The 56,362-nt window shown below is 56.1% G+C and carries 52 protein-coding genes and 4 tRNA genes (2 of these 56 only partly in view); 36 read left to right on the top strand and 20 right to left on the bottom strand.

Features of this window, described 5'->3' with window-relative positions:
• The 3 genes in view from FJD38_RS06120 to FJD38_RS06110 are tightly spaced (at most 57 nt apart) and all read left to right on the top strand, a layout consistent with a single transcriptional unit that may run on beyond the window.
• Positions 1–681, top strand: the end of a protein-coding gene (locus FJD38_RS06120) for a cytochrome ubiquinol oxidase subunit I (protein ID WP_122782258.1). The gene continues 759 nt to the left of window position 1, outside the view; only the last 681 of its 1,440 coding nucleotides appear in the window; the start codon falls outside the window, past its left edge; its stop codon occupies positions 679–681.
• Positions 682–684: 3 nt separating this feature from the next.
• A complete protein-coding gene (gene cydB / locus FJD38_RS06115; protein ID WP_146384368.1) occupies positions 685–1,692 on the top strand; it encodes a cytochrome d ubiquinol oxidase subunit II in 1,008 nt (335 codons plus the stop codon).
• A gap of 57 nt (positions 1,693–1,749) precedes the next feature.
• Positions 1,750–1,917 carry a DUF2474 domain-containing protein gene (locus FJD38_RS06110; protein ID WP_122782260.1) on the top strand — a complete coding sequence of 56 codons (168 nt, stop codon included), beginning with the start codon at positions 1,750–1,752 and terminating at the stop codon, positions 1,915–1,917.
• A gap of 204 nt (positions 1,918–2,121) precedes the next feature.
• On the opposite strand, the gene yjiA is transcribed toward FJD38_RS06110, so the two are convergent.
• The 6 genes from yjiA to katB all read right to left on the bottom strand — a co-directional run bounded on the left by yjiA (position 2,122) and on the right by katB (position 9,270).
• Positions 2,122–3,090: a GTPase gene (gene yjiA / locus FJD38_RS06105; RefSeq protein ID WP_122785870.1), complete on the bottom strand. Its 969-nt coding sequence runs from the start codon at positions 3,088–3,090 to the stop codon at positions 2,122–2,124.
• Between the two features lie 83 nt (positions 3,091–3,173).
• A complete protein-coding gene (locus tag FJD38_RS06100) occupies positions 3,174–3,371 on the bottom strand; it encodes a YbdD/YjiX family protein (RefSeq protein WP_122785869.1) in 198 nt (65 codons plus the stop codon).
• Between the two features lie 2 nt (positions 3,372–3,373).
• On the bottom strand, positions 3,374–5,440 hold the full coding sequence (locus tag FJD38_RS06095; RefSeq protein WP_122785868.1) for a carbon starvation CstA family protein: 2,067 nt from the start codon (positions 5,438–5,440) through the stop codon (positions 3,374–3,376).
• Positions 5,441–5,576: 136 nt separating this feature from the next.
• The gene (gene radA, locus FJD38_RS06090) at positions 5,577–6,944 is read right to left on the bottom strand and encodes a DNA repair protein RadA (RefSeq protein ID WP_146384366.1); all 1,368 of its coding nucleotides are present in this window, start codon (positions 6,942–6,944) and stop codon (positions 5,577–5,579) included.
• A 45-nt stretch (positions 6,945–6,989) separates the two neighbouring features.
• Entirely contained in the window at positions 6,990–7,520 is a 531-nt protein-coding gene (locus FJD38_RS06085; RefSeq protein WP_146384364.1) for an ankyrin repeat domain-containing protein, read from the bottom strand.
• 208 nt (positions 7,521–7,728) lie between these two features.
• Entirely contained in the window at positions 7,729–9,270 is a 1,542-nt protein-coding gene (katB, locus tag FJD38_RS06080; RefSeq protein ID WP_146384362.1) for a catalase KatB, read from the bottom strand.
• Positions 9,271–9,540: 270 nt separating this feature from the next.
• Here katB and mscL point away from each other — a divergent pair, with 270 nt between their 5' ends.
• Positions 9,541–9,954: a large-conductance mechanosensitive channel protein MscL gene (gene mscL / locus FJD38_RS06075; protein WP_122785864.1), complete on the top strand. Its 414-nt coding sequence runs from the start codon at positions 9,541–9,543 to the stop codon at positions 9,952–9,954.
• A gap of 53 nt (positions 9,955–10,007) precedes the next feature.
• Here the strand turns inward: mscL and FJD38_RS06070 are convergent, their stop codons facing one another.
• Positions 10,008–10,784, bottom strand: coding sequence for a ferredoxin--NADP reductase (locus FJD38_RS06070; RefSeq protein ID WP_146384360.1), 777 nt, complete (start codon positions 10,782–10,784; stop codon positions 10,008–10,010).
• Positions 10,785–11,140: 356 nt separating this feature from the next.
• Between FJD38_RS06070 and FJD38_RS06065 the strand changes: the two genes are divergently transcribed.
• Both FJD38_RS06065 and FJD38_RS06060 read left to right on the top strand, forming a co-directional pair.
• Entirely contained in the window at positions 11,141–11,854 is a 714-nt protein-coding gene (locus tag FJD38_RS06065; protein WP_146384358.1) for an autoinducer binding domain-containing protein, read from the top strand.
• A 169-nt stretch (positions 11,855–12,023) separates the two neighbouring features.
• Positions 12,024–13,148: a methyltransferase gene (locus tag FJD38_RS06060; protein ID WP_146384356.1), complete on the top strand. Its 1,125-nt coding sequence runs from the start codon at positions 12,024–12,026 to the stop codon at positions 13,146–13,148.
• 59 nt (positions 13,149–13,207) lie between these two features.
• On the opposite strand, the gene glyA is transcribed toward FJD38_RS06060, so the two are convergent.
• Positions 13,208–14,461, bottom strand: a complete 1,254-nt coding sequence (glyA, locus tag FJD38_RS06055) for a serine hydroxymethyltransferase (protein WP_122785861.1) — start codon at positions 14,459–14,461, stop codon at positions 13,208–13,210.
• A gap of 99 nt (positions 14,462–14,560) precedes the next feature.
• Positions 14,561–18,007: a sensor domain-containing protein gene (locus FJD38_RS06050; RefSeq protein WP_146384354.1), complete on the bottom strand. Its 3,447-nt coding sequence runs from the start codon at positions 18,005–18,007 to the stop codon at positions 14,561–14,563.
• A gap of 280 nt (positions 18,008–18,287) precedes the next feature.
• Here FJD38_RS06050 and ettA point away from each other — a divergent pair, with 280 nt between their 5' ends.
• Both ettA and gdhA read left to right on the top strand, forming a co-directional pair.
• Positions 18,288–19,955 (top strand): energy-dependent translational throttle protein EttA, encoded by a 1,668-nt coding sequence (gene ettA / locus FJD38_RS06045; RefSeq protein WP_122785859.1) that lies wholly within the window; start codon positions 18,288–18,290, stop codon positions 19,953–19,955.
• A gap of 385 nt (positions 19,956–20,340) precedes the next feature.
• On the top strand, positions 20,341–21,678 hold the full coding sequence (gdhA, locus tag FJD38_RS06040) for an NADP-specific glutamate dehydrogenase (RefSeq protein WP_122785858.1): 1,338 nt from the start codon (positions 20,341–20,343) through the stop codon (positions 21,676–21,678).
• Here the strand turns inward: gdhA and FJD38_RS06035 are convergent.
• The 3 genes from FJD38_RS06035 to FJD38_RS06025 form a co-directional block, all read right to left on the bottom strand.
• Positions 21,675–22,169, bottom strand: a complete 495-nt coding sequence (locus tag FJD38_RS06035) for a GreA/GreB family elongation factor (RefSeq protein ID WP_146384352.1) — start codon at positions 22,167–22,169, stop codon at positions 21,675–21,677. The genes gdhA and FJD38_RS06035 overlap by 4 nt on opposite strands.
• 130 nt (positions 22,170–22,299) lie before the next feature.
• Positions 22,300–24,153, bottom strand: coding sequence for an Lnb N-terminal periplasmic domain-containing protein (locus FJD38_RS06030; RefSeq protein WP_146384351.1), 1,854 nt, complete (start codon positions 24,151–24,153; stop codon positions 22,300–22,302).
• A 75-nt stretch (positions 24,154–24,228) separates the two neighbouring features.
• On the bottom strand, positions 24,229–24,717 hold the full coding sequence (locus FJD38_RS06025) for a DUF3015 domain-containing protein (RefSeq protein ID WP_122785855.1): 489 nt from the start codon (positions 24,715–24,717) through the stop codon (positions 24,229–24,231).
• A 271-nt stretch (positions 24,718–24,988) separates the two neighbouring features.
• Between FJD38_RS06025 and FJD38_RS06020 the strand changes: the two genes are divergently transcribed.
• Complete coding sequence (locus tag FJD38_RS06020; protein ID WP_146384349.1) at positions 24,989–27,430, top strand: Lon protease family protein; 2,442 nt, start codon at positions 24,989–24,991, stop codon at positions 27,428–27,430.
• Between the two features lie 388 nt (positions 27,431–27,818).
• Positions 27,819–28,136: a PA4575 family protein gene (locus FJD38_RS06015; protein WP_122785853.1), complete on the top strand. Its 318-nt coding sequence runs from the start codon at positions 27,819–27,821 to the stop codon at positions 28,134–28,136.
• Here the strand turns inward: FJD38_RS06015 and FJD38_RS06010 are convergent.
• A complete protein-coding gene (locus tag FJD38_RS06010) occupies positions 28,133–29,965 on the bottom strand; it encodes a hypothetical protein (RefSeq protein WP_122785852.1) in 1,833 nt (610 codons plus the stop codon). The two genes, FJD38_RS06015 and FJD38_RS06010, sit on opposite strands and share 4 nt — an antisense overlap.
• Positions 29,966–30,106: 141 nt before the next feature.
• Here FJD38_RS06010 and FJD38_RS06005 point away from each other — a divergent pair, with 141 nt between their 5' ends.
• Both FJD38_RS06005 and bamJ read left to right on the top strand, forming a co-directional pair.
• On the top strand, positions 30,107–30,595 hold the full coding sequence (locus FJD38_RS06005; RefSeq protein WP_122785851.1) for a TIGR00645 family protein: 489 nt from the start codon (positions 30,107–30,109) through the stop codon (positions 30,593–30,595).
• Positions 30,596–30,742: 147 nt separating this feature from the next.
• Positions 30,743–31,360 (top strand): BamJ family beta-barrel-assembly machinery protein, encoded by a 618-nt coding sequence (bamJ, locus tag FJD38_RS06000; RefSeq protein ID WP_122785850.1) that lies wholly within the window; start codon positions 30,743–30,745, stop codon positions 31,358–31,360.
• 62 nt (positions 31,361–31,422) lie between these two features.
• On the opposite strand, the gene FJD38_RS05995 is transcribed toward bamJ, so the two are convergent.
• Together FJD38_RS05995 and FJD38_RS05990 are read right to left on the bottom strand one after the other, a co-directional pair.
• Positions 31,423–31,695: a PA4570 family protein gene (locus FJD38_RS05995; protein WP_122785849.1), complete on the bottom strand. Its 273-nt coding sequence runs from the start codon at positions 31,693–31,695 to the stop codon at positions 31,423–31,425.
• Positions 31,696–31,885: 190 nt separating this feature from the next.
• On the bottom strand, positions 31,886–32,227 hold the full coding sequence (locus FJD38_RS05990; RefSeq protein WP_146384347.1) for a zinc ribbon domain-containing protein YjdM: 342 nt from the start codon (positions 32,225–32,227) through the stop codon (positions 31,886–31,888).
• A gap of 57 nt (positions 32,228–32,284) precedes the next feature.
• Here FJD38_RS05990 and FJD38_RS05985 point away from each other — a divergent pair, with 57 nt between their 5' ends.
• On the top strand, positions 32,285–32,527 hold the full coding sequence (locus FJD38_RS05985; protein WP_146384345.1) for a hypothetical protein: 243 nt from the start codon (positions 32,285–32,287) through the stop codon (positions 32,525–32,527).
• Positions 32,528–32,530: 3 nt separating this feature from the next.
• Here FJD38_RS05985 and FJD38_RS05980 read toward each other — a convergent pair whose 3' ends face one another.
• Positions 32,531–33,499 (bottom strand): polyprenyl synthetase family protein, encoded by a 969-nt coding sequence (locus FJD38_RS05980; RefSeq protein ID WP_146384343.1) that lies wholly within the window; start codon positions 33,497–33,499, stop codon positions 32,531–32,533.
• Between the two features lie 240 nt (positions 33,500–33,739).
• Here FJD38_RS05980 and rplU point away from each other — a divergent pair, with 240 nt between their 5' ends.
• The 5 genes from rplU (at position 33,740) to FJD38_RS05955 (ending at position 37,506) form a co-directional block, all read left to right on the top strand.
• Positions 33,740–34,054: a 50S ribosomal protein L21 gene (gene rplU, locus FJD38_RS05975; RefSeq protein WP_007901869.1), complete on the top strand. Its 315-nt coding sequence runs from the start codon at positions 33,740–33,742 to the stop codon at positions 34,052–34,054.
• A 34-nt stretch (positions 34,055–34,088) separates the two neighbouring features.
• Positions 34,089–34,364, top strand: a complete 276-nt coding sequence (gene rpmA / locus FJD38_RS05970) for a 50S ribosomal protein L27 (RefSeq protein WP_003443913.1) — start codon at positions 34,089–34,091, stop codon at positions 34,362–34,364.
• A gap of 197 nt (positions 34,365–34,561) precedes the next feature.
• The gene (gene cgtA, locus FJD38_RS05965) at positions 34,562–35,788 is read left to right on the top strand and encodes an Obg family GTPase CgtA (protein ID WP_122785846.1); all 1,227 of its coding nucleotides are present in this window, start codon (positions 34,562–34,564) and stop codon (positions 35,786–35,788) included.
• A 123-nt stretch (positions 35,789–35,911) separates the two neighbouring features.
• Positions 35,912–37,030 (top strand): glutamate 5-kinase, encoded by a 1,119-nt coding sequence (proB, locus tag FJD38_RS05960; protein ID WP_122785879.1) that lies wholly within the window; start codon positions 35,912–35,914, stop codon positions 37,028–37,030.
• A 14-nt stretch (positions 37,031–37,044) separates the two neighbouring features.
• Positions 37,045–37,506, top strand: a complete 462-nt coding sequence (locus tag FJD38_RS05955; RefSeq protein WP_122785845.1) for a CreA family protein — start codon at positions 37,045–37,047, stop codon at positions 37,504–37,506.
• A 277-nt stretch (positions 37,507–37,783) separates the two neighbouring features.
• Here the strand turns inward: FJD38_RS05955 and rpsT are convergent, their stop codons facing one another.
• Complete coding sequence (gene rpsT / locus FJD38_RS05950; RefSeq protein ID WP_003443902.1) at positions 37,784–38,062, bottom strand: 30S ribosomal protein S20; 279 nt, start codon at positions 38,060–38,062, stop codon at positions 37,784–37,786.
• A gap of 250 nt (positions 38,063–38,312) precedes the next feature.
• Here rpsT and murJ point away from each other — a divergent pair, with 250 nt between their 5' ends.
• The 6 genes from murJ to ispH all read left to right on the top strand — a co-directional run bounded on the left by murJ (position 38,313) and on the right by ispH (position 45,702).
• Positions 38,313–39,851 (top strand): murein biosynthesis integral membrane protein MurJ, encoded by a 1,539-nt coding sequence (murJ, locus tag FJD38_RS05945; protein WP_122785843.1) that lies wholly within the window; start codon positions 38,313–38,315, stop codon positions 39,849–39,851.
• 118 nt (positions 39,852–39,969) lie between these two features.
• Positions 39,970–40,920: a bifunctional riboflavin kinase/FAD synthetase gene (gene ribF, locus FJD38_RS05940; protein ID WP_122785842.1), complete on the top strand. Its 951-nt coding sequence runs from the start codon at positions 39,970–39,972 to the stop codon at positions 40,918–40,920.
• Complete coding sequence (gene ileS, locus FJD38_RS05935) at positions 40,917–43,748, top strand: isoleucine--tRNA ligase (protein ID WP_146384341.1); 2,832 nt, start codon at positions 40,917–40,919, stop codon at positions 43,746–43,748. The genes ribF and ileS overlap by 4 nt, the downstream gene beginning before the upstream one ends.
• Complete coding sequence (gene lspA / locus FJD38_RS05930; protein ID WP_122785840.1) at positions 43,741–44,259, top strand: signal peptidase II; 519 nt, start codon at positions 43,741–43,743, stop codon at positions 44,257–44,259. The genes ileS and lspA overlap by 8 nt, the downstream gene beginning before the upstream one ends.
• Positions 44,252–44,689, top strand: coding sequence for an FKBP-type peptidyl-prolyl cis-trans isomerase (gene fkpB, locus FJD38_RS05925; protein ID WP_122785839.1), 438 nt, complete (start codon positions 44,252–44,254; stop codon positions 44,687–44,689). The genes lspA and fkpB overlap by 8 nt, the downstream gene beginning before the upstream one ends.
• Before the next feature lie 65 nt (positions 44,690–44,754).
• Positions 44,755–45,702, top strand: coding sequence for a 4-hydroxy-3-methylbut-2-enyl diphosphate reductase (gene ispH, locus FJD38_RS05920; protein WP_122785838.1), 948 nt, complete (start codon positions 44,755–44,757; stop codon positions 45,700–45,702).
• Here ispH and FJD38_RS05915 read toward each other — a convergent pair.
• A complete protein-coding gene (locus FJD38_RS05915) occupies positions 45,699–46,214 on the bottom strand; it encodes a GspH/FimT family pseudopilin (RefSeq protein WP_240890818.1) in 516 nt (171 codons plus the stop codon). The two genes, ispH and FJD38_RS05915, sit on opposite strands and share 4 nt — an antisense overlap.
• 252 nt (positions 46,215–46,466) lie before the next feature.
• Between FJD38_RS05915 and pilV the strand changes: the two genes are divergently transcribed.
• From pilV to thiO, 5 genes are read left to right on the top strand one after another with little or no spacing between them, the layout of a single operon-like run.
• Positions 46,467–46,919, top strand: coding sequence for a type IV pilus modification protein PilV (pilV, locus tag FJD38_RS05910; RefSeq protein ID WP_146384339.1), 453 nt, complete (start codon positions 46,467–46,469; stop codon positions 46,917–46,919).
• On the top strand, positions 46,916–47,611 hold the full coding sequence (locus FJD38_RS05905; protein ID WP_146384337.1) for a PilW family protein: 696 nt from the start codon (positions 46,916–46,918) through the stop codon (positions 47,609–47,611). Before pilV ends, FJD38_RS05905 begins: the two co-directional genes overlap by 4 nt.
• A 7-nt stretch (positions 47,612–47,618) precedes the next feature.
• Complete coding sequence (locus tag FJD38_RS05900; protein WP_146384335.1) at positions 47,619–48,161, top strand: pilus assembly PilX family protein; 543 nt, start codon at positions 47,619–47,621, stop codon at positions 48,159–48,161.
• Positions 48,143–48,574 carry a type IV pilin protein gene (locus FJD38_RS05895; RefSeq protein ID WP_425281162.1) on the top strand — a complete coding sequence of 144 codons (432 nt, stop codon included), beginning with the start codon at positions 48,143–48,145 and terminating at the stop codon, positions 48,572–48,574. Before FJD38_RS05900 ends, FJD38_RS05895 begins: the two co-directional genes overlap by 19 nt.
• A gap of 30 nt (positions 48,575–48,604) precedes the next feature.
• Positions 48,605–49,708 carry a glycine oxidase ThiO gene (gene thiO, locus FJD38_RS05890; RefSeq protein WP_122785832.1) on the top strand — a complete coding sequence of 368 codons (1,104 nt, stop codon included), beginning with the start codon at positions 48,605–48,607 and terminating at the stop codon, positions 49,706–49,708.
• 71 nt (positions 49,709–49,779) lie between these two features.
• On the opposite strand, the gene FJD38_RS05885 is transcribed toward thiO, so the two are convergent.
• Both FJD38_RS05885 and FJD38_RS05880 read right to left on the bottom strand, forming a co-directional pair.
• Positions 49,780–50,001: a PP0621 family protein gene (locus FJD38_RS05885; protein ID WP_122785831.1), complete on the bottom strand. Its 222-nt coding sequence runs from the start codon at positions 49,999–50,001 to the stop codon at positions 49,780–49,782.
• Between the two features lie 119 nt (positions 50,002–50,120).
• A complete protein-coding gene (locus tag FJD38_RS05880) occupies positions 50,121–51,134 on the bottom strand; it encodes an outer membrane protein assembly factor BamD (protein ID WP_122785830.1) in 1,014 nt (337 codons plus the stop codon).
• 148 nt (positions 51,135–51,282) lie between these two features.
• On the opposite strand from FJD38_RS05880, the gene rluD reads away from it, so the two are divergent.
• The 7 genes from rluD to FJD38_RS05845 form a co-directional block, all read left to right on the top strand.
• On the top strand, positions 51,283–52,245 hold the full coding sequence (gene rluD / locus FJD38_RS05875) for a 23S rRNA pseudouridine(1911/1915/1917) synthase RluD (protein WP_122785878.1): 963 nt from the start codon (positions 51,283–51,285) through the stop codon (positions 52,243–52,245).
• Entirely contained in the window at positions 52,242–52,976 is a 735-nt protein-coding gene (gene pgeF, locus FJD38_RS05870; RefSeq protein ID WP_146384333.1) for a peptidoglycan editing factor PgeF, read from the top strand. The genes rluD and pgeF overlap by 4 nt, the downstream gene beginning before the upstream one ends.
• A 120-nt stretch (positions 52,977–53,096) precedes the next feature.
• On the top strand, positions 53,097–55,664 hold the full coding sequence (gene clpB / locus FJD38_RS05865; RefSeq protein ID WP_122785828.1) for an ATP-dependent chaperone ClpB: 2,568 nt from the start codon (positions 53,097–53,099) through the stop codon (positions 55,662–55,664).
• Positions 55,665–55,971: 307 nt separating this feature from the next.
• A tRNA-Asn gene (locus FJD38_RS05860) sits at positions 55,972–56,047 on the top strand.
• A 9-nt stretch (positions 56,048–56,056) separates the two neighbouring features.
• Positions 56,057–56,133: transfer RNA gene (locus FJD38_RS05855), tRNA-Pro, on the top strand.
• Positions 56,134–56,138: 5 nt separating this feature from the next.
• Positions 56,139–56,214, top strand: a tRNA-Lys gene (locus tag FJD38_RS05850).
• A 93-nt stretch (positions 56,215–56,307) separates the two neighbouring features.
• Positions 56,308–56,362: transfer RNA gene (locus tag FJD38_RS05845), tRNA-Pro, on the top strand; it runs 22 nt beyond the window's last position.

Below are 56,362 nucleotides of genomic sequence, written 5' to 3'. Positions count from 1 at the left end.
GCCGCCATCGAAGGTCACTGGGAAAACAAACCCGGAGAGCCTAGCCCGCTGATCCTGTTCGGCATCCCGAACATGAAAACCGAAACCACTGACTACAAGATCGAAGTGCCTTATTTGGGCAGTCTGATCCTGACCCACAGTCTGGATGAACAAATCCCGGCCATGAAAGACTTCCCGGCTGCGGACCGTCCGAACTCGACCATCGTGTTCTTCAGCTTCCGCATCATGGTTGCCTTGGGCATGTTGATGATCTTTATCGGCCTGTGGAGCCTGTGGTTGCGTAAACGCGGCACGCTGTACGACAACCGTCACTTCTTGCGGTTGGTGCTGTGGATGGGACCTTCGGGCCTGATCGCCATTCTGGCAGGCTGGTTCACCACTGAAATCGGCCGTCAGCCGTGGGTGGTGTACGGGCTGATGCGTACCGCAGATGCCTCGTCCAACCATAGCGTTACGCAGATGAGCGTCACTCTGATCCTGTTTGTGCTGGTGTATTTCTCGCTGTTCGGTGTGGGTCTGGGGTACATGATGCGTCTGGTGCGCAAAGGCCCTGTTACCCATGAAGGTGACGAACATAACGAAGGTGGGCCAGGTCAGCCGCGCACGCCTGCACGTCCTCTTTCTGCTGCCCATGAGGGTACAGAAGAAGGCCATAGCGACAGCCTGCCTAAGGGGAATTGAGTCATGGGAATTGATCTGCCACTTATCTGGGCAATCATCATCATCTTCGGCGTCATGATGTATGTGGTCATGGATGGTTTCGATCTCGGGATCGGCATCCTCTTTCCTTTTATCAAGGGCGAGAAAGACCGTGACGTGATGATGAACACCGTTGCGCCTGTCTGGGACGGCAACGAAACCTGGTTGGTTCTGGGCGGCGCCGCGCTGTTTGGCGCCTTCCCGCTGGCCTATTCGGTCATCTTGTCGGCGTTGTACTTGCCGTTGATTTTGATGCTGATGGGTTTGATCTTTCGCGGTGTGGCCTTTGAGTTCCGCTTTAAGGCGCGCCCCGAGAAACGTCATATCTGGGACATGTCATTCATTGGCGGTTCGCTGGTTGCCACGTTCTTTCAGGGCGTGGCACTGGGGGCCTTCATTGATGGTATTCCGGTAGTCAATCGCCAGTATGCGGGCGGCGGGCTGGACTGGTTAACGCCGTTCTCCGTGTTCTGCGGGCTTGCGCTGATCGTGGCGTATGCCTTGCTCGGTTGCACCTGGTTGATCATGAAGACCGAAGGGCCGCTGCAAGCAAGCATGCACAAGTTGGGCAAACCTCTGGCGCTGGCGTTGTTGGTGATCATGGGGGTTGTCAGCCTGTGGACACCGCTGACCCATACGGACATTGCTGCCCGCTGGTTCACCTTGCCTAACCTGTTCTGGTTCCTGCCGGTGCCGATTTTGGTATTGGTCACCTTTTACGGACTGATCAAGGCGATTGCCCGCAATGCTCACTACACACCGTTCGTGCTGACGCTGGTATTGGTCTTTCTGGGTTACAGCGGTTTGGGCATCAGCCTGTGGCCACACATCATTCCGCCGTCGATCTCGATCTGGGATGCAGCTGCACCACCGCAGAGTCAGGGCTTTATGCTGGTGGGCACCTTGTTCATCATTCCATTCATCCTGGGTTACACCTTCTGGAGCTACTACGTGTTCCGGGGCAAAGTGACTCACGAAGACGGTTACCACTAGACGTCAATGCCGCTGCGGCCTGAGGGCCGCAGCCTTTGCCCAATAGGAGGCATGAACATGGCTGGCAAGGATTATCTGAACGAGGTGCAAGAGGCCGAGAAAAAGCCACTGTGGCAACGCATTGGCTGGTTGGTACTGATCTGGACGGCCAGTGTGGCGAGTCTGTTTGTATTTGCCATGCTGATCCGGCTCTTCATGACCGCGGCGGGCATGAAGAGCCACTGACCTCTATTTCAGTCAAGAGCCCCTCACCCTAGCCCTCTCCCAGAGGGAGAGGGGACTAAAAGCACAAGCGGTGTTGCGCAACTCCACACTTCAGCTCCCTCTCCCTGAGGGAGAAGGGACTCAAGCCCAAACCTGATTTGCGCAACAACTCACATCAGCCCCCTCTCCCTTGGGGAGAGGGTTGGGGTGAGGGCAGGCCGCGACTCAGCCCTCCAGCCGTGCAAACCCCTCGCGGATCTTGGCCTCTGGCAAGTCATCAGCAATAAATACCATCACGCTCTCACGCGGCTCACCCTCGGCCCATTCGGTGTCCCAGTCAAAGCCGTAAAGCTTGAGCACGCCCTGAAATACCAAGCGCCGATCCTCACCAGCAATGTTCAGCACGCCCTTGTAACGCAACAATTGCGGCCCATGCTCCTCCAGCAGCTCGTTCATAAACGCGCTAAGGCTGTCGATGTCCAGGGGCGTCTCTGTACGCAGTACCAAACTTGAAATGCGATCTGCCGTTTTCATCGGCTGCACCGGGCGCAAGTTCAGCCCGCCGCCCACATCTGCGTTTAGGTTAAACCCGCGCACATCCAGCAGTTCAGCCAGATCAATACAACCATGATCAACCACACGAATCGGTGCCCGGCGATTAATCCGCGTCAGGCGCTCGCACAGCGCTTCATAGGTGGCGTCATCCACCAGGTCGCGCTTGCTCACCAGTAACCGGTCTGCAAAGCCTATCTGCGCCTGGGCGATGGTTTGCGCCAGATGGACATCGGCATGGGCCGCGTCCACCAAGGTAATAATGCCGTCCAGCAGGTAACGTTCGCGCAGCTCTTCATCAATAAAGAAGGTTTGTGCAACAGGGGCCGGATCGGCCAGCCCGGTGCACTCAATGACCAGTCGATCAAAGGCGATCTCGCCACTGTCCAGTCGCTCAAGGAGCAAGTACAGGGCTTTGGTCAGGTCGGTGTAAATGGTGCAGCACACACAGCCATTGGACAGGGTCATGACTTGCACAGGCTCGTCGCCCAGCAATTGGGTGTCGATGCCTGCGTCGCTGAATTCATTTTCGATCACGGCGATTTTCAGCCCGTGTTCGGCCTTGAGCAAATGACGCAGCAGGGTGGTTTTACCAGCTCCCAAAAAACCGCTGAGGATGGTAACGGGGATTGGCGCAGACATGCTGAAGTCTCCCGAACAGCAGAAATAAAAAAGGGGAGCAGACTGGCTGCTCCCACTGATGTCATGCAACGCGGATTAGCGGGCTAACAACATTTTGGCCCACCCTTGCCGCCATAACGCGCTTCCTGACGCTCTCGAAAGAACGCCTCGTAGCTCATCACCGGTTTGTCCGGGTGCTTGGTTTTCATGTGCTCGACGTAGTTGTCGTAGTCAGGCATGCCGACCATCAGGCGGGCAGCCTGACCGAGGTATTTACCGAGGCGACTCAGGTCATTGAACATGTTCAAGCGTCCGGAATTGTGTGGTACGGGGCTTCTTTATCCGTACGCTCTTTGGTGCCCCACGAGGCAACACCCACTTTGATCGCAAAGAACAGAATGCTGAACACCACGAACAGAAACAGCACGGTCAAACCGGCGTTCGTGTAGGCGTTGATAATCACGTGTTGCATCTGGTCGATGTTTTTCGCCGGGGCAATCACTTGGCCAGCGTCGAGCGCGGTACTGTACTTTTTGGCCAGGGCCAGGAAGCCCACCGCAGGGTTGGCGTCGAACAGTTTGATAAAGCCCGCTACCGTGGTGCAGATCAGCAGCCAGACCGCAGGCACCAAGGTCACCCAGATATAGCGTTGGCGCTTCATTTTGATCAGTACAACCGTGGCCAGCATCAGCGCGATGCCCGCGAGCATCTGGTTGGAGATACCGAACAACGGCCACAAGGTGTTGATGCCACCCAATGGATCGATCACGCCCTGGTACAGCAGGTAACCCCACATGGCGACACACAGGCCCGTCGCCAGCAGGTTGGCAGGCCACGACTCGGTGCGCTTGAGAGCAGGAACAAAACTGCCCAACAGGTCTTGCAGCATAAAGCGCCCGGCACGGGTGCCCGCATCAACCGCAGTCAGGATAAACAAGGCTTCAAACAAAATGGCGAAGTGATACCAGAACGCCATAGTGTTTTCGCCCGGCAACACGTTGTGCAGGATCTGAGCAATACCCACCGCCAGGGTCGGAGCGCCACCCGCACGTGCCAGAACGGTGGTTTCACCAATGTCATGAGCCAGCGCTGTCAGGGCATCCGGGGTAATTGCAAAGCCCCAGCTGCTCACCGTTTGAGCCACGGTCACCACATCACCACCGACAATTGCGGCAGGGCTGTTCATGGCGAAGTACACACCCGGCTCGATCACCGAAGCAGCAACCATTGCCATGATGGCCACAAACGATTCCATCAACATGCCGCCGTAACCGATGTAACGGGCGTTGGTTTCGTTATCCAGCAGTTTGGGTGTGGTGCCCGAGGCGATCAGGGCATGGAAGCCCGACACTGCGCCACAGGCAATGGTGATGAACAGGAAGGGGAACAGGCCGCCTTTCCACACGGGGCCAGAGCCATCAATGAATTGGGTCAGTGCCGGCATTTTCAGCTCGGGCATGGTGACCAGAATACCGATGGCCAGCGCAACAATGGTGCCGATTTTCAGGAACGTTGACAGGTAGTCACGTGGGGCCAGTACCAGCCATACGGGCAGTACTGCGGCCACAAAGCCATAGCCGATCAGCATCCAGGTGATTTGTGTACCGGTGAAGGTGAACACATGGGCCCAGTCCGGGCTGGCTGCAATCTGGCCCCCCAGCCAAATGGAACCCAGCAGCAACAGCACGCCGAGAACCGAGATTTCACCAATGCGGCCCGGGCGGATGTAACGCATGTAAATGCCCATGAACATGGCGATCGGGATGGTAGCCATCACCGTGAACATGCCCCACGGGCTTTCAGCCAGTGCCTTGACCACAATCAGCGCGAGCACCGCGAGGATGATGATCATGATCAGGAAGCAACCGAATAGTGCAATGGTGCCGGGAATCTTGCCCATTTCCTCGCGCACCATGTCGCCCAGGGAGCGACCGTTGCGGCGGGTGGACATGAACAGCACCATGAAGTCCTGCACGGCCCCGGCCAGTACCACACCGGCGATCAGCCAGAGCGTGCCAGGCAGGTAGCCCATTTGCGCGGCCAATACCGGCCCGACCAAAGGCCCGGCTCCGGCGATTGCCGCAAAGTGGTGACCGAAAAGAATGTGTTTATTGGTTGGCACATAGTCCAGGCCGTCGTTATTAACGACGGCTGGCGTTGCGCGCAAAGGGTCCAGCTGCATCACTTTGGTGGCGATAAACAGGCTGTAATAACGATAAGCGACCAGATAGATGGCAACGGCTGCCACCACGATCCATAAAGCGTTAATTGCCTCGCCCCGGCGTAATGCCACTACGCCAAGGGCGCAGGCTCCCACAATTGCCAGCACCAGCCACGGGATGTGGCGGAGCAAGCTATTTTTATTATTCATTTTTATATTCCGGCCAGTTGGACAAGAAGGATTGCCTCTGGAGTTTAGCGCCCTCAGCACTAAAGACCACCCCCTGAGGTTGGTCTAGAGCCTTCTTTTGCAGATTTTCGGTAGGCGGCGCTGCACTTTTTAACCGTTATTCGAACAACGCATCCAGCGCCTGCTCCAAACGCGTTACACCAATGACTTTAAGGCCCGGCGGCGATTCTTTGGGAGCGTTACCTTTAGGCACGATGGCGCGTTTGAAGCCATGCTTTGCCGCTTCCTTCAAGCGCTCCTGTCCGCTAGGCACGGGCCGCACTTCACCCGAAAGCCCGACTTCGCCAAACACCAGCAAATCATGTGGCAGAGGCTTGTTACGCAAACTGGACATTACCGCCGCCATCAAGGCCAGGTCAGAGGCAGTTTCGAGCACCTTTACGCCCCCCACCACGTTAAGGAATACATCTTGATCGTGGGTCGGAATGCCGCCGTGACGGTGTAATACGGCCAGCAGCATGGCCAGACGATTTTGATCCAGGCCCAAGGTCACGCGGCGCGGGTTGGACATATGGCTGTCATCGACCAGCGCCTGCACTTCCACCAGCATGGGCCGCGTGCCTTCCCATGTGGCCATGACCACGCTGCCCGGCACCTCTTCCTGAGCGCGAGTCAGAAAGATTGCGGAAGGGTTGGAGACTTCCTTCAAGCCTTTGTCGGTCATGCCGAACACGCCGAGTTCATTGACGGCGCCGAAGCGGTTTTTCACCGCCCGCAGCAAACGCAAACGACCGTCAGACTCGCCTTCGAAATACAGCACGGTATCGACCATGTGCTCCAGTACGCGTGGTCCGGCCAGTGCGCCTTCTTTGGTCACGTGACCCACCAGGAAAATGGCTGTGCCGCTGGACTTGGCGTAGCGCACCAGCAGTGCCGCACTTTCACGCACTTGCGATACGCCACCGGGTGCCGATTGCAGTTGTTCGGTGAAGATGGTTTGAATCGAGTCGATCACCATGACCTTGGGCTTTTCCAGCTTGGCCGTGGCGATAATGCTTTCGATACAGGTCTCGGTCATGACCTTGAGTTTGTCTTGTGGCAAACCCAGACGCCGGGCACGCATGGCCACTTGCTGTTGAGATTCCTCACCTGTCACGTACAGCGCTGGCATGCGGGTGGCCATATGACACAAGGTTTGCAGGAGAATGGTCGACTTACCGATGCCGGGGTCGCCGCCGATCAGTACCACCGAGCCATCAACCAGACCGCCACCGAGCACTCGATCCAGCTCGCCGGAAGCGGTGGAGAAGCGTGGCAGCTCTTCGATGCTGACTTCGGCCAGTGTTTTGAGCTGCGCCTGCTGTCCCGTCCAGCCGGTGCGGCCACTGGGTGGCGCGGCGGCGCCGCTTTCTACAACCGTTTCGACCAAGGTGTTCCAAACGCCGCATTCGCCGCATTGCCCGGCCCATTTGGGAAAGGTTGCGCCGCACTCGGTGCAGCCGTATATGCGCTTTGGCTTGGCCATCTGAACTCCACGGAAAAAACGCGATGATAGCCCACCTGCTTGTGATCAGTGCGATACCGGCATGCGTATTTCGCCATTCGCCAGCCGGGCGGCAGTATTGCCCACGGCATCTTCGGCATTCAGGTCGGCGCCCTTGCGGGCCAAATCGTTGAGCAGTTCGATCCGTTTGAACAGGCCTGCATACATGGCTGCGGTCTGCCCGGCGCCATTGCGCTGATCGGGATTGCATTCGGTGGCCATTAATCGTCGGGCTATTTTCAACTCACCTTTGAAAATAGCGCCCATCAGGGCGGTGTTGCCGCGTTTGTCTTGAACACAGGCATTGGCACCGGCGTTCAGAAGTTGTTCTACCGCCTTGCTCTGGCCGTTGTAGGCCGCGAGGATGAGCGCGGTATAGCCTTTGTCGTCCTGCGCATCGAGCGGGTAGTGAGAGGCGATGAAGGTATTGAGCATCTCCACGTCGCCTTGGCGGGCAGCGTCGAAATAGTAGGTTTGCAGTTGGGTGGGCACGTCGGGTTCATCTGCAAGGCTTAGGCTGCTGACGAGCAGCAAGACCAGGGAAAGAAAAATGTTCATGTTGAGCTGCCTGTTAAGTGACTGGATCAAAAGCCCCTCACCCTAGCCCTCTCCCGGAGGGAGAGGGGACTGACCGCATGCGCTTTCAAAATCACCGCATATCGGCCCCATCTCCTGCGGGGAGGGGGGACTGACCGCATGCGTCTTCAAAATCACCGCATATCAGCTCCCTCTCCCTCTGGGAGAGGGTTGGGGTGAGGGTAAAAAGTCAATCCACTAACTTGGCCGCTAGCGCTTTAACCCGCGCCAGATCGCCTTTGGCGACTTTAGTGACGCCTGTGCCGTACTCAGGGTCTGCTTTGTAAAGGAACGAAAGCATGATGTGCTTGCTTTCGTCATCGGTGGTTGCCAGCGAGCCACCGAAGCTTTCAATCAGGTCCTGACGCTCCTTTTTGCTGAATGAGCGATACAGATCACCGGCCTGCTTGAAGTTCTGTTCACGCTGGATCTTCGCTTGCTGGGTAGTGCCTGAGACGGGCATCTGGCTGTAAAGGGCAGATTGCGGTTCTTCACGGGGCATCAAGCGACTCGGCTGGTAGTTCACACCCGTGGTGGTGTGACCGGCATTCATAGCGCCGTCCTGATTACCGTTATTCACCGCCACACGTGGAGCGTTGATCGGCAACTGCATGGCGTTCGCGCCCAAACGGTACATCTGGGTGTCGGCGTAGGAGAACACGCGACCTTGCAGCAGACGGTCTTCAGACGGCTCAATGCCAGGCACCAGGTTTGCCGGCGCCATTGCGACTTGCTCGGTCTCCTGGAAGACGTTGGCCGGGTTACGGTTCAGCACCATCTGACCGACTTTGCGCTCAGGAACATTGGGCCAGATTTTGGTCGCGTCCAATGGGTCGAAATCGAAAGACTTCAGGTCTTCAGGCTTGAGCACTTGTACGTATAGGTCCCATTTAGGGAAGTCGCCCTTGTTGATGTGCGTGACCAAATCATGGGTCATGTGGCTGTAGTCTTGCCCCTGAACCTGAGTCACTTGTTTTGGATCAAGGTTGTTCAGGCCTTGCAGACTCTTCCAGTGGAACTTCACATAACGCACGTCGCCTTTGGCATTAACCAATTTGTAGGCGTGCACACCATTGCCGTCCATTTCGCGATAGCTGGCCGGTGTTCCCGCGTTGGAGTACAGCTCGGTCAGGGTGCGAGTGGCTTCCGGGACGTGGGAGAAGAAGTCAAAGCGACGTGAGTCATCATCAAGGTTGGTGCGTGGGTCAGGCTTGAAGGCGTGAACCATGTCCGGGAACTTGATGGCATCGCGGATAAAGAATGTCGGGAAGTTGTTGCCGACCAAGTCCCAGTTACCGTCGGCGGTATAGAACTTGGTGGCAAAGCCACGCGGGTCGCGCAAGGTTTCAGGCGAGTGAGCACTGTGCACCACGGCCGAGAAGCGCACAAACACGGGGGTGGTCACGCCAGCGGCAAACACATTGGCTTTGGTCAGGTCGCTCAGGTCGTTGGTCACCGTAAACGTACCGTGAGCCCCCGTGCCGCGCGCATGCACGACGCGCTCAGGGATGCGTTCGCGGTCAAAGCGCTGGAGCTTTTGCAGTAATTGCACGTCTTGCAGCATCACAGGGCCGTTGGCGCCTGCCGTTTGAGAGTTCTGGTTGTCGCCAACAGCGGCGCCGTTGTCACGCGTCATGGTGGCGGCGTTAACTGAAACCGACAGCAGGCCGGCGCTCAAAACACACAGCAGGCGACCCTGCGAAAGCAGTCCTGAGCCTAGGGGGGTGGTCATGCGTAAGTCCTCTGATTATTTTCTGCGCATCAAGGCGCTGAACAAAGGCTAGAGGCCTGGACCGAAAACTCTAAATAGAAAGGTCGCACACAGTCGATTGAAAAAAAGGTCTGGCCCTGACGCGTCTAAACGGTTATTTAGCGAGCCGTTTTTTAAACGGCTGCTGACCGTTGGCGGTCAATTTATGAGCATAAAAGAGGACGGGCAGGCAAGATCAGTCAGGCTGATTTACACTTCACCCTCAACCTCATCTGTAACAAGGAATAACCTATGGGCGTGATAAGTGAGTTCAAGGCCTTCGCGGTCAAAGGTAACGTGGTCGATATGGCCGTTGGTATCATCATTGGCGCAGCGTTCGGCAAGATCGTTTCCTCCTTCGTAGGCGATGTGATCATGCCGCCCTTGGGCTTGTTGATCGGCGGGGTGGATTTCACAGATCTGGCCATTACCCTCAAAGCTGCAGCGGGCGATGCGCCTGCCGTGGTATTAGCCTATGGCAAGTTCATCCAGAGTGTCATTGACTTCATTATCGTGGCCTTCGCTATCTTCATGGGCGTGAAAGCCATCAACCGGCTCAAACGTGAAGAAGCAGTAGCGCCGAGTGCGCCACCGTTGCCGTCTAAAGAAGAAGAGCTGTTGGGTGAAATTCGCGACTTGCTCAAAGTACAAAACAACAAACCTTAAACGGTATGTTTAAACAGCGGCGCCTCAGGGCGCCGTTATTTATAGGGTCTGAGTTACCAGTAGTTTTCGACGGCTACCTGGCCTGGGCGTCGCGTCAGGCTTAGTTGCAAGTTGCGTTCTTTTAGCAGTTTGCGTGTGTCGTCAATCATTTGCGGATTACCGCACAGCATGACACGGGAGTGCTCAGGGCTTAGTTGAACGCCGGCAGCACGCTCTAACTCACCACTTTCAATCAATGTGGTAATGCGGCCATTGAGTGTGCCGGGCACTTCTTCGCGAGTCACTATCGGGATGTAGGTCAACTTGTGCGCATATTCGGCCAGGTACTCACGTTGGGTCAGGTCAGCGATCAAGTCCTGATAGGCGAGTTCGCGTACTTCGCGTGCGCTATAGACCAGCACGATCCGTTCAAATTTCTCCCAGACCTCAAAGTCCTGAAGGATCGACAAAAAGGGGGCTACCCCAGTTCCCGTGGCTAACAACCACAAGTCGCGACCGTCAATAAATCTGTCCAGCGTCAGATAGCCATACGCCTGACGCTCAACCATTAGCGTGTCACCGACCTTGAGCCGGCTCAGCTCACTGGTGAACTCTCCGCCTGGCACCACAATGGAAAAGAACTCCAAAAACTCGTCGTAAGGTGATGAAACAACCGAATACGCTCGCCATACGGTGCTGCCATCGGCCTTGGTGACCCCAAGCTTGGTGAACTGCCCTGCGCGGAAACGAAACCCTTTGTCGCGAGTGGTACGCAGTGTAAACAGGCTGGGAGTCAGAGGGTTTACCTCAAGCAGCGTCTGGCATGTGAACTTGTCTGCACTGTCGGTCATGGTGCGCTCCGTGTTGACTGAGGAGCTAGTGTCGCGCAAACCCGCTCGCGGGAACACCCAGAAGGGGTAGGGGCATCCAGTGTTTCAGGGGTGCAACTCCTAACTATCGAACTAGTTAATAAGTAATAGTGTTAACCGGAATTAGAGTATTTGCCCTATAGAACTTGCCGGGAAAACAAAATATTGGCGCCATAAAGTCAGCGAGTTGGCGCTGTTCTTAGAGCTTTCTCGTATATTGATCCGTTCATCATTAATGTTTAATGGGTGGTGTTATATATTGTTATTTCCTACCGGAGTTTATTAATATCGGGTGTAGGGATTTTCTATTTGTTGTGCTCAAGGGAGGGGTCTATTTCATGGGCATTAAGTGCGTACCCGATGAAAAACAATATGTTAACAAGCTAAATCCAAGCGACTTGTATGAATATACCCTCAAACAGATACAGTGCTATGGTTTTGAATACTTCTGTTTTTGCTTCACTACTCACCTTAAAAACATTCATGTGAGTGTAAAACGTGTTTCTAACTATTCAGATGAGTTTATCGAGTTTTACAGAAGTATTGACGTTTCTCTTAACAATCCTTTAGTCAGTCATTGCCAGCGCTCCATTGACCCAATTATTTGGGATGAGTCCATTTTTCGAGACACTCCTGAGCTCTCGAGGCAAGCTCAGGCGCACGGCCTGAATTATGGCTGGTCGCAAGCAGTGCATGACACTCAAGGCTGGACCAGTATTTTGAACATGGCCAGAAGCAGTACGGCTATTACTCAAGAAGAGTTTGATGAAAAAGCAGCCGATGTATTGTGGCTGTGCAACCAATTGCATGGAGGCGTATTGGCCGAGCTTTCACCCGCACAAAGGGTTCAGACGCCTCTGGAGCATTTGTCGCAGCGCGAAGCAGAGGTGTTGAAGTGGACAGCTCAAGGCAAAACCGCTTCGGATGTCGGCATGATTTTGGGGCTGACGACACGCACCGTGAATTTTCATATCAGCAGTGCGATCAGAAAATTGGGCACCAGCAATAAAACGTCAGCGGTGGTACTCGCCACTCAGCGCGGTTTTATCTAGTTGAGTGCGCTGTGAACAGTCTCCCTCGCCAGCGCGTTAAATCGCATCAGGCAATTAGCTTTAAAAAAAAGTAAAATCAGCGCCACCTGTAAAACCCACCGGTCTCGATTGCCCGTCAAACCGCCCAAAGGCGATTTTCATGGGTCTCGATGCCCCAGAGTTTGTATAAATGCCAGTGCTTGAAAGCCCGTTCGCTCAACTCCGTTTGATCCGCCAACCTGAACAGCAAAATGAGCCGTTACAGGCTTTTGATGCTGCAGATGAGTATTTACTGAACCACTTGGCCGAACAGGGACTACCCGCTGGTAGCCGGGTGCTGATCCTCAATGACAGCTTCGGCGCATTGGCAGTCAGCCTTGTGGCCACGATGAAGGTCACCAGCAGCAGCGACTCGTTTCTCGCCATCCAGGCGCTGGAGAAAAATCTGGTCCTCAACGGCCAGGCATTTGATGCGGTCACGATTATCCCTGCCAGTGAGCCATTAACAGGCCCTTTCGACTGCGTTTTGGTGCGCGTCCCTAAAACCCTGGCCCTGCTTGAAGAACAGCTTATTCGTCTGCAAGGCCAGTTGGCGCCGAATGCTCAGGTGATTGCGGGGGCGATGGTCAAACATTTGCCGCGCGCCGCAGGTGAGCTGCTTGAACGGTATATCGGGCCGGTACAGGCATCATTGGCGGTTAAAAAAGCCCGACTGCTGATGGCTACCCCTGAAGCTAAACAACCGTTTGTTTCGCCTTACCCTACTCGCTATCTGCTGGATGAACCGGCGATTGAGCTGCTCAACCATGCCAATGTTTTCTGCCGGGAAGGGCTGGACATCGGTACTCGCGCTTTTCTACCCCATCTGCCCAAAAACCTGGGGGCTGCCCGCGTGGCTGATGTGGGGTGTGGCAATGGGGTGCTGGCGATTGCGAGTGCGCTGAACAATCCTGAGGCTCACTACACGCTGGTTGATGAGTCGTTTATGGCAGTGCAGTCCGCCCGTGAAAACTGGCAGGCTATTCTGGGTGAGCGTGAGGTCATTGTGCGGGCAGGTGATGGCTTGGCCGGGCAAGAGCCAAACTCACTGGACGTGGTGCTGTGCAACCCGCCGTTTCACCAGCAGCAAGTGGTGGGTGACTTTCTGGCGTGGCGCATGTTCCAGCAAGCCCGTGATGCGCTGGTCGTCGGCGGTGCGCTGTATATCGTCGGCAACCGTCATCTGGGTTATCACAGCAAGCTGGCCAAGTTGTTTCGTGGTGTAGAGCAAGTGGCGGCCACACCCAAGTTTGTAATTCTCAAGGCCCGCAAGTAAACCACCGCCCACAAAAAAGCCCGGCTCAACGCCGGGCTTTTTTATTCAGCGATCGACACTCAGTTGCCGTAGACCGGCAGCTTGGCGCAGATGGCTTTTACTTTCTCGCGAACAGCATCAATCACAGCTTCGTTGTTGATGTCGTCGAGGATGTCGCAAATCCAGCTCGCCAGTTCACGGCATTCTTCTACTTTGAAGCCGCGAGTGGTGACTGCTGGTGTACCGAAACGCAGGCCCGAGGTTACAAACGGGGAGCGAGGATCGTTCGGCACGGAGTTTTTGTTCACGGTGATAAATGCTTTGCCCAGTGCGGCGTCAGCGTCTTTACCGGAAATGTCTTGCTTGATCAGCGACAGCAGGAACAGGTGGTTTTCAGTGCCGCCCGATACCACGTCAAAGCCGCGTTCGATGAATACCGACGCCATAGCTTGAGCGTTTTTCACCACTTGTTGCTGGTAAACCTTGAACTCCGGTTGCAGGGCTTCTTTAAAGCAAACAGCCTTACCTGCAATCACGTGCTCCAGTGGACCGCCTTGCGAACCCGGGAAAACAGCCGAATTCAGCTTTTTCTCGATTTCAGGGTTGGCCTTGGCCAGAATCAGACCGCCACGAGGACCGCGAAGGGTTTTGTGAGTCGTAGTGGTCACCACGTCTGCAAACGGCACCGGGTTCGGGTAAACGCCTGCGGCTACAAGACCGGCAACGTGAGCCATGTCGACGAAGAGGTAAGCGCCCACTTTGTCGGCAATGGCGCGGAAGCGCGGGAAGTCCAGAATCTGCGAGTAGGCAGAGAAACCGGCCACGATCATTTTTGGCTTGTGCTCAACGGCCAGACGCTCAACTTCGTCGTAGTCGATCAGGCCGTTGGCGTCGATGCCGTACTGAATGGCGTTGTACAGCTTGCCCGAGGACGAAACGCTGGCGCCGTGGGTCAAGTGACCGCCGTGAGCCAGGCTCATGCCCAGAATGGTGTCGCCTGCCGACAGCAGCGCCAGGTAAACAGCGCTGTTGGCCTGGGAACCGGCGTGGGGTTGAACGTTGGCGTAATCGGCACCGAACAGTTCCTTGGCACGGTCGATGGCCAGTTGCTCAACCACGTCTACATATTCGCAGCCGCCGTAGTAACGCTTGCCTGGGTAACCTTCGGCGTACTTGTTGGTCAGTACCGAGCCTTGAGCTTCCATGACCGCTGGGCTGGTGTAGTTTTCCGAGGCGATAAGTTCAATATGTTCTTCCTGGCGCTGAGCTTCTTGCTCCATGGCGGCAAAAAGGTCGGCGTCGAACTTGGCAAGTGTCAAATCACGGCTGAACATGGCGGTCCTCAAGGATCGGGGGGCAGAAAAGGAGGGCATTCTAACTCAATGGATTTTTTCTGACATATGAATGCGATTCATGGTGACGAGCTGCGAGCTTCACGCCGGTAGCTCGCGACTGGCGGCCGTTAGTTGCAAGGCTAACTGCTCGGCAGGCACCGGTCGGCCGAACAGATAACCCTGCACTTCATCGCAACCGTGCTCGCGCAAAAAATTTAACTGTTCATGGGTCTCGACGCCCTCGGCGATCACCGACAGGTTCAGGCTGTGGGCCATCGCGATGATGGCCCGGGCAATTTGCGCATCTTGCTCGCCCAGCGGTAGGCCATCGACAAAGGTGCGGTCAATTTTCAACACATCAATCGGGAATTGTTTGAGGTAGTTGAGCGACGAGTAGCCCGTGCCAAAGTCATCGACGGCAATACTTAGCCCGAGGTTTTTGAGGCTATCCAGAATGTGCAGGGCTTCGCTGACTTCACGCATCAAGATGCTTTCGGTCAGCTCCAGCTCCAGACAGGCCGGGGGCAAGCCGGTCATTTTTAGAATGTTGGCGATACGTGTGCCGAGCTGGCCATCGGAAAACTGACGGGCCGAAATATTGACCGACACTTTAGGTACACGCACTTTCGCCTGGTGCCAGTGCTTGAGCTGCCGGCAGGCTTCTGTCAGCACCCAGTCGCCGACTTCTACCACCAGCCCGAGCTCTTCGAGCACCGGGATAAAATCCCCTGGCGGCACTAGCCCGCGCCGAGGATGATTCCAGCGCAGCAGCGCTTCAACGCCGGTCAGGCGTTTACCGTCGCCGCTGAATTGTGGCTGGTAATAGAGGATAAACTCTTGCAGGTCCAGCGCATGGCGCAAGTCGCTCTCAAGTTCGAGACGCTCCAGCGCGCTGGCGTTCATGTCGGCCTGATAGAACTGGAAGTTGTTTTTACCGCGTTCCTTGGCGTGATACATCGCCGTGTCGGCGTTCTTCATCAGTTGGCTGAGTTCCTTGCCATCCTGAGGGCTCAGGGCGATACCAATACTGGCCGTCACGAAGAACTCGCGGCTTTCCAGCACAAAGGGTTTCACCAGGCTGGCGAGAATTTCTTCGGCCACATGAACCGCCCGGTTCAGAGCGTGCTCACGGGTGTTGCGCGGCTGTAAAAGCAGGGTGAATTCGTCTCCGCCCATCCGGGCCACGGTATCGTCGTCGCCGACACATGCCAGCAGGCGTATGGCCATGTCTTTGAGCATGCGGTCGCCTGCCGCGTGCCCCAGGGAATCATTGATGGGTTTGAAGCGGTCGAGATCGAGGAACATCAGCACCACCCACGATTTATTCCGGTCGCCTTGTTGCAGTGCGGTGTGCAGGCGATCTTGAAACAGTGTGCGGTTAGGCAGGTGGGTCAGCGCATCGTAATACGCCAGGCGATGGATGCGCTGCTCACTGGCCTTGCGTTCGCTGATATCGCTGAAGAAGCACACGTAACTGGCCAGGTCGCCTTCATTGTCCAGTACGGCGGTGATCCCGACCCACGCCGGGTAGTGCTCGCCATTGCGCCGTTTAAGCCACACCTCGCCTTCCCATGAGCGGTGCTGGCTGAGTTGTTTGAAGATGTAGCGCAAGTGTGTCTGCTGATGTTCGTCCACGGTGAGCATGGTGGGCAGTTGGTCGAGTACGTGTGACACGGCGTAACCGCTGACCCGGCTGAAGGCTTCGTTGGCTTGTACGATAAACCCGTCGGGGTCAGTGATCAGAATCGCCGAGGTCGAGTGTTCGAACACCGTGGCAGCCATGCGCAAGGATTCGCTGGCTTCTATCTGGTCGGTGATGTCTTTAGCCACTCCGATGATCCGTGTGACCTGATCGCGAGCGTTACGGGCCAGGGCCTGTTCGCGTATATCAAAGCGTCGCCACACACCCGTGCGATGGCGAAAGCGTAACTGGCACTGCAACAGTTGGCTGTAAGCGGTGGCGCGCTGCAAGATGCGCCGTTGCGCGTATCGTTCGGCATCCTCGGGGTGTAGCAGTATTTCCCAGAAATATGCGCCCATCTGGTGCAGCTCAGCATCGTTGTAGCCCAAGCTATAGCCCAGATGGTGATTACTGAAAATCATCATCTGGCTATTCACGTCTTGTACATACAAATGATCAGGCACGGTGCGCACAACTTCTGACCAGAAGCGTTCACGTTCTTGCAAGGACAGCTCAATGAGTTTGCGGCTGGTGATGTCCGTAATGCTCAGAATGACCGCGTGATAGTCCTGCTCGACCTCCGGAAGGCGCAGGACCAGCCATAAATGCTGATCTTCACCCTTGGCGTCACTCAGTTTGATTTCCAGCTCAAGCTGTTGCTGCTGAGTAATCACGGTTTCGACCACTCGATAACCAATGGCAGCAGCGTTTTTCGGGCAACCGTTAATCAGTTTTAACCAGGCACCGTCTTCGGATCCGACCTGCAATAGATGCATGGCGACCTGATTCACTTCGGTGATGCGCAATTGCTCAAGCAATAACGGGTGGCGTTCAGGATTCTGGGTGAGCCAGCGCGTCAGAGCGTCGACGTTGTGTAATTTCTCGCGCTCCAGAAAACCTGGCAAGTTGGCCAGGTCGAGCACACAAAGCGCCACCCCGGTGCCTTCAAAAATATCGTGATAACGCCGGCGCCCCTCGTGTAACTGCCGTTGACGGCGGCGCATGTTCACCAGTGCGACAATCGGCAGCAATGAAAACAGCAAACCGAGCAGGCACTTTGCGATCAGTCCGGGCAAGAGGGCTTCAATGCTCTTCTGTTCGTTGAACAGCCCCCGCAGTTGCCAGTCGCTGTGGCTCAAGGGCTTTAACAGTACGGTGTCTTCTATGTCGGCCTGGGTCATGGCTGAGGAGGGACGAATGGTCGGGTCGCTGTGACTGAGCACTCGCCCTGTTTGGGTGTTTTCAATCAGCCATTGCGGACGTTTGGTTGCGGCTGTCTGGCGTGTCAGGTTTTGCAGCAAGTCGGGTGTCATGCGCAGCAGCCAGTAACCTCTGGCCGGGCCAATGGGGTGGTTCAGCAATAAATAAGAAAGGCTGCCATCACGGTTACTGGCGTAGTAGTAACCATCGGTGCGCTGGATGGGCTGGCGGTGTTTGATCCAGTCTTCGAGGTAGGCGGCATCGGGGCTGATGCCAGTGCTGTCGATCAGCACTTTTGCGTCGGGGCTTAACCAGGCAAGGCTATGCAGGGACGGTAAGGATTGGCGCAGCCGATTGACCAGGGCTTGTTGCTGGCGCGAGGTGGTTGGCTGCTCGTACTGGGGTAACTGGTTCAGCGCGATTTCGGCTCTGAGGGCCATATTCAAGCTGATGTTGTCCGCCAGATCGGCGCTGTAATTGATGCTCCATTGCCGCTCTTGCTGAAGGGTTTCCTGATATTGCTCAATTAACAACCAGAACAACATGCCCAGCAAGAATAGAACCAGCGTCGCCAGTGCCCCTTTGAGCGTGCCGCGCACAGGCGTGCCAGTGCGTTGGCCTGGTTTGGGTGCGCGAGTGGACGTTGACGCGTTGACGTTGGGCAAACTGTGATCCTGCGGTTTGGCTGTATGGCTATAAGCCTACGCCCAGAGGACGCCTAGCATGCCTTGGGTTGTGGCAAAGTGCCAGCTCTGTGGCGCCGGTTGGTTTGCCCTGATCAGCGCATTCAGGTAGCTTTGCCGGTTACGCGGGAGCATTCGATCTCCTACACTTAGGCTTTTTGTGCGAGCAGGTATTGATTTCGATCAGTCCCTGACTGACTGCTATGGCCTGATCCGGGCGTAGCTCGCGCTTTATTCATCAGTCACAGACGCTAGGTTCTCCATGGCCCAATACGTTTTCACCATGCATCGGTTGAGCAAAGTTGTTCCGCCGAAGCGGGAAATCCTGAAAAATATCTCCCTGTCGTTTTTCCCGGGCGCCAAGATCGGCGTACTCGGTTTGAACGGTTCGGGTAAATCCACCCTGTTGAAAATCATGGCTGGCGTTGATACCGAGTTTGACGGTGAAGCCCGTCCAATGCCGGACCTGAACATAGGCTATCTGCCACAAGAACCGCAACTGGATCCAAGCAAAACCGTTCGCGAAGTGGTTGAAGAAGCCGTTAGCGTGATCAAGGATGCCCAAGCGCGTCTGGATCAGGTGTATGCCGAATACGCGGACCCGGATGCCGACTTCGACAAGCTGGCTGCTGAACAGGCCAAGCTCGAAGCCATTCTGCAAGCCAGTGACGGTCATAACCTTGAGCGCCAGCTCGAAGTCGCTGCCGATGCACTGCGCCTGCCGGCCTGGGATGCCAAGGTCGAGCACCTGTCGGGTGGTGAAAAACGCCGTGTAGCCCTGTGCCGTCTGTTGCTGTCGGCCCCGGACATGCTGCTGCTCGACGAACCAACCAACCACTTGGATGCTGATTCGGTGGCTTGGCTGGAGCACTTCCTGCACGACTTCCCGGGCACTGTGGTTGCGATTACGCACGACCGTTACTTCCTGGACAACGTGGCGGGCTGGATTCTGGAACTCGACCGCGGTGCGGGCATTCCTTACGAAGGCAACTACTCGGGTTGGCTTGAAGCCAAGTCCGATCGTCTGGCGGCCGAATCCAAACAGCAGTCGGCCCATGAAAAGGCCATGAAAGACGAGCTGGAGTGGGTCCGTAAAGGGGCCAAGGCGCGTCAGTCCAAGTCCAAGGCACGTCTGCAACGCTTCGAAGAACTGCAATCGCAGGAATTCCAGAAACGTAGCGAAACCAACGAAATCTACATCCCGGCCGGTCCGCGCCTGGGTGACAAGGTTATTGAGTTCAAAAACGTCTCCAAGGGTTACGGCGATCGCGTGCTGATCGACAACCTGTCGTTCGCGATGCCTAAAGGCGCCATTGTTGGCGTGATCGGCGGTAACGGTGCCGGTAAATCGACCCTGTTCCGCATGTTGATGGGCAAAGAGCAGCCGGATTCGGGCAGCATCGAAATTGGCGACACTGTGCAACTGGCGTGTGTTGACCAGAGCCGTGACGACCTGGATGGCAGCAAAACGGTATTCCAGGCCATTTCCGATGGTTCTGATGTGATCCGCATCGGCAACTATGAAATTCCGTCGCGTACCTATGTCGGTCGTTTCAACTTCAAAGGCGGCGATCAGCAGAAGTTCGTCAAGGACTTGTCCGGTGGTGAGCGTGGTCGCTTGCACCTGGCCCTGACCTTGAAAGAGGGCGCCAACGTGTTGCTGCTCGACGAACCGTCCAACGACCTTGACGTTGAGACCTTGCGTTCGCTGGAGGAAGCGCTGCTGGACTTCCCGGGCGCCGCCATTGTGATCTCTCACGATCGGTGGTTCCTTGACCGCGTCGCGACTCACATCCTGGCGTACGAAGACGACTCGCAAGCGGTCTTCTTTGAAGGCAACTACACCGAGTACGAAGCTGATCGTAAAAAGCGCCTCGGCGAAGCGGCCACCTTGCCGCACCGCGTGCGTCATAAAAAACTGGCCCAGTAAGGGCGGTTGCAACACAAGACGGCGCCTTCGGGCGCCGTTTTTTTTGGTGTGCGGACTTCAATTCGTAGCCGCTGCCGAAGGCTGCGTCCGGCGGCGAAGCCGTCGCAAAGGCGGTGTGACATTCAACATGCAGAGACGAATCCTACGATCGCTTCGCAATCGGACGCAGCCTTGGGCAGCTGCTACGGTTCGGTTTTCAATGGTGTAAAAGTGCGTACAAGAAGCCATTTTTTGGTGCGCAAAACCCTTTGAAATCGGTTCTATTTATATAAAAGCACCATTTAAATTCAGAACTGCGACATTTTGCGCTGTCGCGGTGCGACATGAATTGATAAAGTTCTGGCCAATCGCCTTCTAACGACAACAAATTTGCCGAGACTTTTCCATGATCGAATCCGTCGACCACTTCCTTGCCCGCCTGAAAAAACGTGACCCGGACCAACCGGAATTCCACCAGGCTGTGGAAGAAGTCCTGCGCAGCCTTTGGCCTTTTCTTGAAGCCAACCCTCATTACCTGACCTCCGGCATTCTTGAGCGCATCTGTGAGCCCGAGCGTGCCATCGTGTTCCGTGTCTCGTGGGTCGACGACGAAGGCAAAGTGCGGGTCAATCGCGGTTTCCGTATTCAGATGAACAGTGCCATTGGCCCGTACAAAGGTGGATTGCGCTTCCACCCCTCGGTCAATTTAGGTGTTCTGAAGTTTCTGGCCTTTGAACAAACCTTCAAAAACTCCCTGACCTCGTTGCCTATGGGCGGCGGCAAGGGTGGATCGGACTTCAACCCTAAAGGCAAAAGCGACGCCGAAGTCATGCGGTTTTGTCAGGCATTCATGAGTGAGCTGTACCGCCATATCGGTTCGGATGTGGACGTGCCCGCGGGTGATATCGGCGTGGGCGCACGGGAAATCGGCTTTATGTTCGGCCAATACAAGCGTCTGAGTAATCAATTTACCTCGGTGCTGACCGGCAAAGGCATGAGCTACGGTGGCAGTTTGATCCGTCCGGAAGCCACCGGATTTGGCTGTGTGTACTTCGCTCAGGAAATGCTCAAGCGCAGCGGTCAGCGTATTGACGGCAAGCGGGTCGCCATCTCCGGTTCCGGTAACGTTGCGCAGTACGCGGCACGTAAGGTGATGGATCTGGGCGGTAAAGTGATTTCGCTGTCTGATTCCGAAGGCACGCTGTACTGCGAAGCGGGTTTGAGCGAAGAGCAGTGGGAAGCGCTGATGGAGCTCAAAAACGTCAAGCGTGGCCGCATCAGCGAGCTGGCGACACAGTTTGGTCTGGAGTTCCTGGCCGGCCAGCACCCGTGGAGTCTGGTGTGCGACATAGCCCTGCCTTGCGCGACCCAGAACGAACTGGACGCCGAGGCGGCGCGCACGCTATTGCGCAATGGCTGCGTGTGCGTGGCTGAAGGGGCGAACATGCCGACCACCCTTGAGGCTGTCGATCTGTTTATTGAAGCGGGTACTTTGTTTGCGCCGGGCAAGGCTTCAAATGCCGGTGGGGTAGCCGTGAGCGGCCTGGAAATGTCGCAGAACGCCATGCGCTTACTGTGGACGGCAGGCGAGGTGGACAGCAAGTTACACAACATCATGCAGTCCATTCACCATGCGTGCGTGCACTACGGTGAAGAAAACGGCCGCATCAACTATGTCAAAGGCGCCAACATTGCCGGTTTCGTCAAAGTGGCCGATGCCATGCTGGCTCAAGGCGTGGTTTAAGCCGGTTCAATCTTGATGATTTCGACCTGCACATTCCCGGCAGGTCGAACCCACAACACCTCATCGCCCAGCTGTGCCTTGAGCAGGGCTCTCCCCAGCGGCGAGCCCCAGTTGATCAGCCCGTTGCGTGTATCGGCCTGATCCTCGCCTACCAATTGCACCCGCTGCTCAACGCCGTGTTCATCGGCAAATGTCACCCAACTGCCAATCTGCACCTCCTGCGTAGATGTCGCGGGGGCAATGACGCGGGCGGTGTTTAACCGCTGATTGAAGTAGCGCAAGTCGCGTTCAAGCTCGGCTATTCGCTGTTTATCGGCCTGCTCGCCGCGTGCGGTTTCGTCACTGTGCTGGCGCTTTAACTCGCTGACCCTGGCCTGCATCTGGGCCAGCCCTTCAGCGGTCACCAGGTTGGGCTGATCGCTGACGTGGCGCTCAATGGGCGTATTGGCCTGATCGGCAGCGTTGTCTTCATTTACAAATGCGCGGCTCATAGGGATTTTCCTTGTGGCTACAAGGTTCAGAGCACGGCTGAGTGTGCGGGTTCAATTCCTTTTGAGTGACACACCGATGCGTCCAGTCTGCGACCGCTTCGCGCTCGGTCGCAGCCTTCGGCACAGATTACTAGTAGTGATACCACTTCACTTCCAGCATCACTTCGTTGATGGGGGAGGTGAGCTTGCTGAACTCTCGTTGAGCACTTAAGCGCACACCCAGATTACGAGACACTTCCCACTGTTGATTCAAACTGAGGCTACGGCGGATTTCTCCATTGGCAAAATAGTCACCCTTGGCCTCAAGGCTCAGATTACCCACCGGGTTACGCCACAGCACTCCGGTATTAAAACCGGCAGCGGGTGATACGAAGGCGGCGAAGTCATTGTTGTGTTCTATCCGCACAGTCCCCAGCGCAAAGCCGAGCATGTCTTCACCCAATTGCCAGGTGCCGCCCGCGCCGCCGTTGACATGACTCACCAGATTTTCGTCGCCGTGCTTGCCCAGTACCCGTTCTAGCCCGCCGCCGACTTGCCATGACCACGGCTTAAGCAGCTCGTTACGCGGCGTCAGGGAGCGGATATTGGCCAGATCCAGCTGCTGAACTTGCCATTTATTACCTTCGTACTGGCGCAGTTTGAGTTGCAGAATTTCAATCTGCGCCCCCAGCGGGAAGCCCGGCGCGTTGTCATTCAGGTCGTGATAGGCCATGCGCAAGCCGTACTCGGCAAACGCTTTGTCGTCGCGGCTACCGGCACCTAATTGCCAGGTGCGCGACTCGTGGCCGTTTTCAGGTAATTCAGGTTTCTCGACCTTTAGTTCGGGCGCAGGGTTCTGGTTGATCGCTCGCAGCAGTTCAAAGCTGCGTTGCGAACGCCCGGTATCGCGCTCAAGGCCATTGGCACGATAGCGTTCAAGGCGATACGCCGCGTCAATAATCAACGCCTGGCGTTCTTTGGGCAGCGCCTTGAAAGCCGGATTCTGCAGCTGCGCCTGATCGGCGCTGACCTGCAGTACCCATTGCTGTTCTTGCGGATCGAGCACCTTGGCCCGATCCAGCAGTTCACGCTCGCGGGATGGCCGGTATTCAATGCTTTCTACCAGCCCGGCTTCCTTGACGGCTTTCACTGTGTCGGTGGGGATTGCGGTCAGCGGGAACTGGGTGGTCAGTTGCAAGCCGGGACGCGCAACTTGCAGCAGCTCAAGCAGGCGGTATGAGCAGTTTTCGTCAAAGAAAAAGTAGTCAAACTGAACCTGTTTAAGCTCCCACACATGTTCAACCATGCGTTGGGTTTCTTCGGGTGTCAGGTTCAGGCGGTATTCCCACAGGTCACGGTTTTCCAGGCTGCGGTATTCCGAAAGCTTTTCCTGATACGGCACCAGTGCGAACAGGCCGGGATAGCCGCCGGCCAAGCCTTTCCAGGCATACAGGATGCTGTTGTCAGAGCCTTCAATGTAAGCGCCAAAGTTGATCGCATAGCTGAGCAGCGCCGTCTTGTTGCTCTGCACGTCAGCCTGGTCGATCCGCAACAAGGTATGGCCAAACATGGAGGACGGGCTGTTCAGGTACGCGGCCGGGAAAATCATCACCGTGCTGTGGGGCGCCACGTCTTTGAACCATTGAGTGAACTCTGCGCAATCGGCCTTGGGCAGGTCGGTCAGGTTCAGTTGGGCTTTGAGCCAGCGGGTTCGTGCCGGGTAGACACATTGTGGGTGTTTATCGCCCAGGCTCAGGGGGGCATACAACGCCTCGACGGTGGCGCGTAGTTCTGCGTCCGGATGATGAGCACCGTCAGGGGCGAGAAAAAATTTGTCATCGCTGACATAGCTGCGCCAACCACTGAGCTTGCCAGCCTCGTAATGACCCAAAGAAATCCAGAATGGATCATTAGCCAGTTGTTGCACACGTTGATTGTCGAGCTGGGGAGAGGCATACAGCGGGGCGCAGGCACAGAGCGCCAGATAGGCAAGGCGTTTGAGCATGTTCGGCAACTGTTGTCAGACGAAGAAAGGTGTCGCGACACAATACCCGCTCCCGAAGGAGCGGGCAGGCCTCATTTACGCAGCTGTTGCGTACTTGGACAGGCGTGCGTCACTTTTCAGCACGGCCAGGGTGTTGTTGTGAATATCTTCCGCAGTTACATCAGCTTTGCTGAAGATTTGTTGGAAGTGTTCGTGGGTAACGGCTGCAAAATGCTCGCGATCTTCAGGTGCGACACCCAGAACCACCGCATAGGTCGTCAGTGCTTCGCCATTGCCTTTGGCCATGTCTTCGGACAGCTCGTTCATCATGCCATTCATGGCAATCCACGATTTGCCGCCGTAGGTCAGGGCGTCTTTGGTGGTACAGCCGTTGGTGCCGGAGGTCATGCCGAAGGTGGCGTTACCGGAAGTGCCGTTGGTAGTGGATGCCAGGAAGTGGGCAGGTGTACCGCGCTGACCTTCAAACAACATGTTGCCCCAACCGCAGTTCGGGCCACCGGGCGCTTGCGCCATGGCATTGAGGGATACAACGGTAAAGAGAGTACCAAGAAGAATCCGTTTCATAAGCTGAGATCTCTATGTGTATGCAACCAATGGACAAGGGGTTCTGGCTCATTGCGCCAGTACGGGTCGGTTATTACTCCAGCCGCGTAACATGTAGGAGTCTAGGCACGATCGTAGGGTTCCGTGATTTTTTGTAAAACAATCGTGGCTTGAGCACATTTTCGTCCCGTAAATACGGGGGGGTAAGATTTCACGCGATGTGTGCCTTGCCAGTCGTGCATGGCCAGCGCCAGAATGCCTGCATCTGCCCCGCCCGATGTAAGGAAGCCCGATGCCTGATTCTGTTGCTGCCAGCTTGCGTCTAGCGCCTGACGCGCTAACCCGTCCGTTCTCCGCTGAACAGTTCAGCTTCTCGACCACCAATGATTTGGAGCCCTTTCGCGGCATTCTCGGCCAGGAGCGTGCGGTCGAAGCCCTGCAGTTTGGCGTGGCCATGCCGCGCCCCGGTTACAACGTGTTTGTGATGGGCGAGCCCGGGACTGGGCGTTTTTCGTTTGTTAAACGCTACCTCAAAGCTGAAGGCAAGCGGCTCAAGTCACCCAGCGACTGGGTGTACGTCAACAATTTCGATGACCCTCGCGAGCCGCGAGCACTGGAACTGCCGGCCAGCACGGCGGGCGCGTTTATCGGTGACATCAATGGCCTGATCGACAACTTGCTGGCAACGTTCCCGGCGGTGTTTGAGCACCCGACGTACCAACAGCGCAAAAGCGCGATTGATCGCGGCTTCAACCAGCGCTACGACCGTGCCCTTGATGTGATCGAGCGCTTGGCACTGGAAAAAGGCGTGGCGTTGTACCGCGACAGCAGCAACGTCGCGTTTACGCCCATGAGTGACGGCAAGGCGTTGGACGAAGCCGAGTTCTCGCAGTTGCCGGAGGAAGAGCGCGAGCGCTTCCACGAAGATATATCTGCACTTGAGGAGCGTCTCAACGAAGAGCTGGCCAGCCTGCCGCAGTGGAAGCGAGAGTCGAACAACCAGCTGCGTCAGTTGAACGAAGAAACGATCACCTTGGCGTTGCAACCCTTGCTGGCACCTCTGTCGCAAAAGTACGCCGAAAATGCTGAAGTGTGCGGCTATTTGCAGGCGATGCAGGTGTATCTGCTTAAAACTGTGGTCGAGCAGCTGGTCGATGACAGCAAGACCGATGCTCAAGCGCGCAAGTTGCTGGAGGAGCAATACCTGCCGAGTCTGGTTGTTGGCCAACCCATGAGTGGTGGCGCGCCGGTGGTGTTTGAACCGCACCCGACTTACGACAATTTGTTTGGCCGTATTGAATACAGCACCGACCAAGGCGCGCTGTACACCACGTATCGACAGCTGCGTCCGGGGGCGTTGCACCGTGCGAACGGTGGCTTTTTGATTCTTGAAGCCGAGAAGATGCTGAGCGAACCCTATGTGTGGGATGCGCTGAAGCGGGCCTTGCAATCGCGCAAACTGAAAATGGAGTCGCCGCTGGGTGAAATGGGGCGTCTGGCCACCATTACCCTGAGCCCGCAAGTGATTCCCTTGCAGGTCAAAGTCATCATCATTGGTGCTCGCCAGTTGTATTACACGCTGCAAGACCTTGATCCGGACTTCCAGGAGATGTTCCGGGTGTTGGTGGACTTCGATGAAGATATTCCGATGGTCGACGAGAGCCTTGAACAGTTCGCTCAGCTGTTGACCACACGCACTTGCGAAGAAGGCATGGCGCCGCTGACGGCTGATGCCGTAGCGCGACTGGCCACCTACAGCGCCCGTCTGGCCGAGCATCAGGGGCGTTTATCTGCCCGTATCGGCGACTTGTTTCAGTTGGTCAGCGAGGCGGATTTTATCCGTCACCTGGCCAACGATGAAATGACCGACGCGGGGCATATCGAACGTGCGTTGAAGGCCAAGGCCACGCGTACCGGGCGCGTGTCTGCACGGATTCTCGATGACATGCTGGCCGGGATCATTCTGATCGACACCGATGGCGCTGCGGTCGGCAAGTGCAATGGCTTGACTGTACTTGAGGTGGGCGATTCGGCGTTTGGCGTGCCGGCGCGCATTTCCGCCACGGTGTATCCGGGCGGCAGCGGTATTGTCGATATTGAGCGCGAGGTAAACCTGGGGCAGCCGATTCACTCCAAGGGCGTAATGATTCTGACCGGGTATCTGGGCAGCCGTTATGCACAGGAGTTCCCGCTGGCGATCTCGGCGAGTATTGCGCTGGAGCAGTCCTACGGTTACGTCGATGGCGACAGTGCGTCACTGGGCGAGGCTTGTACGTTGATCTCGGCGCTCTCGAAAACACCGCTCAAGCAGTGTTTTGCAATTACGGGGTCGATCAACCAGTTTGGTGAAGTTCAAGCGGTAGGCGGAGTTAACGAGAAAATCGAAGGCTTCTTCCGACTGTGTGAAGCGCGCGGTCTTACGGGGGAGCAGGGCGCGATCATCCCGCAAGCCAACGTGGCCACCTTGATGCTGGACGAGAAGGTGCTGCAAGCCGTGCGTGATGGCAAGTTCCACGTGTACGCCGTGCGTCAGGCGGATGAAGCCTTGAGTCTGCTGGTGGGTGAGCCTGCGGGTGAGCCCGATGCCGAAGGGCAATTCCCTGAAGGCAGCGTCAATGCCCGGGTGGTTGAGCGTTTGCGGGTAATTGCCGAGATGATCAGTGACGAAGACCTCAAAGAGGCCGAGAAAGAGCTGATTGCTGAAACCTTGGCGGCGAAGCAAAAGCCCGCTTAAAAGCCCCTCACCCTAGCCCTCTCCCAGAGGGAGAGGGGACTAAAAGCAAAAGCGGATGTGTGCAGCGTCACTATTCAGCCTCCTCTCCTTCTGGGAGAGGGGACTAAAAGCAAAAGCGGATGTCGCAGCGCCACTAATCAGCCTCCTCTCTCTGGGAGAGGGGACTAAAAGCAAAAATGGATGTGTGCAGCGCCACTAATCAGCCCCCTCTCCCTCTGGGAGAGGGTTGGGGTGAGGGTGTTGGGCGCTCACCTGCCTTCCGTTGGTCACGACATTCTCACCTGTCAGATATTTCTTCTATGCTCACCTCAAGGACCTCCACTGTAGTCAGCGGAATGATGCAGCCCGTTTTGAGCGGCTGATACAGGATCTACCGAGGGTCGCCGCCATGTCGCGCAACCTTTGCCTTACACGCCAATGCTTTGGCTTGGTTACCCGTATTGAATGCAGCGTTCGTCCGCTGGCAGGCAATAACGGGATGTGGACATTGCTCTTTGCCGCAGGCCTGGCAGGCGAGCAACCGACCACGATCAAAGCCCAAGGCCCTTTTCCCGGCCCGTTCGCGGCTGAATCTACCCTTGACTCCATCGTCGAAAGCCTGACGCTGCATGGTTATCAAGTGGCCAATGACCCGCAAATCTGGTGCCTGCATGTGCAGGCCCAGTTGCGCGAGATCAATGGCGGGCGGGCTCACTCGTTCAGTTAGCGGGGGGCTGTCGTATCCGGGACTTTGGCGAGTTTGACTTCAAATCCGTATTCGACCGGGTTCAGCGCTGTGCGGCTGTAGCTCTCAATCAAAGTCGGCTGCCCATAAAAGTAATGCACGTCAAATAAGGCAGGGCCATCCGGTTCTGCGCTATGGCTGACGGCCAGTACTTCTTTCAGGTAGTTGCCGGTGTCGTCCTTGGCGTAAAAGCGCCAGGCTTCCGCCGGAAACAGTTTTTGATCAACGACCAGAGCATTGCCTTTGAGCTCAAGGCCTTTGGGCAACTGCGCGGTATTGAAGGCGTGTTTGTCGATGGAGGCGATAAACAGTGGCATTGAACCCACCGCATACGCCGGTGTTTCGGGGAACAGGTTGAGGTCGTAGGTGATGACCCCTGTGTGCGGGTCGACATCAAACGCTTCGACAGGCAGTTCGAGCGGCTCGCTACGTTGGCCGTGCTCATCCTCTGCGAAGAAGGTGACAGGCGCCTCAGAAGTGTCTGGCAGTACGCCCAGCAACTCATCATTGAATGTCGGCGGGTGGCTGAACTCAATCGTTGCCGCACTGGCGTCTTCAACCGATTGACTGATGATTACACTCTTGGTCAATTGCTGCGGCTCAAGTGCTGAACCCTTCAGGTAGTTGGCGGCCTGATCGTCATACACCACGACGGATAACGGCAGAGATTGAATATCTTTGCTCACCACTGTCTTGTCGAGGTTGCGCACTGGCAAGTCAATGGTTTTGCGCGTGACATTGGCGGTGGAAAAGTCGAGCACGCTGATATCGAGGTTCTCAACTGGGCCGTTGAAATACACCTTGCTGTAGTGATGCGGGTGTTCGGCCTCAAAGGCTTTTTGCTCGTCATCCAACTGCTGGCCAAACGCGTCGCTCCATGCGGTTTGCTTAAGCATTTCATCCAGTTGCTGTTGATAAAACGCCAGTTGCTCGGCGTTTTCATTGATGGACCCGGCGCGTGACAGAAATTGCCCCGTGTGGTCGCGGGCCTGAATGATTAGAGGGTTGAGCGGCGTGTCGCGGACTTCAGCGGCCAGCGGTGCGCTGTTGATGATGTCGACTTCAGCGACATTTTTATCCAGCGACAGCAGGGTCACGCTGATCGTACCGTCGGTACGGGTTTTGCCCACGTCTTCGCGTGTCAGTTTGAAATTAACCACGTTGCCGGGGGCGATCACCTCGACTTTGCCGTGCAGCATCAGGGGCTGCGGCTGTTGCGCGTTCGCAGTTTCTACCCCGTCGACATAGGGGTAGGTGATGGTGAGGTCGTCAGGGTTGCTCAAATTGGCACTGGAAGGGCTGAGTTGGATGCCTGGGTCGGTTTCAGACCACTCGGGCTGGAAGGGCACCACGTGTTTATTGCTCAGGGTTACGGACTGCCATTCCAGCGCATGGGGGAACGGGAACTCGGCATTGCTATTGGCCGGGAACGGAAAGACTGGCTCCAGATCGGTCAAATAATCAGAGCTGGAGTTTTTGCGCAGCACAAACAGGCCATTGATGTAGGTGTCGGTTAGGGCCTGGCTGTCAGGGTAATGCTTGAGCAGCGCGAGATCGTCGTTGCCGTATTCGGTTTCGAAGGGCTTGTCTTGCAGCTTGATGCGCGCGCGTTCCAATAGCAGCAGCGAGCCGCCAAGGTCTGCAACGGCGTCTTTGAGCTGCTGATCCTGAATCGAATCGAGGGTCTTTTCGAACGCTGCGTTTCTGTCTTCCAGGCTGGCCTGCTGAGGTTTATCGTCCGGCGAGCAGCCGCCCGTGATGAGCAACGCTATTGAAAGCCCGAGACAACCCAAGGGGAATCGCAGATCCATTGTTCAGTTCCTGTGCGTAACGATGCCGAAGGGATGGACACTAGCAGAAAATGTTTTTACCGGCTGTTTCGAAGGCTTTATCTCTGTGCTTTTGTCACTGATATACTCGCGCCCATTTTTTTTAATACCCAGTGAGATTCAATGGAACGCTTTATCGAAAACGCAATGTACGCCTCCCGCTGGATTCTGGCGCCGATTTACTTTGGCCTGTCTCTGGGCTTGCTGGCTTTGGCATTGAAGTTCTTTCAGGAAGTGTTTCACGTCATTCCCAACGTGTTTGCATTATCTGAATCGGATTTGATCCTGGTCATCCTGTCGTTGATTGATATGGCGCTGGTGGGCGGTCTGCTGGTGATGGTGATGATTTCGGGCTATGAGAACTTTGTCTCGCAGCTGGACATCGACGAGCACAAGGAAAAGCTTAGCTGGTTAGGCACGATGGACTCGACGTCGCTGAAGATGAAAGTCGCCGCGTCAATTGTGGCCATTTCCTCTATCCACCTGCTGCGGGTGTTTATGGACGCGCGCAATATCGAAACTCAGTACCTGATGTGGTACGTGATCATTCACATGACCTTTGTGGTGTCAGCCTTTGCGATGGGTTATCTGGATAAGCTGACCAAGCATTAACCTGTGTGCAAACGCGCCTTACAAGAAGCTGGGCTTCGATGGCTTTGGGGCCTGTGATAGTCTGCTCGCCCTTTTTTGGATTCTGGCGCCCGGGAAGTGCCTGTTGAGAAACAGGTTTTCTTATGCGCCCTACAGCGGAGCAGTGTTATGTCCGAAGTAAATCTGTCGACCGACGAAACCCGCGTTAGCTACGGCATTGGCCGCCAGCTGGGCGATCAACTGCGCGACAACCCACCACCTGGCGTAAGCCTGGATGCAATTCTGGCTGGTCTGACTGATGCTTTCGCTGGCAAGGAAAGCCGTGTTGGTCAGGAAGAAATGTCGGCCAGCTTCAAAGTGATCCGCGAGATCATGCAAGCTGAAGCGGCTGCCAAGGCAGAAGCGGCAGCTGGCGAAGGCAAGGCTTTCCTGGCTGAAAATGCCAAGAAAGACGGCATCACCACCTTGGCTTCGGGTCTGCAATTTGAAGTCGTGACAACAGGTGAAGGCGCCAAGCCATCCCGTGAAGACACCGTGCGTGTTCACTACCACGGCACCCTGATCGACGGCACTGTCTTTGACAGCTCCTACGATCGTGGTCAGCCAGCCGAGTTTCCGGTGGGTGGCGTGATTGCAGGTTGGACCGAAGCCCTGCAACTGATGAATGCCGGCAGCAAATGGCGCATCTACGTGCCGAGCGAACTGGCTTACGGCGCTCAAGGCGTTGGCAGCATTGCTCCGCACAGCGTTCTGGTATTCGACGTTGAGTTGCTGGAAGTTCTGTAAGAACCCGGCGTTTTGACGTTGGCTGCGGGTTTGCTGGCAAACCCGCAGCTACACCGGGCGTTTCATATTTCGATCTTGGCGTGATGTTCGTGCGTCTCGCTCACGCCAGCAGGGCGCAATGCCCGGGCGTAGCAAAACAGAAATAGATTGCGCACCAACTCTTTGAGCACCCCCGGCTCGTTTGAGTTAAGGCCATTGAAATCAAGATCCCCTTGATCCTGAAGTTCGTTCAGGGCTTCTTCTTCCAGTACCGCACAGACTTCTCCGGTTTCCCTATGCAGGATTCGCAGGTACGGATGTGGGCGGTCCAGCCAGGCATCAATCAAATACGTCATGGTCGTCATCTCCTTGGTTAATACCAATGAGAATAATTCTTATTCAGTTAATAGCAAGTGCCTATTGGCGGATTTCTGATCTTTATGCGTTGCAACTGCTGCTGATCAAAGTTGCTGGCTTTTTGATATTGCGGGAGTGGGGAGGGTGGTGCACCTTCCTGCGCAGGGAGCAGGAAGGCGTGCAGCAGAGTCAGACTTTTCGTACGAACTCGGACTTGAGTTTCATCGGGCCGATACCGTCGATCTTGCAGTCAATATCGTGGTCACCGTCGCACAAGCGGATGTTTTTAACCTTGGTGCCGACTTTAACCACCAGTGAAGTGCCCTTGATTTTCAGGTCTTTGATCACGGTAATGGTGTCGCCATCGGTCAGCACAGTGCCTGCGGAGTCTTTGTAGACTTTTACGTCATCAGCCGCTTCAGCGTCGCCAGTGGCAGACCATTCGTGGGCGCATTCCGGGCAGATCAGCTGTGCGCCATCTTCGTAGGTGTATTCGGAGTTGCATTTTGGGCAGGGTGGCAACGTGCTCACTAAAGCTCCTTAAGCGTCAGGTCGGCTAAAAGGCGCGCATTGTATAGGGTTTTAGCGGTGAAGGCGAAAACCCTCACCCTAGCCCTCTCCCAGAGGGAGAGGGGACTGACCGGGCGCGAACTTAAGATCACCGACAATCAACTCCTCCCCCGGAGGGAGAGGGGTCTGACCGGGCGCGAACTTAAGATCACCGACAATCAACTCCTCCCCCGGAGGGAGAGGGGTCTGACCGGGTGCGAACTTAAGATCACCGACAATCAGCTCCTCCCCCGAATGGAGAGGGTTGGGGTGAGGGGTTAAGGATCAGTGCGTACGTGCGACCGCAAATTCGCTCAGCTCAACTAGCGCATCGCGGTATTCGCTTGGCGGCAGGGCTTCGAGGCACACAATGGCGCGGGCAACGAAGTCGCGGGCCAACTGGGCGGTGTAGTCCAGGGAGCCAGAGGCTTCAACGGCCTCACGAATGCTTTCAAGGTCTTCAATGCCACCTTTCTGGATGGCTTTGCGAACCAGGGCCGCCTGTTCAGTCGTGCCTTCGCGCATGGTGTAGATCAGTGGCAGCGTCGGTTTGCCTTCTGCAAGGTCGTCACCGACGTTCTTGCCCAAGGACTCCGCGTCGCCCCGGTAGTCGAGCAAGTCGTCGACCAACTGGAACGCGACGCCAAGATGATCGCCGAACGTGCGCAGCGCTTCACTTTGCTCAGGGGTTGCACCGGCCAGCGCCGCAGCACTGTGGGTCGAAGCCTCGAAAAGCATTGCGGTTTTACCGCGAATGACTTCCATGTAGGTTTCTTCGGTGGTGCTGGCGTCTCGTACCTTGGACAGTTGCAGTACTTCGCCTTCGGCAATGATACGGGTGGCTTGCGACAGGATTTTCATCACCGGCATCGAGCCCAGCTCAACCATCATTTCGAAAGAACGAGAGTACAGAAAGTCGCCGACCAGTACGCTGGGTGCATTGCCCCAGGTAGCATTGGCAGTTTTGCGGCCTCGGCGCATGCCGGACATGTCCACAACGTCGTCGTGAAGCAAGGTGGCGGTGTGCAGGAACTCAATGGTGGCGGCCAGCAGGCGCAAGTCATCGCCTTCGCGACCCAGGGCCTTGCCACACAGCAACACTAATAAAGGACGCAAACGCTTGCCGCCGGCCGAAGTAATGTAGTCGCCGATTTTTGAGACCAGCGGTACGCGTGAAGTCAGCTGCTTCTTGATGATGCCGTCGACGGCGCTAAAATCGTCCGCCACCGCGCGGTAGAAAGCTTGGGGTTGCATCAGCGACAGGTGCTCCAGAAGGGTTGCGCGGCATGCTAGGTCGGGGGGCTGGGCGTGTCAAGGCGGATGGACGGCCCCTTGCAAGCCAGACCTGCCTTGCGTACAATCGCGCACCCTGAACTTCCTGGGCAGCACCTGCCTTACGCAATTGCATCTGGGCCGTTCCAGCCCCATGCAGCCATGCCAGCCAATACCTTTACCTATAAAGCGCTGGGTGAGCAGGATTATCGGAGAAATACCATGTCGTACGCAGTAATCGTTACTGGTGGCAAGCAGTACAAAGTAGCTCCAGGTGAATACCTGAAGATCGAAAAACTGGAAATCGCTACCGGCGAATCCGTAACTTTTGATCGCGTTCTGTTGGTTGCCAATGGCGACGACGTAAATATCGGCGCTCCAGTTGTACCTGGCGCCACTGTTGTGGCTGAAGTGATCTCCCAAGGTCGTCACGATAAAGTCCGCATCATCAAGTTCCGTCGTCGTAAGCACCACATGAAGCGTATGGGCCACCGCCAGTGGTACACCGAGATCAAAATCACCGGTATTCAGGCTTAATTTCAGCCTAATTCCTCACTAGGAGAATTGACTCATGGCACACAAAAAAGCTGGTGGTAGTACCCGTAACGGTCGCGACTCAGAAGCCAAACGCCTTGGCGTGAAGATGTATGGCGGCCAGGCTATCATCCCGGGCAACATCATCGTGCGTCAGCGCGGCACCCAATTCCACGCTGGCTACGGCGTTGGTATGGGCAAAGATCACACCCTGTTCGCGAAAGTGGAAGGCGTGATCAAGTTCCAGGTTAAAGGCGCCTTCGGTCGTCGCTATGTAAGCATCGTTCCGAAGACAGCAGTCGTCGCAGCGTAATAGCTTGGTAGCTGGAAGAGCCCTGTCTTGCGACGGGGCTTTTTCGTTTGTGGGGTGAGTCTCTTGCAAAACTGTTTGTATGGGCTGCTGGCGCTGGATTTAACGGACGTTGATTGAGGTCGCTGCGCTCATTTTTGCAAGAGTCTTATGTCTTGGTTTTAATCGGCTCGTCCTGATGACGAGAGGCGCGTTTTGTTATGAAGTTTGTTGATGAAGTATCGATCAAAGTAAAAGCAGGCGACGGCGGTAACGGTTGCATGAGTTTCCGTCGCGAGAAATTCATCGAAAACGGTGGTCCTAACGGTGGTGATGGGGGTGATGGCGGCTCGATCTATATGGTCGCCGACGAAAACCTGAACACCTTGGTTGACTACCGTTATACCCGTCACTTCGATGCTCAGCGTGGCTCCAATGGCGGCAGCGCGGATTGCACCGGTCGCAAAGGTGAAGACCTGGAGCTGCGTGTTCCGGTCGGCACGACGGTGATCGATGCGGGCACTCAAGAAATCATCGGCGACCTGACCAAAGCGGGTCAGCGTTTGATGGTGGTGCACGGCGGTTGGCACGGTCTGGGTAACACGCGCTTCAAGTCCAGTACTAACCGCGCTCCGCGTCAAACCACGCCGGGCAAGCCGGGTGAGCAGCGTGACCTGAAACTGGAATTGAAAGTACTGGCTGACGTCGGTTTGCTGGGCTTGCCGAATGCCGGCAAAAGTACCTTCATCCGTTCGGTGTCTGCGGCCAAGCCAAAAGTGGCGGATTATCCGTTCACCACCCTGGTGCCAAACCTGGGTGTGGTCAGTGTCGATCGCTGGAAAAGCTTCGTAATTGCCGATATTCCGGGCTTGATCGAGGGGGCGTCCGATGGCGCGGGCCTGGGGATTCGCTTCCTTAAGCACTTGGCGCGTACGCGTCTGTTGTTGCACCTCGTCGACATGGCGCCGGTTGAAGGCACTGAAAGTGCTGCCGATACCGCTGAAGTCATCGTTAACGAGCTGACCAAATTCAGCCCGTCGCTGGCTGAGCGTGATCGCTGGCTGATACTGAACAAGTGCGATTCGTTGCCGCAAGAAGAGCACGACGCTCGCGTCAAAGAAGTCGTTGATCGTCTTGAGTGGACTGGCCCTGTGTACGTGATTTCGGCGATTGCCAAGATCGGTACTGAAAAGCTGTGCCACGACATCATGCGTTACCTGGAAGATCGTGCTGACCGTCTGGCCAATGATCCGGCTTACAAGGCTGAGTTGGCAGATCTTGATCAACGCATCGAAGATGAGGCGCGTGCTCAGTTGCAGGCGCTGGACGATAAGCGTGCCCTGCGTCGCAGTGGCGTGAAGAGCGTTCACGACATCGGTGAAGATGACTGGGACGAAGAGGATGTTGATGACGAAGATGGTCCGGAAATCATTTACGTCCGCGACTGATTTGTTGCAGTAAACTACAGCGCCGCTCAATTGAGCGGCGTTTTAGCATCTGTGGTACAGAGGTCAAAATAATTCCATGGGCAGCGCTCGGTCGCGCTGCTCTCAGGCATAGGTTGAGTGATGATGCGGAGCAAGGTGACGGGTGCGCAACGTTGGGTCGTGAAGATCGGCAGCGCATTACTGACGGCAGATGGCAAGGGTCTGGATCGCGCAGCAATGGGTGTCTGGGTCGAGCAAATGGTCGCCCTGCACGAGGCAGGCGTGGAGTTGGTGCTGGTTTCCTCCGGTGCGGTGGCGGCGGGCATGAGTCGCTTGGGCTGGACGGTACGACCGAGTGCCATGCATGAGTTACAGGCCGCTGCTGCCATTGGCCAGATGGGGCTGGTGCAGGCTTGGGAGTCGAGCTTTGCCGAGCACTCACGGCATACCGCGCAAATTCTGCTGACCCATGATGACTTGTCTGACCGCAAGCGCTATCTGAACGCGCGAAGCACCTTGCGTGCCTTGGTTGAGTTGGGTGTGATCCCGGTCATCAATGAAAATGACACGGTCGTTACCGACGAGATTCGTTTTGGTGATAACGACACGCTGGCTGCACTGGTCGCCAATCTGGTCGAAGCGGATTTGCTGGTTATTTTGACCGATCGCGACGGCATGTTTGATGCGGATCCGCGTAATAATCCCGATGCAAAAATGATTTACGAGGCGCGTGCCGACGACCCTGCGCTTGATGCTGTGGCCGGTGGCACGGGCGGTGCGCTGGGTCGTGGCGGAATGCAGACCAAGTTGCGTGCTGCGCGACTGGCTGCGCGTTCGGGCGCGCACACCATTATTGTCGGTGGCAGGCTGGAGCGTGTGCTGGATCGGCTCAAGGCTGGCGAGCGCATAGGTACCTTGCTGTCCCCTGAGCGCGGCCTGTTGGCTGCACGCAAACAGTGGCTGGCCGGGCATTTACAGACGCGTGGCACGCTGGTGCTGGATGACGGTGCTGTCGCTGCTTTGTCCAAAGGCAATAAAAGTTTGTTGCCGGTGGGCGTGAAGGCGGTGCAGGGCGGTTTTCGCCGGGGCGAGATGGTGGTCTGTGTAGCGGCCGATGGGCGAGAAATTGCGCGTGGGCTGGCCAACTACAGCGCGCCGGAAGCGCAAAAAATAATTGGGCTGCCGTCAGATGCGATTGTCGGTGTGCTGGGGTATATGGCAGAGCCGGAACTGGTTCATCGCGATAACCTGATTCTGGTTTGATTTTGAGGTGTGGAATGCGCTTGATTGGCGGGCTGTTGGGTTTGATGTTGATGATGCCGTTAATGGCATCGGCGGAAGAAATTGGCTCGGTGTCGACGGTCTTCAAATTGGTTGGGCCCAATGACCGCATTGTGGTCGAGGCATTCGATGATCCCAAGGTTGAAGGCGTGACCTGCTACCTGTCGCGTGCCAAGACAGGCGGTATGAAAGGTGGTTTGGGCTTGGCTGAGGATCGTGCTGAAGCGTCTATTGCTTGTCGTCAGACGGGGCCTATCAGCTTCAAGGGCGAACTTAAAGATGGCGAGGAGGTGTTCAAGGAGCGGACATCGCTGGTGTTCAAGACCATGCAGGTCGTGCGCTTCCTCGACAAGAAGCGCAATACCCTGGTTTATCTTGTGTACAGCGATCGCTTGATCGAAGGTAGCCCGCAGAATGCGGTGACGGCCATTCCGATTCTGCCGTGGCCTCAGGGCTAAAGCGCTTAAATAAAAAAACCGCGTATATCGCGGTTTTTTATTGCCTGCCTCTCCCTGGTTTTGTAGCAGCTGAGGAGCGTAGCGAGGCTGCGTTCGAGCGCGAAGCGGTCGCAAATTCTGCGGGTGCGTTCAGGCTGGATGCTCGCAATCTCATGGTTTACGACGGCTTTGCCGTCGCTCGCAGCCTCGCTGCGCTCCTCAGTGACTACAGGATCGAGATCAATTCTGAGGCAATAAAAAACCGACCCTAGGGTCGGTTTTTTAAAAAGCTTATCGCTTAAGCGGCAGTCGCAAGGTTCAACGCCTTGACGTGGCCATTCAGGCGGCTCTTATGGCGAGCAGCTTTGTTCTTGTGGATGATGCCTTTATCGGCCATACGGTCGATAACAGGAACAGCCAGAACATAAGCAGCTTGCGCTTTAGCAGCGTCTTTTGCGTCGATGGCTTTAACTACATTCTTGATGTAGGTACGAACCATGGAACGCAGGCTGGCGTTGTGGCTGCGACGCTTCTCAGCCTGTTTTGCACGTTTTTTGGCGGAAGGTGTGTTGGCCACCGTCGAGCTCCTCGAAAGACTTTTGGGAAATAACAAACAAAATAGGCCGCGAATCATGCCGATGACGACAACTCTTGTCAAGGGCGATTGATAAGATCCGCTGAGTGGTGGATCGAGGGAGACGGGAGATTTATTTCCGGCGCTTGACCTGTAAACTCGCGAGCTTGGCTCTGTGCTGTTGCGGCGCGCAGTATCGCATAAGTGGACGCTTTGTTCGCCTGCTCTTTCTCTATAGGCAAAAACTCTTTCAATGAATTTGCTCAAATCGCTAGCAGCCGTCAGCTCTATCACAATGATTTCAAGGGTTTTGGGCTTTATTCGGGACACCATCATCGCGCGTACATTTGGTGCTGGAATGGCCACGGATGCGTTCTTTATTGCCTTTAAATTGCCCAATCTGCTGCGCAGAATTTTCGCCGAGGGGGCTTTTTCTCAAGCATTCGTGCCCATTCTGGCGGAATACAAAAGTCAGCAAGGGGAAGAAGCCACGCGCACCTTTGTGGCGTACGTGGCCGGTTTACTGACGCTGGTGCTGGCCATAGTCACCGTACTCGGCATGGTGGCTGCACCTTGGGTTATTTGGGCGACAGCGCCCGGTTTTGCCACATCGCCGGAGAAATTCGAACTGACCTCCGAGATGTTGCGGGTTACGTTTCCCTACATATTGTTGATTTCGTTGTCTTCATTGGCCGGTGCCATTCTCAATACCTGGAACCGTTTTTCGGTGCCCGCGTTTGTGCCGACGCTGCTGAACGTGAGCATGATTATTTTCGCTCTGTTTCTGACGCCATATTTCGATCCGCCCGTCATGGCGTTGGGTTGGGCTGTGCTGGTGGGCGGTTTGGCCCAATTGCTGTTCCAGCTGCCGCATCTGAAGAAAATCGGCATGTTGGTGCTGCCACGAATCAACCTGCGCGATACCGGTGTGTGGCGAGTCATGAAGCTGATGCTGCCGGCCATTCTCGGGGTTTCGGTTAGCCAGATTTCGCTGATCATCAACACCATTTTTGCGTCATTTCTGGTCGCGGGTTCCGTATCCTGGATGTATTACGCCGACCGCTTGATGGAGTTGCCATCGGGAGTGCTGGGCGTCGCGCTGGGCACGATCCTGTTGCCCACCCTGTCCAAAACCTATGCCAGCAAAGACCGCCAGGAATACTCGCGGATCCTCGACTGGGGCTTGCGCCTGTGTTTTGTACTGGTGCTGCCGTGCTCGCTGGCTCTGGCTATCCTGGCTGAACCACTGACGGTTTCGCTGTTTCAGTACGGTGAATTCAGTGCATTTGATGCCTCGATGACCCAACGCGCACTGGTTGCCTATTCCGTCGGTTTGCTCGGGCTGATTTTGATCAAGGTGTTAGCGCCTGGGTTCTATGCTCAGCAAAACATTCGCACGCCGGTGAAAATCGCTGTGTTCACGTTGATCATCACTCAGTTGCTCAACCTGGTTTTTATTGTGCCGCTGCAACACGCCGGCCTCGCCTTGGCTATCAGTGTGGGGGCCTGCATCAATGCCGGCCTGCTGTTTTGGCAGTTGCGTAAGCAAAAGCTGTTTGTGGCGCAGCCCGGCTGGACGAAATACCTGTTCAAACTGGCGGTGGCAGTGGCTGTGATGTCCGCCGTATTGTTGGGCCTTATGCAGTTGATGCCCGCCTGGGATCACGGTCATATGCTCGAGCGGTTTATTCGTCTGGGCGGCCTGGTGATTGCCGGTGTTGCGACTTATTTCGGCATGTTATTGCTGCTGGGCTTGCGTTTGAGGGATTTCGCCCGCAAGTCTCTTATGTAAGGTAATGACCTGTCAGACGTCCATTTTGTCGATTTCACTCGATTTGCCGTGTGCAGTTGCCTGTCGTAGCGGGCCGGGTGTGGTTATAATCGGCCACTTTATGAGCAAGAAGCGCGTTATGCAGCTGGTTCTAGGCCTACACAATTTGCGGCCCCAGCATCGGGGCTGTGTCGCCACTATTGGCAACTTTGACGGTGTACACCGTGGTCACCAGGCTATCCTGGAGCGACTGCGTGAGCGTGCACTGGAGTTGGGCGTGCCCAGCTGCGTGGTGATTTTTGAGCCGCAGCCGCGCGAGTTCTTTGCCCCTGAAACGGCTCCGGCCCGTCTGGCACGCCTGCGCGACAAGCTGCAGTTGTTGGCCGACGCCGGGGTTGATCGGGTCTTGTGCCTGGCGTTTAACCAACGCTTGTGCAAACTCAGCGCCGCAGAGTTCGTTGATACCATTCTGGTTGACGGCCTGGGTGTTCAGCACCTTGAAGTCGGCGACGACTTCCGCTTTGGCTGTGACCGGGTGGGCGACTTTGACTTCCTGCAGCAAGCAGGGCTGATGCAGAAATTTACGGTCGAAGCGGCGCAAACCGTTGAGCTTGATGGCGTACGAATCAGCAGTACCAAGGTGCGAGACGCCTTGGCCAGTGCAGATTTCGGCCTCGCAGAACGTTTGCTCGGGCGCCCCTTCACCATTGAAGGCAGGGTTCTGCACGGTCAGAAACTGGCGCGCCAACTGGGCACACCAACCGCTAATATCCAGCTCAAGCGTCGTCGCGCTCCGTTGACCGGTGTTTATGTGGTCAGCGTTGAAATCGACGGAAAAACCTGGCCGGGTGTCGCCAATATCGGCGTCAGACCCACCGTAGCAGGGGATGGCAGCGCCCATCTTGAAGTACATCTATTAGATTTCGCCGGCGATGTGTATGGCCGACGATTGACCGTGGCATTCCACCACAAGCTGCGTGATGAGCAGCGTTTCGCCTCCCTTGAGGCGCTCAAGACGGCGATCAATGCGGACGTCGCCGCCGCCCGAGCCTTCTGGCTGGGTCAACCGCTTAAAAAGAGCCTGAAATGACCGACTACAAAGCCACGCTAAACCTTCCGGACACAGCCTTCCCAATGAAGGCCGGCCTGCCACAGCGCGAACCGCAAATTTTGCAGCGCTGGGACAGCATTGGCCTGTACGGGAAGTTGCGCGAGATTGGCAAGGATCGTCCGAAGTTCGTACTTCACGACGGTCCTCCGTACGCCAACGGCACCATCCACATCGGTCATGCGCTGAACAAGATCCTCAAGGACATGATTATCCGCTCCAAAACCCTGTCGGGTTTTGATGCGCCGTATGTGCCGGGCTGGGACTGCCACGGCCTGCCGATCGAGCACAAGGTTGAAGTGACCCACGGTAAAAACCTGAGCGCGGATAAAACCCGCGAGCTGTGCCGTGCGTACGCAACCGAGCAGATCGAAGGTCAGAAATCCGAGTTCATCCGTTTGGGCGTGTTGGGCGATTTCGCCAACCCGTACAAAACCATGGACTTCAAAAACGAAGCCGGTGAAATTCGAGCATTGGCCGAAATCGTCAAGGGCGGTTTCGTGTTCAAGGGCCTTAAGCCTGTGAACTGGTGTTTCGACTGCGGCTCGGCACTGGCTGAAGCTGAAGTTGAATACCAGGACAAAAAGTCCGCTGCCATCGACGTTGCCTTCCCGGTTGCCGATGAAGCCAAGTTGGCCGAAGCCTTCGGTCTGGCTGCCTTGAGCAAGCCGACCTCGATCGTGATCTGGACCACCACCCCGTGGACCATCCCGGCGAACCAGGCACTTAACGTGCACCCTGAGTTCACCTACGCGCTGGTCGACGTGGGCGACAAACTGCTGGTGCTGGCTGAAGAGCTGGTCGAGGCGAGTCTGGCGCGCTACAACCTGCAAGGTTCGGTCATCGCCACCACGACCGGTACGGCGTTGGAACTGATCAACTTCCGTCACCCGTTCTACGACCGTCTGTCGCCTGTTTACCTGGCCGATTACGTTGAGCTGGGCGCAGGCACGGGCGTGGTTCACTCCGCACCGGCTTATGGCGTAGACGACTTCGTGACCTGCAAAGCCTATGGCATGGTCAACGACGACATCATCAATCCGGTTCAAAGCAACGGCGTATATGTGCCGTCGCTGGAATTCTTCGGTGGCCAGTTCATCTGGAAAGCCAACCAGAACATCATCGACAAACTGATCGAAGTCGGTTCGTTGATGTTCACCGAGACCATCAGCCACAGCTATATGCACTGCTGGCGCCACAAGACGCCGCTGATCTACCGCGCTACCGCGCAGTGGTTTATCGGCATGGACAAAGAGCCCGTCGAAGGCGACACCCTGCGCACCCGCGCACTTCAGGCCATCGAAGACACCCAGTTCGTACCCGCATGGGGCCAGGCTCGCCTGCACTCGATGATCGCCAACCGTCCAGACTGGTGCATCTCGCGTCAACGTAACTGGGGCGTGCCGATCCCGTTCTTCCTGAACAAGGAAAGCGGCGAGCTGCACCCGCGCACCGTCGAAATGATGGAAGAAGTGGCCAAGCGCGTTGAAGTTGAAGGTATCGAGGCGTGGTTCAAGCTGGATGCCGCCGAGCTGCTGGGCGACGAAGCGCCGCTGTACGACAAAATCAGCGACACGCTGGACGTCTGGTTCGATTCGGGTACCACACACTGGCACGTACTGCGTGGTTCGCACCCGATGGGCCACGAAAGCGGCCCGCGTGCCGACCTGTACCTTGAAGGTTCGGACCAACACCGTGGCTGGTTCCACTCGTCGTTGTTGACCGGCTGCGCCATCGACAACCACGCGCCCTATCGCGAGTTGCTGACCCACGGTTTCACTGTGGACGAAGCAGGCCGCAAAATGTCCAAGTCCCTGGGCAATGTCATTGCTCCGCAAAAGGTCAATGACACCTTGGGTGCCGACATCATGCGCCTGTGGGTGGCCTCGACTGACTACTCGGGTGAAATCGCGGTTTCCGACCAGATTCTGCAACGCAGTGCCGACGCCTATCGTCGTATCCGTAACACCGCGCGCTTCCTGCTCTCCAACCTGACCGGCTTCAACCCGGCCACTGACATCCTGCCTGCCGAAGAAATGCTGGCACTGGACCGTTGGGCTGTGGATCGTGCGTTGTTGCTGCAACGTGAGCTGGAACTGCATTACGGCGAATACCGTTTTTGGAACGTTTACTCCAAGGTGCACAACTTCTGCGTTCAGGAGCTGGGCGGCTTCTATCTCGACATCATCAAGGACCGCCAGTACACCACCGGCGCCAACAGCAAGGCTCGCCGTTCGTGCCAGACCGCGCTGTTCCACATCTCCGAAGCCTTGGTTCGCTGGATCGCGCCGATCCTGGCGTTCACCGCGGACGAATTGTGGCAATACCTGCCGGGCGAGCGTAACGAGTCGGTCATGCTGAACACCTGGTACGAAGGCCTGAGCGAATTGCCGGAAGGCACCGAGCTGGACCGCGCCTACTGGGAGCGGATCATGGCGGTTAAGGTTGCGGTCAACAAAGAGATGGAAAACCTGCGCGCGGCCAAGGCTATTGGCGGTAACTTGCAGGCTGAAGTCACTCTGTTTGCCGAAGAAGAGCTGGCGGCCGACCTGTCCAAGCTGAGCAACGAGCTGCGCTTTGTACTGATCACTTCCACCGCCAGCGTTGCGCCGTTTGCACTGGCACCTGCCGATGCTGTGGTCACTGAAGTACCGGGCCTCAAGCTCAAAGTGGTCAAGTCTGTACACGCCAAGTGCGCGCGCTGCTGGCATTGCCGTGAAGACGTTGGCGTGAACCCGGAGCATCCGGAAATCTGCGGTCGTTGTGTCGACAACATCAGCGGCGCCGGCGAGGTACGTCACTATGCCTAACACCAGCACTGCCGGGCGCTTCGGGCGCCTGGGCTGGCTCTGGTTGACTGTGCTGGTTCTGGTCATTGACCTGACCAGCAAGGTCTATTTTGATAACGCGCTGCATTTGTACCAGCAGATTGTGGTCATACCTGACCTCTTTAGCTGGACGCTGGCTTACAACGAAGGTGCGGCCTTCAGCTTTCTGGCTGAAAGTGCGGGTTGGCAGCGTTGGCTGTTCGCATTGATTGCTGTGGTGGTCAGTGCCGTGCTGGTGGTGTGGCTCAAGCGTCTTGGGCGCAATGACACTTGGCTGGCCATCGCGCTTGCACTGATTCTTGGAGGTGCCTTGGGCAACCTCTATGACCGCATTGCCTACGGACATGTCGTCGATTTCATTCTGGTGCATTGGCAAAATCGCTGGTACTTCCCTGCATTCAACTTCGCCGACAGTGCGATTTGTGTAGGGGCAGTGATGCTGGCACTGGATATGTTTAAAAGTAAAAAGTCCGGAGAACCCGCTCATGACTGAGCAACGTATTGGCCAGAACACGCAAGTCACTTTGCATTTCGCTCTGCGTCTTGAAAATGGCGACACCGTTGACAGCACCTTTGACAAATCGCCTGCCACTTTCAAGGTCGGCGACGGTAGCCTGTTACCGGGATTCGAAGCCGCCCTGTTTGGTTTCAAGGCAGGCGACAAGCGCGAGCTGCAGATCCTGCCGGAAAACGCCTTCGGTCAGCCTAACCCGCAAAACGTACAAATCATTGCGCGCTCCCAGTTTAATGACATGGAGTTGTCGGAAGGTTTGCTGGTCATCTTCAATGATGCCGCCAACACCGAGTTGCCGGGTGTGGTCAAAGCCTTTGATGATGAGCAAGTGACTATCGATTTCAACCACCCGTTGGCAGGCAAGACCCTGACCTTCGACGTGGAAATCTTCGAAGTCAAAGCGCTGTAACTCAGTGCCCGGCGAAAGCCGGGCCTGATTGGCATTATTTCTCTGCGCGTCCCACGAGGCCTAGCATGCACATCAAACTCGCCAACCCCCGTGGCTTTTGCGCTGGGGTGGATCGGGCGATTGAAATCGTCAATCGCGCTCTCGAAGTATTCGGTCCGCCTATCTACGTCCGCCACGAAGTGGTGCACAACAAATTCGTCGTTGAAGACCTGCGCTCCCGTGGCGCGATCTTTGTCGAAGAGCTGGACCAAGTTCCGGATGACGTCATCGTCATCTTCAGTGCTCACGGTGTATCCCAGGCCGTGCGTACCGAAGCCGCTGGTCGTGGCCTGAAAGTATTCGATGCCACCTGTCCGCTGGTGACCAAGGTGCATATCGAAGTGGCTCGTTATAGCCGCGACGGTCGCGAATGCATTCTGATTGGTCATGCCGGCCACCCGGAGGTTGAGGGCACAATGGGCCAATACGACGCCAGTAATGGCGGCGCTATTTATCTGGTTGAAGATGAGAAAGACGTCGCCAACCTGCAAGTGAAAAACCCGGAAAAACTGGCGTTTGTCACACAAACCACGCTATCTATGGACGACACCAGCCGAGTCATCGACGCCTTGCGCACCCGCTTTCCAGCTATTGGTGGCCCGCGCAAGGATGACATCTGCTACGCCACCCAAAATCGTCAGGATGCCGTCAAGCAACTGGCCGACGAGTGTGACGTGGTGCTGGTGGTGGGCAGCCCGAACAGCTCTAACTCGAACCGTCTGCGTGAGCTGGCGGAACGCATGAAAACTCCGGCTTACCTGATCGATGGTGCCGAAGACATGCAGAAAGACTGGTTCGACGGCGTTCAGAGTATCGGTATTACTGCCGGTGCTTCTGCGCCTGAAGTATTGGTTCGTGGCGTGATCCAGCAATTGCACGCCTGGGGCGCAACCGGCGCTGATGAATTGGCCGGTCGCGAAGAGAACATTACGTTCTCCATGCCCAAAGAGCTGCGCGTTCGCTCGCTGCTTTAAGCGCATAACGCCTGCGCGGCTTTATCGTTGCGCAGGCTGATCCTCCCGGTTTTTGCCAGCACCACTTGAAAGTGGCTCTGCGCTGTCCTTGCGTGGCAAACATGCAGCGTTCCTGCTTGAAATGCGCCTCCACTCAATAAGGGTTCACCCAGCGGGTTAAAACGCACGTAATGCCTGACCGGTGTATTGCCGGCAATTGGAATGCGTGAGTCGCCTTGTCTTTGTGTCAGTACCGGGTTGCTGGGGTCCTGATGTCCTCGTCCACTCACGTCCAGAATGACCTGCCAGCCTTGGCTCCAATCTGCGCCCAATGCATGAACCACTACAGTCTGATGACGCACCAGCGCCTCGACGCGTGCGTTGCGCAGGCTGCTGACTAATTGCTGTGCAGCAACTTGCCGCCGTTGCTGCTCAATCAGAACGTTATAAGCCGGACTGGCGAATTGAGCGCTAAGCGCGACGATCAGCAGAACGAATAACAGTTGAATCAGGCTCATGCCTTGTTGGTTCACGATGTCCTCCCTGGACAGATTGGCAGTCGCACTCCTTGCGCTGTTCGTTGGCTGCTTTCAGGTATAGCTCAAGGGTTAAAAGGCCCATGTTGGCAACAGTTTCATCATGTTTAAGGCGTGTTTAGGTTCAGTTAAAGAACAATCCGTATGCCTTGCCAGTGTTCTCCTACAGGTAGGCCCATATTCCGGGGCTAGGCTTCACTCCTGACGACACAGGACGTGTCGCCCAGTAAACGCTCACGGATGGGGCACATGGCTATCTCACACAAATACCGTCAATGCGCAATGACCTTGATTGAGGTGATGGTCGCGACATTGATTTTATCCAGCGGTTTGCTGGGTGCTGCGGCGGTTCAGCTCAGCGCCCTTAAACACACAGACAGTGCGCTGATGACCTCCCAGGCCAGCTTTATTGCTTACGGCATGCTGGATCGGGTACGCGCGAACGAACAGGCCGATTACCGCTATTCGAGCTCTGACGGCGCAGTTCCAAGCGGTGCGCTTAATCAGGACTTGAATGATTTCAAACGCGCCATATTCGAGTTCGGCGGGGAGAGTGCGACCGGCATGATTGCGGTCACTGATCGGGAGGTGAGTATTACCCTTGAGTGGAGTGACGCTCGCAGGGCCTCGCAAATCGGTGCACGGCAAACCATTACCCTGACCAGCCAGATTGCCGCCGACGCACTGGCAACTGCTTCATGAGCTTGCGAAATGCAGGGTTTGGTCTGATTGAACTCATGGTGGCTCTGGCACTGGGGATGCTATTGGTCTTAGCGGTTACTCAGGTTTTTTTGAGTGCCCGGCATACGTATCTGGCCCAACACGCAGGCGCAATGGCGCAACAGGATGCGCGTTTTGTCTTAAGCAAAATAGCTCAGGAAATCCGCATGACTGGCATGTTCGGTTGTCTGGCCGCCGACCGCATTGTCGATGCGCCGGCTGCATTTCAAACACCTATCGCCTGGCAAGGCTCAGCAACCTCGCGATCGCTGACATTGATTAGTGCGGATGTCGGGTCGCAATCGTCACAACCTGATTGGACGGTGGTCTCGGACTGTAAAAGTTATGCACAGTCCTATTCTGGTTCGCGGGCTGTTTTGGCGCCCGGAGAGACTGCTTTTGCGTTGCGTAAGATTTTTTATTGGTTTGAAGGCAATCAACTAAAAGTTGGGGCGAACAAAGCTGTACTTCTGGATAACGTTATCGCATTCGATATGAGCTTCGGTGTTTCCGGCGCGGGCAGTGATCAGTCTGTTCAGCGTTATGAGGCCAGCCCTGCTCGTTTAGGCAGCATTCGCAGTGTGCGCATTGCCCTTACCTTGCGAGATCCCGGGTTGCAGGTCAAAGATCAGGTCTATCACCTTGTCGTCGCGCTGCGTAATCGATTGAGTTAGATCGCAGATGACGTCTTTATCACGCCATCAGGCTGGCATGGCATTACTGGTTTGCCTGACATTTTTACTGATGCTGAGCGTGCTCGGCGTATCAGCTCTGCAAAGCGCGGGTCAGCAGCAAAAGATCGCTGGCAGCGTGTTGTTCGCTCATCAGTCGCTGCAAGCCGCAGAAACAGCATTGCGTAGGGGCGAGTTGCAGGTGCAAGCCCAATGGCCGCGATTAATCGAGTGCGCCTCGGCTGCTCAATGCATCCCTCCTCAAGAAGCCCGTACTCGAGACTCGCCGGGTGTAGACCCGGTGTCGCGGGTGATATGGGAGCGCACCCCCGACGGTTTTTTTGGCATTCAGAGTCTGGGCCAGGGTGTGATGCCGGCAAATCTGCCGGGCATCACTGTCGGTCAGTTTTATCGGGTGACAGGCATTGGTTTGCGCGGCTTGTCACGCACGGTTCTGGAGAGCGTAGTGGTGAGTTATCAACAGGTCGGCGCAGCACCCGGGCAGGCCCAAGGTCTGCTCTTCAAGCGTGTGATGTGGCGTCAAATCCAATAGGAGGGCAGGTTGTGGGCAAGCATGGGGCAGGGTTTAGCTTGGTGGAACTCATGGTCGTGGTGGCTATTGTTGGCCTGCTGAGTGCGTTTGTGTATCCGGTCTACAGCGACTCGGTAACCCGTGCAAACCGCTCGCAAATCGTGGTTTTGTTGTGGGAACAATCCCAAAGTCTGGAGCGTTTTTTTTCGAAAAATGGCGTATACAGAGGTGCGGAAAATCTGAGTGTGGGCAATAAGCATTACTGGGTAACCCATGCGTTAGGCGATCACGACTTCTTGTTGACGGCGACCCGCCGAGAAGGCGCGTCTATGGTGGACGATGCCTGCGGCAACTTCACATTGGCCCACACCGGGGTAATGGCGATTACCCAAGCCGCCCCGGACCTGACAGAGCAGCAGTGTTGGGGGCACTAACGTTTATTTTTATGTGAGCTGAGTGGATCGATGGCTAAGCAGCAACGAGTGGTAATTGTAGGGGGCGGTGTTATTGGGCTGCTGACCGCATTTAATCTGGCGGCGCAGGTTGAGCACGTCGTATTGCTGGATCGTAGCGGTGTAGGCCAGGAGTCGTCATGGGCTGGGGGCGGCATTGTTTCTCCGCTATACCCTTGGCGCTATAACTTGGCAGTCACCGCTTTGGCTCATTGGTCGCAAGACTTTTACCCTCATTTGGCACAGCGTTTGTTGGCTGAGACGGGCCTGGACCCTGAAGTTCATACCACGGGCCTGTACTGGCTAGACCTCGAAGATGAGGCCCAGGCGCTGGCGTGGGCAAAGCGCGAGGGGCGGCCCTTGAGTTCAGTCGATATCTCGGACGTAGAACGTGCAGTACCGGTGTTGGGCGCTGGTGATTATTCGCGCGCTATTTATATGGCCGGTGTCGCTAATGTTCGCAATCCGCGACTGGTTAAATCGTTAAGGGCTGCCTTGCAGGCAATGCCTAACGTCACGATTGAGGAGCACTGCAAAGTTGAGGGGTTTATTCAAAAGGGCGAAAAAATTCTGGGCGTGAAGACGGCTCAAGGTGAGCGCTTGGCTGACCACGTGGTGTTAGCCGCAGGTGCCTGGAGTGGTGAGTTGCTGAGCAGTCTGGGCCTTGAATTACCTGTAGAACCTGTCAAAGGCCAGATGATTATGTACAAGTGTGCGCCCGACTTTTTGTCCAGCATGGTGCTGGCAAAAGGGCGGTACGCAATCCCGCGTCGTGACGGCCATATCTTGATTGGCAGCACGCTGGAGCATGAAGGGTTTGATAAAACCCCGACTCAAAGCGCCCTTGAAAGTTTGAAAGCGTCGGCGGTTGAGTTGATTCCAGCGTTGGCGGGGGCCGAGCCGGTGGCGCATTGGGCCGGGTTGAGGCCGGGCTCGCCTGAAGGTATTCCGTATATCGGCAGGGTGGCGGGGGTAGAGGGGTTATGGCTTAACTGCGGGCATTACCGTAACGGCTTGGTATTGGCTCCAGCGTCTTGCCATTTGTTTGCCGATCTATTGTTAGGGCGTGAGCCGATCATCGACCCGCGACCCTATGCGCCCGAAGGGCGGATTTGAACGCTCTGGCGCAACCCCTGTAGCCGCTGACGAGCAGCGCGCGGCTACGTATTGAATAGCGTTCAGCGTGATTACTTCGGGCCTTTCTCCAGGTGATTCTGGGTGCAATACCATTCTTGCTGCTGGCTCAATGCGCGATCACGGGGTAAGTGAACGCCGCAGTGAGCGCAACGCACCATCGGCATTGCACCGGGATCAACCGACCTTTTAGGGGCAGCAATACTCGCTTTGTATTTGCGCCAGCACCATACGCCCGCAGCAATCAGTGCAGCCCACAACAGTAGACGAAACATGGTTATTCGCTATTAGAAAGAAGATGCGTCAGTTTAGCCAAGGACTCCACAGGCGCACAGGGCCAAATTGCACATAAAAAAAAGAGCCCCGAAGGGCTCTTTTTTGTGGCGCGGATTGATCAGTCAAACAGACCAAAGGTCATGTAGCTCAACCACGAACGGCTTTTGCCTTCCGCTTCCGGCTCAGGGATGACGTTACCGTCGGCGTCTTTTGGCTTCAGTTCGGCAGGAATCGAATCCTTGGCGTCCTGATATTGCTTCTGAATATCAAGGTTGGCGCGCGTTTCACCTGGCGGCAGCGGTGTGCTCGATTCGATCAGGCCCAGCGTAGCCTTGCTCAGCCACGAGCGGTTATCCGAATCGGACACCTGTGGCACAAACTGACCGTCCACCAGACTTGGGTGGTTCGGGTAGTTGTCTTTCAGTACTTCGAGGCTGGTGTTGGCCAGCTCATCGAGGTGCATGCGTTGATAAGCCTCAACCATTACTGCCAGGCCGTCACCCACTGAAGGGGTTTCCTGGAAGTTTTCTACCACATAGCGTCCACGGTTAGCCGCGGCTACATAGGCCTGACGGGTCAGGTAGTAATCGGCAACGTGAATTTCATAGGCGGCCAGCAGGTTACGCAGGTAGATCATGCGTTGCTTGGCATCCGGTGCGTAGCGGCTGTCCGGGAAGCGGCTGGTGAGCTGAGCGAACTCGTTGTAGGAGTCGCGTGCAGCACCCGGGTCGCGCTTGGTCATGTCCAGCGGCAGGAAGCGCGCCAGCAGGCCAACGTCCTGGTCGAACGAGGTCAAGCCTTTAAGATAATAGGCATAGTCGACGTTCGGATGCTGTGGGTGAAGGCGGATAAACCGTTCGGCAGCTGACTTTGCAGCTTCCGGTTCGGAGTTTTTATAGTAGGCGTAGATCAGTTCGAGCTGTGCCTGATCGGCATAGCGTCCGAACGGATAGCGCGACTCTAAAGCCTTCAGCTTGGCGGTAGCACTGGTATAGCTGTGGTTATCCAGGTCGGCCTGCGCCTGCTGGTACAGCTCGACTTCGCTCAAGTTGTCGTCCACGACTTCTTTGGTCGACGAGCAGGCGGCGGTCAGTGCGAGGATGGCGATCAGCAGCAGGTGTCTCACTTGCATGGCGGCTTGCGTCCCTATGACGGCCGCTGTCTTGGGCGGGTCCGTCCTGTTATGATGAGCGCCCCGTGAAAAGCCTCGGGGCAAAAGACGCCGTATTTAACCACAAGCGCGCAGCCGAAACCAAAGGCTTGGCGCGGTCCTGATGAGCATGTCCGAGAAAATTCAACTTCGCGAAGAGGTGCCGTCCGAACTGGGTGGCCAACGCCTCGATCAAGTCGCCGCACAATTATTCGCTGAGCACTCGCGCTCGCGCCTTTCCGCCTGGATCAAAGACGGCCGCCTGACTGTGGACGGAGCCGTTATTCGGCCCCGTGACATTGTTCACGGTGGTGCCATCCTGGAGCTGACTGCCGAGCAGGAAGCCCAGGGTGAGTGGGTCGCCCAAGACATCCCCCTGGACATCGTCTACGAAGACGATGACATCCTGGTCATCAACAAGCCTGCGGGCCTGGTGGTACACCCGGCTGCGGGGCATGCCGATGGCACTTTGCTCAATGCTTTGCTGCATCACGTACCGGACATTATCAATGTGCCGCGTGCGGGTATCGTGCATCGCCTGGACAAAGACACCACGGGCCTTATGGTGGTCGCCAAGACCATTCAGGCGCAGACACAACTGGTCACCCAGTTGCAGAGCCGCAGTGTCAGCCGGATCTACGAGTGCATCGTTATTGGTGTCGTCACCGCCGGGGGCAAAATTGACGCGCCCATCGGCCGTCACGGTCAGCAGCGCCAGCGCATGGCGGTGATGGAAGGCGGCAAACAGGCGGTGAGTCATTACCGTGTGCTTGAGCGCTTCCGTTCCCACACCCATGTGCGGGTCAAACTGGAGACCGGCCGTACGCACCAGATTCGCGTGCATATGTCGCACATCAACTTCCCGTTGGTCGGAGACCCTGCCTACGGCGGTCGCTTCCGTATTCCCCCAGCGGCCAACGTGACGATGGTCGAATCACTGAAAAACTTCCCGCGTCAGGCGCTGCATGCGCGTTTCCTTGAGTTGGATCATCCGACGACCGGTAAACGCATGAGCTGGGAATCGCCACTGCCGGACGATTTTGTCTGGCTGTTGACGCTGCTCAAGCAAGACCGTGAGGCATTCATCGGGTGAATACGTTCCTGATTCCTGACTGGCCTGCGCCGGCAGGCATCAGGGCCTGCGTGACCACCCGTGCGGGCGGCGTCAGTCTGGCGCCGTTCGACAGCCTGAACCTGGGCGACCATGTTGATGACGATCCCCTGGCCGTTGCTGCCAACCGCCAGCGTCTCACCCATATTTTTGACGTACAGCCCGCTTGGCTTAGCCAGGTTCACGGGGTTGTCGTTGCACCTGCTTCACCAGGCCGCGTCGTTGAAGCTGACGCCAGCTGGACCTCTACGCCCGGTATTGCCTGCACGGTCATGACGGCCGACTGTTTGCCCGCATTGTTCTGCAATCGTGCCGGCACCCGTGTGGCTGCGGCTCATGCTGGCTGGCGCGGGCTCGCCGCCGGGGTGCTTGAAGCCACCGCCAAAAGCCTCAATGTTGAGCCTCAAGAGATACTGGTCTGGCTTGGGCCTGCTATCGGCCCCACAGCCTTCGAGGTTGGAGGCGAGGTCAGGGAAGTCTTTGTGCAAGACCTGCCGCAGTCCGCCGCTGCTTTCGTTCCAAGTATCAATCCGGGACGATTCATGGCCGATATTTATGGGCTGGCGCGCCTGCGTCTTGCTCGTTGCGGTATTACGGCCGTCTATGGCGGGGGTTATTGCACCGTGACTGATCCGCGATTTTTCTCCTACCGGCGCAGTCCTCGCACTGGCCGCTTCGCATCTCTGGTCTGGATCGAAAGACCGTCCAGCTGATCTGCATCAAATGTGTTCGTCTTGAAACTTCCGTATTCGCCCGCATCTACTATGGTATCTGGCAGGTTTCTTCATTCAGGAGTTTCCATCCCTCCGGCCTGCTCATAAGGAAGGTGACGAATGCGTATAGATAGATTAACCAGCAAATTGCAATTGGCGTTGTCCGATGCTCAGTCCTTGGCCGTAGGCCTTGACCATCCGGCCATTGAACCTGCGCACTTGATGCAGGCATTGCTGGAACAACAGGGCGGCTCGATCAAGCCGTTGCTGATGCAAGTCGGTTTTGATGTAAACAGCCTGCGTAAAGAGCTGACCAAAGAGCTCGATCAACTGCCAAAAATTCAGAATCCTACTGGCGACGTGAATATGTCGCAGGATTTGGCGCGCCTGCTGAATCAGGCGGATCGTTTGGCACAGCAAAAAGGTGATCAATACATCACCAGCGAACTCGTGTTGCTCGCTGCGATGGATGAAAACAGCAAGCTGGGCAAGTTGTTGCTGGGCCAGGGTGTGAGCAAAAAAGCCCTGGAAAATGCCATCAACAACCTGCGTGGCGGTGAAGCAGTCAATGATCCAAACGCGGAAGAGTCGCGTCAGGCGTTGGATAAATACACCATTGACCTGACCAAGCGTGCTGAAGAAGGCAAGCTCGACCCTGTGATCGGTCGTGACGATGAAATTCGTCGCACCATTCAAGTGTTGCAACGCCGGACTAAAAACAACCCTGTGTTGATCGGTGAGCCGGGTGTGGGTAAAACCGCGATTGCCGAAGGTCTGGCTCAGCGCATCATCAATGGTGAAGTGCCTGACGGCCTGAAAGGCAAACGCCTGCTGTCGCTGGACATTGGTGCGCTGATTGCGGGTGCCAAGTTCCGCGGTGAGTTCGAAGAGCGTCTGAAAGCGTTGCTCAATGAGCTGTCGAAACAGGAAGGGCAAATCATCCTGTTCATTGACGAACTGCATGTCATGGTCGGCGCCGGTAAAGGCGAAGGCGCAATGGATGCGGGCAACATGCTCAAGCCAGCGCTGGCGCGAGGTGAGCTGCACTGTGTCGGTGCCACCACGCTCAACGAATATCGCCAATACATAGAGAAGGACGCCGCACTTGAGCGTCGGTTCCAGAAAGTATTGGTGGATGAACCTAGCGAAGAAGACACCATCGCGATTCTGCGTGGCCTGAAAGAACGCTATGAAGTTCACCACAAAGTGGCGATCACTGATGGCGCGATTATCGCGGCGGTAAAACTTAGCCATCGTTACATCACCGATCGGCAGTTGCCTGACAAGGCGATTGACCTGATGGACGAGGCGGCCAGCCGTATTCGCATGGAGATCGACTCCAAGCCTGAAGTACTGGACCGTCTTGAACGCCGCCTGATTCAACTGAAGGTTGAGGCGCAGGCGCTGAAGAAAGAAGAGGATGAGGCTGCGAAAAAACGCCTCGAAAAATTGCAGGAAGAAATCGAGCGCCATGAGCGTGAGTATTCTGACCTGGAAGAAATCTGGACTTCGGAAAAAGCTGAAGTGCAGGGTTCTGCCCAGATCCAGCAAAAGATCGAGCAAGCGCGTCAAGAGCTTGAAGTGGCGCGTCGTAGTGGCAACCTCAATCGCATGGCCGAATTGCAGTACGGGGTCATTCCCGACCTGGAACGCAGCCTGCAAATGGTCGATGAGCACAGCAACAAGACCGAGAATCAATTGTTGCGCAGCAAAGTGACTGAAGAAGAAATTGCCGAAGTCGTGTCGAAGTGGACCGGTATTCCGGTATCCAAAATGCTCGAAGGCGAGCGCGACAAACTGATGAAAATGGAAAGCTTGCTGCATGAGCGCGTAATTGGTCAGGACGAGGCCGTAGTGGCCGTGTCCAACGCCGTACGCCGTTCGCGCGCCGGGCTGAGTGACCCGAACCGTCCAAGCGGCTCGTTCATGTTCCTGGGCCCAACCGGTGTGGGTAAAACCGAGTTGTGCAAGGCGCTGGCCGAGTTCCTCTTTGATACGGAAGAGGCGATGGTACGGATCGACATGTCCGAGTTCATGGAGAAACATTCTGTGGCTCGACTGATTGGTGCGCCACCTGGCTACGTGGGTTACGAGGAAGGCGGCTACTTGACCGAAGCTGTGCGCCGCAAACCGTATTCGGTGATCTTGCTGGACGAAGTCGAGAAGGCTCACCCGGACGTGTTCAACGTGTTGCTGCAAGTGCTTGAGGATGGCCGTCTGACTGACAGCCATGGTCGCACCGTTGACTTCCGCAATACGGTGATCGTGATGACCTCCAACCTGGGGTCTGCACAGATCCAGGAACTGGTTGGCGATCGCGAAGCGCAACGGGCAGCGGTGATGGATGCTGTCAGCACGCACTTCCGTCCGGAGTTTGTGAACCGGATCGATGAAGTGGTGATCTTCGAGCCTCTGGCCCGTGATCAGATTGCCGGTATTGCTGAAATCCAGATGGGTCGTCTGCGTAGCCGTCTGGCTGAGCGTGATCTGAGCCTGGAGTTGAGCCAAGAAGCTTTGGACAAGCTGATTGCGGTAGGTTACGACCCTGTCTATGGCGCACGTCCTCTGAAACGTGCGATCCAGCGCTGGATCGAAAACCCTCTGGCACAGCTGATTCTTTCGGGTCAGTTCATGCCGGGCACTACGGTGGTGGCCACTGTGAAAGACGACGAAATCGTCTTCGCATAAGGCTTTGTGGTGGTGTTTTAAGAGAGGCCTCGCTTGGCGAGGCCTTTTTTTTCTTAGAGTGTTGATCTGTAAGGAAAACGCTTGTAAGATGCGCCCCGCAGTAAGTCACCCGTAACGGCAACTTGGCCCAAACCAGGAAGCCCGTAAGAAGAGCTAAATCATTGTCTTCTAACGAAAAATAAGGGTTGACAAGGGTTTCAAAGGTTGTAAAATGGCCCGCCTTAGAGACGCAAGCGTAGCGATACGGTGAAGTCAAAGAGTGCTGCAAAGTTGTAAGGCAGTAATGTTGTAAATTGAAATATGTAGTTCCGCGATAGCTCAGTTGGTAGAGCAAATGACTGTTAATCATTGGGTCCCTGGTTCGAGTCCAGGTCGTGGAGCCATTTTCAAGCCGGGGTATAGCGCAGTCCGGTAGCGCGCCTGCTTTGGGAGCAGGATGTCAGGAGTTCGAATCCCCTTACCCCGACCATTTTTGGGTCGTTAGCTCAGTTGGTAGAGCAGTTGGCTTTTAACCAATTGGTCGTAGGTTCGAATCCCACACGACCCACCATTTTTGGTTTCAGTTCGCTGAAGCTAGATCTTAAGATCAGAGGCCAAAAGCGCTGATCGCAGAAGGCGCCTCTTGAAGGTGCCTTTTTTTTACCGGGGTATAGCGCAGTCCGGTAGCGCGCCTGCTTTGGGAGCAGGATGTCAGGAGT

Origin of the sequence: Pseudomonas saxonica (assembly GCF_007858365.1) — a bacterium.
Lineage (GTDB): Bacteria > Pseudomonadota > Gammaproteobacteria > Pseudomonadales > Pseudomonadaceae > Aquipseudomonas > Aquipseudomonas saxonica.
Note: the sequence above shows the minus strand (reverse complement) of the source record. Positions and strands in the feature narration are given on the sequence as shown.

What these genes read in the sequence shown, in the direction of transcription:
- cydB (WP_146384368.1), top strand. Translation starts at nt 685, where the DNA reads ATGGGAATTGATCTGCCACTTATCTGGGCAATCATCATCATCTTCGGC.
- FJD38_RS06110 (WP_122782260.1), top strand. Translation starts at nt 1,750, where the DNA reads ATGGCTGGCAAGGATTATCTGAACGAGGTGCAAGAGGCCGAGAAAAAG.
- yjiA (WP_122785870.1), bottom strand. Translation starts at nt 3,090, where the DNA reads ATGTCTGCGCCAATCCCCGTTACCATCCTCAGCGGTTTTTTGGGAGCT.
- FJD38_RS06100 (WP_122785869.1), bottom strand. Translation starts at nt 3,371, where the DNA reads ATGTTCAATGACCTGAGTCGCCTCGGTAAATACCTCGGTCAGGCTGCC.
- FJD38_RS06095 (WP_122785868.1), bottom strand. Translation starts at nt 5,440, where the DNA reads ATGAATAATAAAAATAGCTTGCTCCGCCACATCCCGTGGCTGGTGCTG.
- radA (WP_146384366.1), bottom strand. Translation starts at nt 6,944, where the DNA reads ATGGCCAAGCCAAAGCGCATATACGGCTGCACCGAGTGCGGCGCAACC.
- FJD38_RS06085 (WP_146384364.1), bottom strand. Translation starts at nt 7,520, where the DNA reads ATGAACATTTTTCTTTCCCTGGTCTTGCTGCTCGTCAGCAGCCTAAGC.
- katB (WP_146384362.1), bottom strand. Translation starts at nt 9,270, where the DNA reads ATGACCACCCCCCTAGGCTCAGGACTGCTTTCGCAGGGTCGCCTGCTG.
- mscL (WP_122785864.1), top strand. Translation starts at nt 9,541, where the DNA reads ATGGGCGTGATAAGTGAGTTCAAGGCCTTCGCGGTCAAAGGTAACGTG.
- FJD38_RS06070 (WP_146384360.1), bottom strand. Translation starts at nt 10,784, where the DNA reads ATGACCGACAGTGCAGACAAGTTCACATGCCAGACGCTGCTTGAGGTA.
- FJD38_RS06065 (WP_146384358.1), top strand. Translation starts at nt 11,141, where the DNA reads ATGGGCATTAAGTGCGTACCCGATGAAAAACAATATGTTAACAAGCTA.
- FJD38_RS06060 (WP_146384356.1), top strand. Translation starts at nt 12,024, where the DNA reads ATGCCAGTGCTTGAAAGCCCGTTCGCTCAACTCCGTTTGATCCGCCAA.
- glyA (WP_122785861.1), bottom strand. Translation starts at nt 14,461, where the DNA reads ATGTTCAGCCGTGATTTGACACTTGCCAAGTTCGACGCCGACCTTTTT.
- ettA (WP_122785859.1), top strand. Translation starts at nt 18,288, where the DNA reads ATGGCCCAATACGTTTTCACCATGCATCGGTTGAGCAAAGTTGTTCCG.
- gdhA (WP_122785858.1), top strand. Translation starts at nt 20,341, where the DNA reads ATGATCGAATCCGTCGACCACTTCCTTGCCCGCCTGAAAAAACGTGAC.
- FJD38_RS06035 (WP_146384352.1), bottom strand. Translation starts at nt 22,169, where the DNA reads ATGAGCCGCGCATTTGTAAATGAAGACAACGCTGCCGATCAGGCCAAT.
- FJD38_RS06030 (WP_146384351.1), bottom strand. Translation starts at nt 24,153, where the DNA reads ATGCTCAAACGCCTTGCCTATCTGGCGCTCTGTGCCTGCGCCCCGCTG.
- FJD38_RS06025 (WP_122785855.1), bottom strand. Translation starts at nt 24,717, where the DNA reads ATGAAACGGATTCTTCTTGGTACTCTCTTTACCGTTGTATCCCTCAAT.
- FJD38_RS06020 (WP_146384349.1), top strand. Translation starts at nt 24,989, where the DNA reads ATGCCTGATTCTGTTGCTGCCAGCTTGCGTCTAGCGCCTGACGCGCTA.
- FJD38_RS06015 (WP_122785853.1), top strand. Translation starts at nt 27,819, where the DNA reads ATGTCGCGCAACCTTTGCCTTACACGCCAATGCTTTGGCTTGGTTACC.
- FJD38_RS06010 (WP_122785852.1), bottom strand. Translation starts at nt 29,965, where the DNA reads ATGGATCTGCGATTCCCCTTGGGTTGTCTCGGGCTTTCAATAGCGTTG.
- FJD38_RS06005 (WP_122785851.1), top strand. Translation starts at nt 30,107, where the DNA reads ATGGAACGCTTTATCGAAAACGCAATGTACGCCTCCCGCTGGATTCTG.
- bamJ (WP_122785850.1), top strand. Translation starts at nt 30,743, where the DNA reads ATGTCCGAAGTAAATCTGTCGACCGACGAAACCCGCGTTAGCTACGGC.
- FJD38_RS05995 (WP_122785849.1), bottom strand. Translation starts at nt 31,695, where the DNA reads ATGACGTATTTGATTGATGCCTGGCTGGACCGCCCACATCCGTACCTG.
- FJD38_RS05980 (WP_146384343.1), bottom strand. Translation starts at nt 33,499, where the DNA reads ATGCAACCCCAAGCTTTCTACCGCGCGGTGGCGGACGATTTTAGCGCC.
- rplU (WP_007901869.1), top strand. Translation starts at nt 33,740, where the DNA reads ATGTCGTACGCAGTAATCGTTACTGGTGGCAAGCAGTACAAAGTAGCT.
- rpmA (WP_003443913.1), top strand. Translation starts at nt 34,089, where the DNA reads ATGGCACACAAAAAAGCTGGTGGTAGTACCCGTAACGGTCGCGACTCA.
- cgtA (WP_122785846.1), top strand. Translation starts at nt 34,562, where the DNA reads ATGAAGTTTGTTGATGAAGTATCGATCAAAGTAAAAGCAGGCGACGGC.
- proB (WP_122785879.1), top strand. Translation starts at nt 35,912, where the DNA reads ATGCGGAGCAAGGTGACGGGTGCGCAACGTTGGGTCGTGAAGATCGGC.
- FJD38_RS05955 (WP_122785845.1), top strand. Translation starts at nt 37,045, where the DNA reads ATGCGCTTGATTGGCGGGCTGTTGGGTTTGATGTTGATGATGCCGTTA.
- murJ (WP_122785843.1), top strand. Translation starts at nt 38,313, where the DNA reads ATGAATTTGCTCAAATCGCTAGCAGCCGTCAGCTCTATCACAATGATT.
- ribF (WP_122785842.1), top strand. Translation starts at nt 39,970, where the DNA reads ATGCAGCTGGTTCTAGGCCTACACAATTTGCGGCCCCAGCATCGGGGC.
- ileS (WP_146384341.1), top strand. Translation starts at nt 40,917, where the DNA reads ATGACCGACTACAAAGCCACGCTAAACCTTCCGGACACAGCCTTCCCA.
- lspA (WP_122785840.1), top strand. Translation starts at nt 43,741, where the DNA reads ATGCCTAACACCAGCACTGCCGGGCGCTTCGGGCGCCTGGGCTGGCTC.
- fkpB (WP_122785839.1), top strand. Translation starts at nt 44,252, where the DNA reads ATGACTGAGCAACGTATTGGCCAGAACACGCAAGTCACTTTGCATTTC.
- ispH (WP_122785838.1), top strand. Translation starts at nt 44,755, where the DNA reads ATGCACATCAAACTCGCCAACCCCCGTGGCTTTTGCGCTGGGGTGGAT.
- pilV (WP_146384339.1), top strand. Translation starts at nt 46,467, where the DNA reads ATGGCTATCTCACACAAATACCGTCAATGCGCAATGACCTTGATTGAG.
- FJD38_RS05905 (WP_146384337.1), top strand. Translation starts at nt 46,916, where the DNA reads ATGAGCTTGCGAAATGCAGGGTTTGGTCTGATTGAACTCATGGTGGCT.
- FJD38_RS05900 (WP_146384335.1), top strand. Translation starts at nt 47,619, where the DNA reads ATGACGTCTTTATCACGCCATCAGGCTGGCATGGCATTACTGGTTTGC.
- thiO (WP_122785832.1), top strand. Translation starts at nt 48,605, where the DNA reads ATGGCTAAGCAGCAACGAGTGGTAATTGTAGGGGGCGGTGTTATTGGG.
- FJD38_RS05885 (WP_122785831.1), bottom strand. Translation starts at nt 50,001, where the DNA reads ATGTTTCGTCTACTGTTGTGGGCTGCACTGATTGCTGCGGGCGTATGG.
- FJD38_RS05880 (WP_122785830.1), bottom strand. Translation starts at nt 51,134, where the DNA reads ATGCAAGTGAGACACCTGCTGCTGATCGCCATCCTCGCACTGACCGCC.
- rluD (WP_122785878.1), top strand. Translation starts at nt 51,283, where the DNA reads ATGTCCGAGAAAATTCAACTTCGCGAAGAGGTGCCGTCCGAACTGGGT.
- clpB (WP_122785828.1), top strand. Translation starts at nt 53,097, where the DNA reads ATGCGTATAGATAGATTAACCAGCAAATTGCAATTGGCGTTGTCCGAT.